This window comes from Pontibacter flavimaris (assembly GCF_001907195.1).
In the GTDB taxonomy this organism is placed as follows: domain Bacteria; phylum Bacteroidota; class Bacteroidia; order Cytophagales; family Hymenobacteraceae; genus Pontibacter; species Pontibacter flavimaris.
This window is the reverse complement of the sequence record NZ_LVWA01000008.1, coordinates 57,672-114,656: the sequence shown is the minus strand read 5'-3', so window position 1 is coordinate 114,656 and position 56,985 is coordinate 57,672. Positions and strand designations below refer to the sequence as shown.

57 protein-coding genes (1 of these 57 cut by a window edge) are annotated in these 56,985 nt (G+C 51.6%); 37 read left to right on the top strand and 20 right to left on the bottom strand.

All coding sequences use genetic code 11. The features are described 5' to 3' along the window. The first annotated feature begins 72 nt into the window (after window positions 1-72). A complete protein-coding gene (locus tag A3841_RS13880; RefSeq protein ID WP_073852945.1) occupies window positions 73-264 on the top strand; it encodes a cold-shock protein in 192 nt (63 codons plus the stop codon). A gap of 85 nt (window positions 265-349) precedes the next feature. On the opposite strand, the gene A3841_RS13875 is transcribed toward A3841_RS13880, so the two are convergent. Both A3841_RS13875 and A3841_RS13870 read right to left on the bottom strand, forming a co-directional pair. Continuing rightward, entirely contained in the window at window positions 350-1,114 is a 765-nt protein-coding gene (locus A3841_RS13875; protein WP_073852944.1) for a creatininase family protein, read from the bottom strand. Between the two features lie 39 nt (window positions 1,115-1,153). Then, window positions 1,154-1,546 (bottom strand): hypothetical protein, encoded by a 393-nt coding sequence (locus tag A3841_RS13870; RefSeq protein ID WP_073852943.1) that lies wholly within the window; start codon window positions 1,544-1,546, stop codon window positions 1,154-1,156. Between the two features lie 227 nt (window positions 1,547-1,773). Here A3841_RS13870 and A3841_RS13865 point away from each other — a divergent pair, with 227 nt between their 5' ends. The 4 genes from A3841_RS13865 (at window position 1,774) to A3841_RS13845 (ending at window position 4,398) form a co-directional block, all read left to right on the top strand. Further along, complete coding sequence (locus A3841_RS13865; RefSeq protein ID WP_073852942.1) at window positions 1,774-2,796, top strand: COX15/CtaA family protein; 1,023 nt, start codon at window positions 1,774-1,776, stop codon at window positions 2,794-2,796. Between the two features lie 212 nt (window positions 2,797-3,008). Next, window positions 3,009-3,284, top strand: coding sequence for a hypothetical protein (locus tag A3841_RS13860; RefSeq protein WP_073852941.1), 276 nt, complete (start codon window positions 3,009-3,011; stop codon window positions 3,282-3,284). Between the two features lie 120 nt (window positions 3,285-3,404). Further along, the gene (locus A3841_RS13850) at window positions 3,405-3,968 is read left to right on the top strand and encodes a DinB family protein (RefSeq protein WP_235861417.1); all 564 of its coding nucleotides are present in this window, start codon (window positions 3,405-3,407) and stop codon (window positions 3,966-3,968) included. A gap of 178 nt (window positions 3,969-4,146) precedes the next feature. Next, window positions 4,147-4,398 (top strand): hypothetical protein, encoded by a 252-nt coding sequence (locus A3841_RS13845; protein ID WP_235861416.1) that lies wholly within the window; start codon window positions 4,147-4,149, stop codon window positions 4,396-4,398. Window positions 4,399-5,442: 1,044 nt separating this feature from the next. Here the strand turns inward: A3841_RS13845 and mscL are convergent. Beyond that, window positions 5,443-5,871, bottom strand: coding sequence for a large conductance mechanosensitive channel protein MscL (mscL, locus tag A3841_RS13840; RefSeq protein WP_317042491.1), 429 nt, complete (start codon window positions 5,869-5,871; stop codon window positions 5,443-5,445). Between the two features lie 117 nt (window positions 5,872-5,988). Here mscL and A3841_RS20345 point away from each other — a divergent pair, with 117 nt between their 5' ends. Next, entirely contained in the window at window positions 5,989-6,138 is a 150-nt protein-coding gene (locus A3841_RS20345) for a hypothetical protein (RefSeq protein ID WP_170866205.1), read from the top strand. A 288-nt stretch (window positions 6,139-6,426) separates the two neighbouring features. On the opposite strand, the gene A3841_RS13835 is transcribed toward A3841_RS20345, so the two are convergent. The 3 genes from A3841_RS13835 to A3841_RS13820 form a co-directional block, all read right to left on the bottom strand. Beyond that, complete coding sequence (locus A3841_RS13835) at window positions 6,427-6,858, bottom strand: hypothetical protein (protein WP_073852936.1); 432 nt, start codon at window positions 6,856-6,858, stop codon at window positions 6,427-6,429. 273 nt (window positions 6,859-7,131) lie between these two features. Further along, the gene (locus A3841_RS13825) at window positions 7,132-7,443 is read right to left on the bottom strand and encodes a putative quinol monooxygenase (RefSeq protein WP_073852934.1); all 312 of its coding nucleotides are present in this window, start codon (window positions 7,441-7,443) and stop codon (window positions 7,132-7,134) included. A gap of 24 nt (window positions 7,444-7,467) precedes the next feature. Beyond that, on the bottom strand, window positions 7,468-11,463 hold the full coding sequence (locus A3841_RS13820; RefSeq protein ID WP_073852933.1) for a DUF7149 domain-containing protein: 3,996 nt from the start codon (window positions 11,461-11,463) through the stop codon (window positions 7,468-7,470). A 282-nt stretch (window positions 11,464-11,745) separates the two neighbouring features. On the opposite strand from A3841_RS13820, the gene A3841_RS13815 reads away from it, so the two are divergent. Continuing rightward, window positions 11,746-12,102, top strand: coding sequence for an endonuclease domain-containing protein (locus A3841_RS13815; protein ID WP_073852932.1), 357 nt, complete (start codon window positions 11,746-11,748; stop codon window positions 12,100-12,102). A 129-nt stretch (window positions 12,103-12,231) separates the two neighbouring features. Here the strand turns inward: A3841_RS13815 and A3841_RS13810 are convergent, their stop codons facing one another. Continuing rightward, window positions 12,232-12,459 (bottom strand): hypothetical protein, encoded by a 228-nt coding sequence (locus A3841_RS13810; protein WP_073852931.1) that lies wholly within the window; start codon window positions 12,457-12,459, stop codon window positions 12,232-12,234. A gap of 740 nt (window positions 12,460-13,199) precedes the next feature. Here A3841_RS13810 and A3841_RS13800 point away from each other — a divergent pair. Then, a complete protein-coding gene (locus A3841_RS13800) occupies window positions 13,200-13,700 on the top strand; it encodes a metallophosphoesterase family protein (RefSeq protein WP_073852929.1) in 501 nt (166 codons plus the stop codon). Window positions 13,701-13,811: 111 nt separating this feature from the next. Here A3841_RS13800 and A3841_RS13795 read toward each other — a convergent pair whose 3' ends face one another. Continuing rightward, on the bottom strand, window positions 13,812-13,994 hold the full coding sequence (locus A3841_RS13795) for a hypothetical protein (protein ID WP_073852928.1): 183 nt from the start codon (window positions 13,992-13,994) through the stop codon (window positions 13,812-13,814). 78 nt (window positions 13,995-14,072) lie between these two features. Between A3841_RS13795 and A3841_RS13790 the strand changes: the two genes are divergently transcribed. From A3841_RS13790 to A3841_RS13780, 3 genes are all read left to right on the top strand, one after another. After that, entirely contained in the window at window positions 14,073-15,119 is a 1,047-nt protein-coding gene (locus A3841_RS13790; protein ID WP_073852927.1) for a threonine aldolase family protein, read from the top strand. Between the two features lie 117 nt (window positions 15,120-15,236). Next, a complete protein-coding gene (locus A3841_RS13785; protein WP_073852926.1) occupies window positions 15,237-15,860 on the top strand; it encodes a DNA-3-methyladenine glycosylase family protein in 624 nt (207 codons plus the stop codon). 82 nt (window positions 15,861-15,942) lie between these two features. Beyond that, entirely contained in the window at window positions 15,943-16,629 is a 687-nt protein-coding gene (locus tag A3841_RS13780; protein ID WP_073852925.1) for a hypothetical protein, read from the top strand. Window positions 16,630-16,987: 358 nt separating this feature from the next. On the opposite strand, the gene A3841_RS13775 is transcribed toward A3841_RS13780, so the two are convergent. Next, a complete protein-coding gene (locus A3841_RS13775; RefSeq protein ID WP_083610373.1) occupies window positions 16,988-18,076 on the bottom strand; it encodes a DNA topoisomerase IB in 1,089 nt (362 codons plus the stop codon). Between the two features lie 901 nt (window positions 18,077-18,977). Here A3841_RS13775 and A3841_RS13765 point away from each other — a divergent pair. From A3841_RS13765 to A3841_RS13740, 6 genes are all read left to right on the top strand, one after another. After that, entirely contained in the window at window positions 18,978-19,382 is a 405-nt protein-coding gene (locus A3841_RS13765) for a hypothetical protein (protein ID WP_073852922.1), read from the top strand. Between the two features lie 80 nt (window positions 19,383-19,462). Next, window positions 19,463-22,312, top strand: coding sequence for a M16 family metallopeptidase (locus tag A3841_RS13760; protein WP_073852921.1), 2,850 nt, complete (start codon window positions 19,463-19,465; stop codon window positions 22,310-22,312). Between the two features lie 219 nt (window positions 22,313-22,531). After that, window positions 22,532-23,365 (top strand): M48 family metalloprotease, encoded by an 834-nt coding sequence (locus A3841_RS13755; RefSeq protein WP_073852920.1) that lies wholly within the window; start codon window positions 22,532-22,534, stop codon window positions 23,363-23,365. Between the two features lie 60 nt (window positions 23,366-23,425). Continuing rightward, complete coding sequence (locus A3841_RS13750) at window positions 23,426-24,571, top strand: App1 family protein (RefSeq protein WP_073852919.1); 1,146 nt, start codon at window positions 23,426-23,428, stop codon at window positions 24,569-24,571. A 174-nt stretch (window positions 24,572-24,745) separates the two neighbouring features. Beyond that, complete coding sequence (locus tag A3841_RS13745) at window positions 24,746-26,395, top strand: alpha-amylase family protein (protein ID WP_073852918.1); 1,650 nt, start codon at window positions 24,746-24,748, stop codon at window positions 26,393-26,395. Between the two features lie 65 nt (window positions 26,396-26,460). Continuing rightward, window positions 26,461-26,976, top strand: a complete 516-nt coding sequence (locus A3841_RS13740) for a GreA/GreB family elongation factor (RefSeq protein ID WP_073852917.1) — start codon at window positions 26,461-26,463, stop codon at window positions 26,974-26,976. Between the two features lie 898 nt (window positions 26,977-27,874). Here A3841_RS13740 and A3841_RS13730 read toward each other — a convergent pair. Together A3841_RS13730 and mtgA are read right to left on the bottom strand one after the other, a co-directional pair. After that, window positions 27,875-28,330, bottom strand: a complete 456-nt coding sequence (locus A3841_RS13730) for a YybH family protein (RefSeq protein ID WP_073852915.1) — start codon at window positions 28,328-28,330, stop codon at window positions 27,875-27,877. After that, window positions 28,320-29,054: a monofunctional biosynthetic peptidoglycan transglycosylase gene (gene mtgA / locus A3841_RS13725; protein ID WP_073852914.1), complete on the bottom strand. Its 735-nt coding sequence runs from the start codon at window positions 29,052-29,054 to the stop codon at window positions 28,320-28,322. Before mtgA ends, A3841_RS13730 begins: the two co-directional genes overlap by 11 nt. A 159-nt stretch (window positions 29,055-29,213) precedes the next feature. Between mtgA and A3841_RS13720 the strand changes: the two genes are divergently transcribed. Beyond that, on the top strand, window positions 29,214-29,855 hold the full coding sequence (locus tag A3841_RS13720; RefSeq protein WP_073852913.1) for an LON peptidase substrate-binding domain-containing protein: 642 nt from the start codon (window positions 29,214-29,216) through the stop codon (window positions 29,853-29,855). 21 nt (window positions 29,856-29,876) lie between these two features. Continuing rightward, the gene (locus tag A3841_RS13715; RefSeq protein WP_073852912.1) at window positions 29,877-31,058 is read left to right on the top strand and encodes a metallophosphoesterase; all 1,182 of its coding nucleotides are present in this window, start codon (window positions 29,877-29,879) and stop codon (window positions 31,056-31,058) included. Between the two features lie 7 nt (window positions 31,059-31,065). Here the strand turns inward: A3841_RS13715 and A3841_RS13710 are convergent, their stop codons facing one another. Both A3841_RS13710 and A3841_RS13705 read right to left on the bottom strand, forming a co-directional pair. Then, window positions 31,066-31,962: a diacylglycerol/lipid kinase family protein gene (locus tag A3841_RS13710; protein ID WP_073852911.1), complete on the bottom strand. Its 897-nt coding sequence runs from the start codon at window positions 31,960-31,962 to the stop codon at window positions 31,066-31,068. Window positions 31,963-32,056: 94 nt separating this feature from the next. Further along, window positions 32,057-32,869 (bottom strand): M48 family metalloprotease, encoded by an 813-nt coding sequence (locus A3841_RS13705; RefSeq protein WP_073852910.1) that lies wholly within the window; start codon window positions 32,867-32,869, stop codon window positions 32,057-32,059. A gap of 261 nt (window positions 32,870-33,130) precedes the next feature. On the opposite strand from A3841_RS13705, the gene A3841_RS13700 reads away from it, so the two are divergent. Beyond that, complete coding sequence (locus A3841_RS13700) at window positions 33,131-33,328, top strand: hypothetical protein (RefSeq protein ID WP_073852991.1); 198 nt, start codon at window positions 33,131-33,133, stop codon at window positions 33,326-33,328. Window positions 33,329-33,414: 86 nt separating this feature from the next. Here the strand turns inward: A3841_RS13700 and A3841_RS13695 are convergent, their stop codons facing one another. After that, window positions 33,415-34,227: a murein L,D-transpeptidase catalytic domain family protein gene (locus A3841_RS13695; protein WP_073852909.1), complete on the bottom strand. Its 813-nt coding sequence runs from the start codon at window positions 34,225-34,227 to the stop codon at window positions 33,415-33,417. Between the two features lie 266 nt (window positions 34,228-34,493). Here A3841_RS13695 and A3841_RS13690 point away from each other — a divergent pair, with 266 nt between their 5' ends. Then, a complete protein-coding gene (locus tag A3841_RS13690) occupies window positions 34,494-34,910 on the top strand; it encodes a hypothetical protein (RefSeq protein ID WP_073852908.1) in 417 nt (138 codons plus the stop codon). 42 nt (window positions 34,911-34,952) lie between these two features. Here A3841_RS13690 and A3841_RS13685 read toward each other — a convergent pair whose 3' ends face one another. After that, window positions 34,953-35,348 carry a hypothetical protein gene (locus A3841_RS13685; protein WP_073852907.1) on the bottom strand — a complete coding sequence of 132 codons (396 nt, stop codon included), beginning with the start codon at window positions 35,346-35,348 and terminating at the stop codon, window positions 34,953-34,955. A gap of 311 nt (window positions 35,349-35,659) precedes the next feature. Between A3841_RS13685 and A3841_RS13680 the strand changes: the two genes are divergently transcribed. Further along, window positions 35,660-35,893 carry a hypothetical protein gene (locus tag A3841_RS13680; protein WP_073852906.1) on the top strand — a complete coding sequence of 78 codons (234 nt, stop codon included), beginning with the start codon at window positions 35,660-35,662 and terminating at the stop codon, window positions 35,891-35,893. 101 nt (window positions 35,894-35,994) lie between these two features. On the opposite strand, the gene A3841_RS13675 is transcribed toward A3841_RS13680, so the two are convergent. Next, entirely contained in the window at window positions 35,995-36,453 is a 459-nt protein-coding gene (locus tag A3841_RS13675) for a DUF4199 domain-containing protein (RefSeq protein ID WP_073852905.1), read from the bottom strand. Between the two features lie 49 nt (window positions 36,454-36,502). Then, window positions 36,503-36,973, bottom strand: a complete 471-nt coding sequence (locus A3841_RS13670) for a DUF4199 domain-containing protein (protein ID WP_073852990.1) — start codon at window positions 36,971-36,973, stop codon at window positions 36,503-36,505. A 339-nt stretch (window positions 36,974-37,312) separates the two neighbouring features. On the opposite strand from A3841_RS13670, the gene A3841_RS13665 reads away from it, so the two are divergent. Together A3841_RS13665 and A3841_RS13660 are read left to right on the top strand one after the other, a co-directional pair. Beyond that, window positions 37,313-38,938, top strand: a complete 1,626-nt coding sequence (locus A3841_RS13665) for an ABC-F family ATP-binding cassette domain-containing protein (RefSeq protein WP_073852904.1) — start codon at window positions 37,313-37,315, stop codon at window positions 38,936-38,938. Window positions 38,939-38,970: 32 nt separating this feature from the next. Next, window positions 38,971-39,678 carry a hypothetical protein gene (locus A3841_RS13660; protein WP_170866204.1) on the top strand — a complete coding sequence of 236 codons (708 nt, stop codon included), beginning with the start codon at window positions 38,971-38,973 and terminating at the stop codon, window positions 39,676-39,678. Between the two features lie 70 nt (window positions 39,679-39,748). Here A3841_RS13660 and A3841_RS20070 read toward each other — a convergent pair whose 3' ends face one another. After that, window positions 39,749-39,898 (bottom strand): lmo0937 family membrane protein, encoded by a 150-nt coding sequence (locus tag A3841_RS20070; RefSeq protein ID WP_108212982.1) that lies wholly within the window; start codon window positions 39,896-39,898, stop codon window positions 39,749-39,751. Between the two features lie 64 nt (window positions 39,899-39,962). Then, a complete protein-coding gene (locus A3841_RS20065; protein ID WP_139237079.1) occupies window positions 39,963-40,115 on the bottom strand; it encodes a lmo0937 family membrane protein in 153 nt (50 codons plus the stop codon). 395 nt (window positions 40,116-40,510) lie between these two features. Here A3841_RS20065 and A3841_RS13655 point away from each other — a divergent pair, with 395 nt between their 5' ends. The 8 genes from A3841_RS13655 to A3841_RS13620 all read left to right on the top strand — a co-directional run bounded on the left by A3841_RS13655 (window position 40,511) and on the right by A3841_RS13620 (window position 51,417). After that, window positions 40,511-41,401 (top strand): 3-hydroxybutyryl-CoA dehydrogenase, encoded by an 891-nt coding sequence (locus A3841_RS13655; RefSeq protein WP_073852903.1) that lies wholly within the window; start codon window positions 40,511-40,513, stop codon window positions 41,399-41,401. Between the two features lie 362 nt (window positions 41,402-41,763). Then, window positions 41,764-42,552 (top strand): polysaccharide biosynthesis/export family protein, encoded by a 789-nt coding sequence (locus tag A3841_RS13650; protein ID WP_073852902.1) that lies wholly within the window; start codon window positions 41,764-41,766, stop codon window positions 42,550-42,552. Between the two features lie 221 nt (window positions 42,553-42,773). Next, a complete protein-coding gene (locus tag A3841_RS13645) occupies window positions 42,774-44,888 on the top strand; it encodes a GumC family protein (RefSeq protein WP_235861415.1) in 2,115 nt (704 codons plus the stop codon). Window positions 44,889-45,063: 175 nt separating this feature from the next. Then, window positions 45,064-45,573 carry a UpxY family transcription antiterminator gene (locus tag A3841_RS13640; RefSeq protein ID WP_073852900.1) on the top strand — a complete coding sequence of 170 codons (510 nt, stop codon included), beginning with the start codon at window positions 45,064-45,066 and terminating at the stop codon, window positions 45,571-45,573. Between the two features lie 45 nt (window positions 45,574-45,618). Then, window positions 45,619-46,698, top strand: coding sequence for an NAD-dependent epimerase (locus A3841_RS13635; RefSeq protein WP_073852899.1), 1,080 nt, complete (start codon window positions 45,619-45,621; stop codon window positions 46,696-46,698). A gap of 81 nt (window positions 46,699-46,779) precedes the next feature. Continuing rightward, the gene (locus A3841_RS13630; protein WP_073852898.1) at window positions 46,780-48,345 is read left to right on the top strand and encodes a lipopolysaccharide biosynthesis protein; all 1,566 of its coding nucleotides are present in this window, start codon (window positions 46,780-46,782) and stop codon (window positions 48,343-48,345) included. Window positions 48,346-48,654: 309 nt separating this feature from the next. Continuing rightward, window positions 48,655-49,917 carry a hypothetical protein gene (locus A3841_RS13625; protein ID WP_073852897.1) on the top strand — a complete coding sequence of 421 codons (1,263 nt, stop codon included), beginning with the start codon at window positions 48,655-48,657 and terminating at the stop codon, window positions 49,915-49,917. A 51-nt stretch (window positions 49,918-49,968) separates the two neighbouring features. Beyond that, on the top strand, window positions 49,969-51,417 hold the full coding sequence (locus A3841_RS13620; RefSeq protein ID WP_073852896.1) for a nucleoside/nucleotide kinase family protein: 1,449 nt from the start codon (window positions 49,969-49,971) through the stop codon (window positions 51,415-51,417). Window positions 51,418-52,128: 711 nt separating this feature from the next. Here the strand turns inward: A3841_RS13620 and A3841_RS20340 are convergent. Then, window positions 52,129-52,281: a hypothetical protein gene (locus tag A3841_RS20340; protein ID WP_170866203.1), complete on the bottom strand. Its 153-nt coding sequence runs from the start codon at window positions 52,279-52,281 to the stop codon at window positions 52,129-52,131. Window positions 52,282-52,405: 124 nt separating this feature from the next. Between A3841_RS20340 and A3841_RS13615 the strand changes: the two genes are divergently transcribed. From A3841_RS13615 to A3841_RS13595, 5 genes are all read left to right on the top strand, one after another. Then, window positions 52,406-53,362, top strand: a complete 957-nt coding sequence (locus A3841_RS13615) for a glycosyltransferase family 2 protein (RefSeq protein WP_073852895.1) — start codon at window positions 52,406-52,408, stop codon at window positions 53,360-53,362. Window positions 53,363-53,438: 76 nt separating this feature from the next. Then, window positions 53,439-54,551, top strand: a complete 1,113-nt coding sequence (locus tag A3841_RS13610; protein ID WP_073852894.1) for a glycosyltransferase family 4 protein — start codon at window positions 53,439-53,441, stop codon at window positions 54,549-54,551. 86 nt (window positions 54,552-54,637) lie between these two features. After that, window positions 54,638-55,813: a glycosyltransferase family 4 protein gene (locus tag A3841_RS13605; protein ID WP_073852893.1), complete on the top strand. Its 1,176-nt coding sequence runs from the start codon at window positions 54,638-54,640 to the stop codon at window positions 55,811-55,813. A 2-nt stretch (window positions 55,814-55,815) separates the two neighbouring features. Further along, window positions 55,816-56,772 carry a glycosyltransferase gene (locus A3841_RS13600; RefSeq protein WP_073852892.1) on the top strand — a complete coding sequence of 319 codons (957 nt, stop codon included), beginning with the start codon at window positions 55,816-55,818 and terminating at the stop codon, window positions 56,770-56,772. A gap of 161 nt (window positions 56,773-56,933) precedes the next feature. Continuing rightward, window positions 56,934-56,985, top strand: partial view of a WecB/TagA/CpsF family glycosyltransferase gene (locus tag A3841_RS13595; protein ID WP_073852891.1) — the 5' end (the start) only. Its footprint extends 701 nt past the window's final position; only the first 52 of its 753 coding nucleotides appear in the window; its start codon is at window positions 56,934-56,936; the stop codon falls past the right edge of the window.

The window sequence follows — 56,985 nt, the reverse complement described above, 5'->3', positions numbered from 1 at the left end:
TTAGCTTTATGTAAATTTTTTTGAACACTTTTACGGTTGTAAACGTCTTAGTTTTACAATCACAAAAAAATTATGAACAGAGGAAAAGTAAAATTCTTTAATGGAGAAAAGGGATTCGGCTTCATTAAGGACGAGAACACAGATCAAGAGTACTTCGTGCACGTTACTGGGTTGATCGACGAAATCAGGGAAAATGACGACGTAACATTCGAGTTGAAAGAGGGAAGAAAAGGACTGAACGCGGTTAACGTTAAGCGCGCTTAGTTTTAGCGATACAATGTCATTGAAGCTAAAAAAGCCTTACACCGCGGTGTAAGGCTTTTTTGCTTTTTAGCAGCCTGCTAAAAGGCTAGTCGCCGTAGCGGTCGTTCACATCCACCTGCGCAAGCTCGGCGAGCAGGCCGGCGATGTTTTGGGCGGCGGCCTCTAAGAAGGCCTTTCCCTTTTCTGCCGTGGCAGCCTTCGGATTCCCGATGCCGGTATCCTCCGTCACCATAGACCATTGCCGCTCGGCCCAGGCCCAGCCCTCGCGTATGCCCTTCACCCTCGATTTGCGCTCCTTGCCCTCTCCTGCCTCCTCCAGGGGCAGCACCAGGTCGGGGCGCAGGTGCAGCAGCAGGCTGGTCTCCATCTCATCGGCGTGGTCGCCGGGCACCTCGAAGAACTGCTTGCGGTCGGCCGCCTGTATCCAGAAACAGCTCACCAGGAACATGTCCGGGTAGCGCAGGCCCAGTTCGCGCAGCATCGGTTTAAAGTCGTTGCCGCCGTGGCTGTTCAGCACCAGCAGCTTCTTAATGCCCTGCCGGCTCAGCACGGCCACAATGTCATCCAGGATGGCCAGTTGCGTGCTGGGGTTCAGGTTGATGTCCAGCTTTATGTCGGCCTGGCCGGTGTTTACGCCAAACGGGATGGTGGGCAGCACCATCACCTTTGTTCCGTTCTCCCAGGCAATTTTGGCGGAGGCGGCGGCAATGGCATCGGCTTCCAGCACGTCGGTGGCATAGGGCAGGTGGTAGTTGTGGGCCTCGGTGGCGCCCCAGGGCAGCACCGCCAGCTCCACTTCCTGCTCTTTCAGGGCTTTCCAGTTTGTCTCGGCAAGTATGTAAGGTCTCATGCGTGTTAGCTTTTAGTGAGTAAATTTATCGTATATCCTTCAGGCTGTGAGCCAGGCCATGGCCACACCAGCATCATCGAAACTCTGGTACTGGATGGAGTCCTTTACGAGGGAGGCGGCGTGGCTGGCGATGGTCTCCCGGTTCAGCTCCGCGGTGGTCAGGCGGGCGAACTTCTCCAGGCGTGTGGTCTGCAGCAGCAGCGCCAGGCCGTTGATCAGCTGTCCGTACGTCTCATCGTCCAGGGTGATGGTGGACTGCCGCGAGTCTGCCAGTATCTTTTTTATATCGTAATGCTTTACGGAGGCAATGACCTCCTCCATGATGAACCTCATCTCGGGTAAAGAGTAGTCGTGCATGTTGGGCCACTCTATAAACAGCACATCCGTGGTTGGGTTATAATCGAGTTGTATAAATTTGTTTGGTATGATCATACGTGCAGTTTATAAAACCTTAGAATCCCTAATCTAACAAAAACCGCGATAGTTTAATATACCCCTCTCCCAATTTTAGAAACCCATCCCCCACGGCAGATTGCCGCGCCGCTATTTCAGGCTCGGGGCCGGTGAATCCTGCCTTTTTTCAATCCCAGCGGCAATTTATACTTCCAATGACGAATGTCAGTATTTAGCAATATTTTTTCGCAGATATTTGCCGGGTTATGCAGACATCATCCTATAACAAGGCTATTATATACTGGCTCCTGAGCGGGGCGTTTCTGATTTTGGCCATGGTCGTTATTGGCGGCATTACGCGGCTTACCGGCTCGGGGCTCTCTATTGTGGAGTGGAACCTGATATCGGGCACGCTGCCGCCGCTGAATGAGCAGGAATGGCTTACCGCTTTTGAGCAGTACAAGCAGTTTCCGGAGTACCAGAAGCTGAACACCGGCATGACGCTGTCGGGCTTCCAACAGATTTTCTGGTGGGAGTACCTGCACCGGCTGCTCGGGCGCGTGATGGGGGTGGTGTTTATACTTCCGTTCCTGTATTTCCTGTTTACCCGGCAACTGACGGGTTGGCTGTTCCGGCGGCTGCTGTTTATCCTGGCGCTGGGTATGGCGCAGGGGCTGATGGGCTGGCTGATGGTGAAAAGCGGCCTGGTGGACAACCCGCACGTGAGCCACTTCCGGCTGGCGGCGCACCTGAGCCTGGCCCTGGCCCTGATTGGCGCTATCCTCTGGACGGTGGCCGACCTGACCTCCGGCAAGCGGCTGCACCGGCATCACCAGGCCGGGGACTTTAAAAAACTCGCTGTAGCTGTGCTGGCAGTTATACTGGTGCAGATCATACTTGGGGCCTTTGTGGCCGGGCTGAAGGCCGGTTTCTCCTATAACACCTACCCGCTGATGGAGGGCGAGTTCTTTCCGTCGCACCTGCAGGGCCTGGGCTGGCTGGAGGCCATAGAGAACGGCGCCGTGATGCAGTTTACACACCGCTGGGTGGCCGTGCTGGTGCTGCTGGCCGTGGGGCTGCTGTGGCATCGCTCCCGCAACGCTGAACTGCCCCAGACCGCCCGCACCCTTACCCGCCTGCTGCTGTTTACCTGCCTGCTGCAGGTGGCGCTGGGCATTGCCACCTTGCTGCTGGCCGTGCCGGTAAGCCTGGGGGTGCTGCACCAGGTGGTGGCGGTGGCGCTGTTTGCGCTGGCCGTGCTGCTGGTGCACCGGCTGCGGTTTGCTTAGTGTGCAGGCGTGTTCCGCCTATTCCCCCGCCCAAACACTACCCCTTAGCCACATATCCTGCTGAATATCAACTCTTTTTATTTTAAAAGGTAACCTGGGTCATTTTTCCGGCGATCCTAGAGCTGTAATTTCACCGTTCTACTGTATGTTTAAATTTGCCTTGTCAGGCAAGGCAGAGATGTAAAATCGCATCTGAGTAAGGGAGGTGAAGTATGGGACAGAAAAGGGCGGTGCTGGAGGTTATGGGCCTGAACCTTAGCAGAAAGTCTGCGCATAGGTATTTCTTTAACGTGTATGAGTACATGCTCTACAACGATTACGATAACTTTATGCGCACGCTCGATTACCGTATGAACCTGGAAGAGGCGCAGCGGCAAGAGGAGGGCTACCATGTGTTTAAGTTTATGCTGAGGCTTATGCGCAAGAGCAGGCCTCAGAAACTGCTGGCGCTTTGCCCCCCGGAGCACGATCCGCTGCAGCCCCTTTAGCTGCCCTGGTTACCTGGCTGCAACCCGCACGCCCGGCCAGTGCGGTTTCGTATAAGGTATGCCGTAGCAATAGAGAGTCCCTTCTCTTCGGAGGGCAAGTCTACGCTAATCGCTACCAGGATGCCCAAAAAGCGGCACTGCCTGCGCCACCTCGGGCAACTAACCCTTCCCGCAGCCAGTATCTTATACTTTAACCTCACCAACATCATGACACAGGACGAACAACTGCGGGAGCAGCTGGTAAAGCTGCTGCGTGGCGGGCAGGCCTTCCGGACGCAGGAGGAACTGCTGGAGGGACTCACGCTGCAGGAGGCCGGGCAAAAAACGCAAGGCCTGCCCTATACCATCTGGCAGCTGCTCGAGCACCTGCGCTTTGCCCAGCGCGATATCCTCGATTTTAGCCGCAACGCAGCCTACCAGGAGCCCGCGTGGCCCGACGACTACTGGCCAGAACAGGAGGCACCGGAAAGCCAGCAGGCGCTGGAGCAGACGCTAAAAGCCATAGCGCTGGACCTGGAGGAGATGGTGCAACTGGTGCAGAATCCTGCCAACGACCTTTTCGAGCCCTTCGCCCACGGCCAGGGGCAAACACTGCTGCGGGAGGCCATGCTGGTGGCCGAGCACAACGCCTACCACCTCGGCCAAATCGTGCTGCTGCGCAGGTTGTCCGGGCATCTGGTGTAGGAATGGCCGGCTGGGCGCGCCTGCCGAAACCCTTTTTGTACATTTCCAGATCCGTCAGGTTTATACTTTTATCACAGAACACACCTTTTCTCTGTAAGAACCCGTAAAAGGATATATAGAATACGGCGGGCATATGCCCGATATTGTATTAATCTATGTTAAACGAATGATTAAAACTATGAAAAGGATATTTTTGGCAGGTGTGGTTGTTGTGGCTTCGCTGAGCTTAACGGCCTGCGAAAGAAGCGAGCGAACCACCAGTCTGGAGGCCGATGAAGATAACAAAGTAGTGGTAGACCGCGACTCCGTGGCAACAGAGTATGAGGTAACCGAAACGGTAGTGGAATACGACACCACCACCAGAACCAAAACGATAGATGCCGAGGCCGATGATCGGGATATTGATAAAGACAGAGACAGAGATCACTAAGGCTTCAGCTTTATACTTTAAACAGAGATGCCTGCTCCGGTAAGGGGGCAGGCATCTTTGTTTAGGGGCTGTGCCGGATCCAACCACCCCTAGCCCCTCCTTGTCTAAGGCGGGGAATCCGTTATTACTTTAGCCAAAGTATAAATTTCATAGCTACAGTCTTCGTAGGGACAGGTCGCGACCTGTCCCTACGAAGTATAAAAACCCACCCCTACCCCTCCAGGGAGGGGAATTTATACTTGCTATAATTCACTTTATTGTCATCTCGAATGAAATGAGAGATCTATCGGGAATTTTGAAGAGATCTCTCCCGAGGGTCGGGATGACAAATAGCAGTGGCTATCGATTCTGATCCCAGTCCTTTCCTCCTTAGACGATCATCATCCCCCTACCCCCTTCAAAGGGGGACTCTGGTTCAAGCTCCGTCAGCAGTAGCTATCGAGTCTGATCCCAGTCCTTGGGTTGAGCGCCTATGCGAGTTTTTCCGGTGCCGAACGATAGTGAGGCATTGCGACGCAGGAGCAAAGGAAAAGCTCCCAGCGCGATGCCCGAGAGAGTTTACCCCGAAGGATTTCGGGGAGCCCTCTCGGGCTGGAGGGAGCCAAAGTATGAAATGCAACGGTAGGTTTTTGTGAACTACAGGATCAGCGGGAGCTAGTAAGTATAGCTTGGTTCAAGTGGAAGGAAGCAGCGGCTAAAAAAACATAAGCCAGCAAGTATGGAGTATGGCTCACGCGGATTACAAATCCACGGCTATTATACTTCCGGATTGCAAATCCGAAAGAGCGCACATATGATTAAAGTGTAAATCGGCAAGTATAAAAGTATAGCCAACAAGTATAAAGTATGGCTTTTCAAGCCAGTCGGGTCACAGACACGACGCCATAGTAGGACACAAGTCTGAAGACTTGCGCCAGGAAGAGGAAGTATAAACTCCAAGTATAGAAGTATAAATAGAAGTATAGCCTAAGTAAAAACAAAAGCCGCCGGCTCCTGTGAGGAAGCCGGCGGCTTTTTTATACTTCTGCCCGTTTATACTACCTTCTACTTCGCCGCGATATGGCGGAGGGCGTCGCGCATTTCGGTTAGCAACACTTCTTCTTTAGTTGGGGCCGGCGGCACATCCGGGGAGGCGGCTTTCTTGCGCTGCAGCTTGTTGATACCCTTCACGATCATAAAGATGATGAACGCCAGGATGAGGAAGTTGAGCAGCACCGTGATAAAGTTACCCCAGGCAAACACGGCGCCCAGCTTACGGGCTTCCTCCAGGGCAAGGCCGGTGGGCACCTCCGCGGACAGCGGCACATAGAGGTTCGAGAAATCCATGTCGCCGATGGCCCTGCCTACCAGCGGCATGAACAGGTCGTTTACCACGGAGTTTACCAGCCCGCTGAAGGCAGCGCCGATGATAATACCAATGGCCAGGTCCATCACGTTGCCGCGCATGGCGAACTCCTTAAATTCTTTCATCATTCCCATAAGAGGTGATTTTTAGTTTTTGACTGATACGTTGCTGTTAACACCTCCACCGGAAGCGATATAGTATAGACTTATACTATATAGTCAAATTTATACTTTTTTTGCTCATGTTTGCAAGATCCGCCGGAAATTTATACTTGTAGCATTGCCGGTGGCGGAAGTCTGCGTTTGGGGCAGGTATTCGCTTCCTGGCTGATGGTCCTGCGCGGGCAGATCGCGGCCTGTGGCGGCAGCTCCGGATTTATACTTTGCTGGCTGTAAAGCTGCGGCTATAAGCAGAAAGTCGGCTTACAAATCCTCCTGGTAGGGGCTTCGGGATTACAAATCCCGAAGAGCAGATGGCTTTTATACTTGTGTCCTGAGCGCAACCCCTCCAGGGAGGTAGGGTCGTTAAGCTCAAACTTTGCCTGCAAACTTATGGCAGTAAAGCTGAACAGAGTGTAGATAAGATTCTTCCCTTGAGGACAGTTTTTTTAGAACTTTCCGCCCCTGCTCCAGTGAGAAGAATCCCTCAGAAGTGTAGGTGTTTGTCCGTCCCGCCGGGGCAGTTTACATGGGGAGCAACCAGTGCAGCGCTTCCTCTTTTAGCGGGAAGTCGCGCATGTCGCAGGGCAGTTTCAGGCCGATGGCCGGGGGATTGGTGGCGGGCTCCTCCAGGGGCTGGAACAGCTCGGGGGAGAGCACGGTAGCAACGCGAAGGAGAACGCTGTGCCGCAGCAGGTTCTCGGAATGGTTGATGACCCACAACTGGTCTACCAGGCTGGGCGCAGTCATGCGGCTGTAGTCGGCGAGCACGTAGGCTACCTCGTAATCCACCACAAAATGGCAAACCGTAAGGGTATAGAGTTTCAGCACCTCGCTGGGCACTACGCCGCGCCACTCGTTAAACAGCAGCTTATCGGCATCGTAGTAGCGCATGGTAAGGTGTTGCTCGTGCAGAGCGGTATAGTGTTGGCGGGCCTGGAGTATGCTGGTTGGCATAGCGTTTCTCTTTTAGCATTCTACGCAGCCGGGAATAGGTATGATCTACTTTTTAGTATGATTTTTATATATTTTATACTTATTTTACACTAAAGGATGTTTCCGTCATGTGAACTGCCTTTTTTGAAGTATGAAAACGCACGTAAAATTTCGGAAAACGGGCAGGCAGCACACCGGAACCTTCTGAAAACCAGCCAACACCGCAACAATAGCCGCACCGGAAAACACGCAGGCATGGGTGCGGCGCTGCCGGCCAGCCCCTGCCGTGGCCTGTTATCCTATCCCCGCTCCGCCTAAAACAGCCAGCTCCTGCCCTTTTTGCGGCTGACCGGCAAGTATGGGCATGGCCCGGGCGATGAGCTCGCCCACGCCGGGCACCTGCAGCGAGTTGTCGTGGTCGGATTTGCTGTCCCGAACTTCGGTTACCCACACCGTTTCTGCGTCGTCGGGCGACTGGCTGACGAGGTAGAGGTGGCAGCCTTTGGCCGTGGAAACAAGCCTGGAAGCCTCCAGAAGTATAGCGGCGAGTTGTTGCCCCTCGCCGGGCCTGGCAGTCAGGCTGCCGTGGAGTCCGTATTTATGCATCGTTTTCGGGGTGGTTTCGCGTGATCAGGTATTTTGCAGCACCGCGCTGTTATAGGCCTCCTCGCTCAAGGCAAAGCCGGGCTCCACCAGCAGCACTTCCGCGTAGGTGAGGTGGTAGAGGCGGTACACCAGCACATCCACCTCCGCCTCCAGCGCCGAGGTATCGGCGGCGGAATCGGCTTGTTTTATACTTAGGATCTGCTCGACCAGCTGCGTTATACTTGCTTTCGTTTCTTCGTCAGGCGTGGCGATGGGGATATTCTCTATATATTTTGTTAGTAGTTGATAACCATTCTGGATTTGAGTACAGTAAGTTGATATCAAAAGCCAACCAATTTTAGAGTTTAATATTGCTGATAAAACAGCATCATCTTTAGAGATAAAGTATATAGCGTCATTGAAAAAGGCTGGCTCAGGCACATAAGAAAAAACAGGTTTAACCTGGAACCTTTGATATATGATTTTAGGCTTATCAAAAGCTTTATAATAACCACAAGCTCTTACTTCCCACCAATAATCACCTTTATCTGTTCTTGCTTTCGCTTTAGCTGCAAATGGAAGTAAATAATTAGAAACTGAAGAACAATCTTGTCTTAATTTTTCAAAAGCTTCATTTTCTGATAAGTCTCCATACTTATTCTTAGTCCAACCTTTCGGAAAGAAAATAAGAAAACCATTGTCTTTAACATAGCCATACCGCTTCACATCGCGGCCAGCCAGAAACGGTTTGATGATTTCTGCACTTCGCGGGTCTTCCAGTATAAGCCGTTCTTTAGTGGCTTCATCAATCACAAAAGCTTCATTTAAACCAGTGAGAACGCCACGATAAATTTTGCCTTCCACATACTCGCCCAGCGGCGTACCTGTATTTTTCAGCTTCTGTAGCAGTTGCTGCGCGATGCTGTTAGAGAGCGTCCAGCCGGAATCGGGCAGCAGTTCGGCCTGTACCTCATACTTGTGCTCCTGCACGTAAGCCTCCAGTCCCTGCTCAAATTTCAGGGTGTTTATACTTGCGGCTTCAAATGTATAACCAGCCTCGGGTTTATACTTTGCCACGGCAAGTATAAGCGGGTAGGTGGTGGCTTCCTCAAACACAGGCAGATCGCCGAAGTCCAGCAACTGCTCCAGTTTATACTTTTGCAGCCAGTTTCGAAGCGCCTGTCCGTAGCCGGCGCGCATCCACTTGTTCGGAAGTATGTAGCTGAACTGCCCGCCTTCGCGCAGCAATTCTATACCGCGCTCCACAAAGTATACATACAGGTCGGCGGTGCCGGCGTAGGTTTCAAATTGCTTCTGCAAGTATACTTTAAAGCTGCCCAGTTCTTCCTGGCGTATGTATGGCGGGTTACCGAGCACCACGTCGAAGCCTTTATAGGTTCCGTCCTCGTCCAGCACCTCCGGAAACTCGAAACGCCACTCAAAAGCGCCTTCGTATACTTTATTTTCCTCGATGGCCTGGCGCTCTTCCTCCAGTTTTTGCAGCGTTTTCTGCTTTTGCTGCAGCTGCTTCTTGTCTACTTTTTTGGCTCCGAACAGGTCGGGGTCCTGCATCACCGAGATCTGCCCGCGCAGGTCGGCCATTTTTTTACGCAGCGGGTCGTTGTTGGCCAGCGTGGTTTTAAAGCCCTGCTTTATCTCCTCCAGAAAAGCCTCCAGCTGCTTTTTATCGCTCTTGGAGTTGGTGTGTTTATACTTGCCCACGGCCTCGCGGTAGGCCTGCAAACTATGGCCCTTCTTGCCAAAAGCCTCTTTCAGGTCGGCCGAGAGCGGGTAGCGGCTCAGCAGCGAGTTACCCTGTTTTATGTTGATGTCGATGTTGGGCAGCGTCTGCAGCCGCGTATACTTGCCCGTTTGTACGTTTTTGGGAGGAGCGGATGACAGCGTTTCCTCGGTCTCAAAACCCTCGCGCAGGCCGCTGGCATTGGCGTAGCAAACGGGGCTGCTTGGCTCATCGGTTATACTTTCGGGGGCAGTGTAGTAGGCGTTTTTGAGCAGCTCGATCCAGAGGCGCAGGCGGCAGATCTTCACCGAGTTCGGGTTAATGTCCACGCCAAACAAACAGTTCTCAATAATCGTCTGCTTCTCGTGGAAGAGGGCCTCCTGCAGCTCCTGCACCTGCGGGTTTATACTTCGGTGGCCGTCGGGGTGCTCGGTTACGGTATAGCTGAAGGGCTCGCCATGAAGGTCGGTCACGATCAGCTCGTCGTTCTGCACTTCTATACTTCCGTAGTGCAGCGGTTTGCCCTGGCAGTTGGTTAAGATCCGGAGGTCATGCTTTATCACGATCAGCTCGTTCAGGGCGCTCACCAGGTAATGCCCCGAGCCCACGGCCGGGTCGCAGATGCGCAGGCTGTTGAGCAGCTGGTTATACTCCTTTATACTTTGCAAAGTATAGTGCTGGTTTACGCGGACCTGCAGGTCTCCGAACCCTGGTCCGGACAAACTGGTATCGATGTTCCAGCCATACTTTTCCGAGAAGCGCTGCACCACCGCCCGCCGGATGGCCTCGCGGCTCATGTACATGGTAATAAAGCCCGGCGTGTAGAAAGAGCCGTCGCGGTAGCCGTTTATTTTCTCAAAGATCAGCCCCAGCACCGAGGCCGTTATCAGCGTTTTGTTTTCCTCCTGTATCTCCTCCTTGCCCTCGGCCCCGAAGTCGTAGCTGCCCAAAAAGCGCAGCAGGTACTCCAGTGTGTGCAGTTCCGGGTGTTTCTGTAAAAAGTCCTTGCCCTGCGTGCGGCGGAAAACCGTTTGGGGGTAGAGCGGCAGCAGGCTGCGGTCTTTCAGGTTAGAGATGCGCAGCGTGCGTTTCTCCAGCGCCGTGGTTTCGAAGAGCGAGGAGTTGAGGTACGGGATGTGGTTATACTTGCTCCTGACGCTGGCACTGCGGTTTTCGGGCCGCTCGGCCAGCACATCGAAGAACAGCTCGTTCAGGTCGTCGAACTCTTTGAGATTGGCCGTTCCCATAAAGCCATACTTCTTATCGCCGTGGTGGTAGCTGATGAGCTGCGCCTCCAGCAGTTTGAGGAACAGGATGCGGTTCATCCAGGTGATGCACAGCTCCAGGGCCACGTTAAAGAGCTGCTCCTCGCGGGTGCTGCCGTAGCTGTAGGGCTTGTCGAGGCCCGAGATCAGGTCTTCGGAGCGCAGTTTCTGGTAGGCCGCCTCCAGCAGCGAGCCGGGGTTGGGGTTGGCTTTCCGTTGGATGAGTTTGCGGCCTCCCTCCTTCACTTCCTCCAGCCCGATGATGTGCAGCAGCTCCAGGTAAAAGTCGCGGTCCAGGGAGTTGGCGTCGTTGGCGAAAGGCTCTTTGAGCAGGTGCGCCGGCGAGAGCAGCTTGTAGAGCGCCACCAGCTTCACATCGTCTTTGGGGTCCTGGTTGCGCAGCGGCTTTTCGTAGTCCTTCAGGTTAAAGTAGGTATAGCTTATACTTTCGGAGAGCTTCTCTAAGTATGGCGCGGCTATCTCTTTGTAGAAAAAGTCGGTGCTGCCGCTGGCCTTGCGCCCGGCGCTCCAGTCGGTAAAGTCCTTCTTGAGCTGCGTATTCCGGAAAAACAGGCGGTCGAACTCCAGGGCATCGAACACAAACCACTCGTGCACGCTCGTCACGACCAGGTGGCGCATGTCGTGGTTGTTATGCTCCAGGCGCTCGCGCAGGTAGTAGAGCAGCAGCTCGTGGGTGGCTTTGTAGTTGAGGTTGTCGGTAGTGGGCATGTCGGCTTTGTTGGTGGGCCGCTTCACCTCCAGCAGCACCCCGGCATTGCTCTTGGTATTGTTCCCGGTATGGATCACCAGGTCGGTTTTGCCTTTGGTGTTCACGCCGTACTTATCATAAAAAGTCAACCGCAGAAAATCGCGCAGGTGATTTTTGGCATGCTCCTCCGTTTCGTGCAGGTTTATACTATCCAGCAGCGCCGTCAGCGCCTGTTTGAAGCGTTCTATTTCGGTGCGGGATGTTTTCAGTCTCAGGTACGCCTTGTTAAGCGCCTGTTTCGGGCGGAGGGTGTTGTGCTGCAGCATGCGGACGGGGTGCGTTTGTTTCTACAGCAAGATAGGGAAAGTTGAGAAGTTTGGAAGTTAGAAAGTTAGAAGGTTAGAAAGTTGGGGAGTTAGAAAGTTGGGGAGTTGGGGGGTTTAGGAGTTAGAGGGTTGGGGGGTTAGGAGTTTGGGGCATTTATATCCGCCATTTGCAGCGTGGAGTCCAACCACCCCTAACCCCTCCTTGTCTAAGGCGGGGAATTTTTAGGTTGCTGGTGTTGTCTTGGATAGCAAAAGACTTGGTTTATCAATCTATCCGCCATAATGAAGCTGCATAATAGATCGTACCTGAAGGAGAACCGCAGGGCACTGAGAAACTGCTCTACTCCGGCTGAGGGGGAACTGTGGAAATACCTGAAGTCAGGCCAACTAGAGGGACGGAAGTTTAGACGACAGCATAGTATAAGCAATTACATTTTGGATTTTTACTGCCCTTCCGAAAAACTGGCGATAGAACTAGATGGCCAGGTGCATCTGCACGCCGCTGCCGGAGAAGCAGATCATAAGCGAGATGAAATGTTAGCTACTATGGGTATAAAGGTGCTTCGCTTCGAGAACAAAGACATTTTCCAGCACCTGGAAGCAGTATTACAGGAAATCAGCGGAAGCTTTAGCAAGTAAAATTCCCCGCCTTGGACAAGGAGGGGTTAGGGGTGGTTGGACCCGGTAAAGCCCAAAAAAGAAGCGACTCCAGCTAATTGCCAGAGTCGATTCTCTGCTGAAAGCGGGTGGCACCGGACATGGCCGGACTTACATCGCATCTAATTCTTCGCGGAGCCTGTCTTTGGCTGCACGTTTCAGCTCACCTTCAACGTTCAGGGTGTCTATTCTTGATTTGGTGGAGTCGAAGTCGAACCCGGTGTGGTTCTTAAATTCCTCTTTCGCAATGTCTTTGGCCACGTCGGTCAGTCTTCCCTGGGCTTGTTCGCAGGACGTAAAAAAGGCAAAGGCGATCAGTGCTAGAAATAGCTTCTTCATGTTCTTGTTAAAATTCTGAGATAAGTCAAATGAACCCTGTTTCGTGAAGGATGTTTTGCAAAAAAATGAAAAACCTTCCTCGCAACAGGGCGGCTTTTATCCAAAGATAACATTTTTTGCCGCTTTTGATGTAGAAACACTGCTTTTTAGCTGTAAACCCCTCCCCTAAGAACAGGAGAGGGAGTTCCGGCAATCTCTGGCGCAAGCGTCCGCTTGTGCCTTTCAAAGCCGGTGAAGTATAAACCCACCCCCACCCCTCCGAGGAGGGGAATGTTCAGCACACGATTAACATCCCCCTGCCCCCTTCGAAGGGAGACTTGGCTGAGGCTCCGTCAGCAGCAGCTATCGAACCTGTTTCCAGCCTGCTCTTCTGCTGTTCCGGATTTGCAATCCGAAACAGCAGCGGTAAGTTTATACTTGTAGGGACAGGTCGCGACCTGTCCGCGCGATAGCCTTTGCTATGAAAATTATACTTCAGCCATAGTAACTACAGACTCCCCTCCTTGGCTAAGGAGGGGTAGGGGTGGTTGGACCCGGTACTGTAAATCCTTCCCGTAATAGCAAAGAGGCAAGCATCATCGTGGAAGTCGCTCCTATGCCAAAGTATAAATCCAGATCTCCAGATTAACCCGGCAGCCGCAACCCTTCACCACCTATCCTGATAAAATCAGTAACTTGCAGCACCAAAGCGAGGTAAAACCCTCTAACTCCTAAACCCTCTAACTCTCTAACTTCCCAACATGCTCAAAATCGGCCTTCTCTCCGACACCCATTCCTACCTCGACGACCAGATCCTGCGCCACCTCTCCGACCGCGACGAGATATGGCATGCCGGCGACTTTGGCAGCATGGAGGTTTCGGACAGGCTGCAAGAGCTGGCGCCGCTGCGGGGCGTATACGGCAACATCGATGACGCGGCGATCCGGCTGGTGCACCCCAAAGTAAACCGGTTTGTGGCCGAGGGGCTGGACGTGATGATGACCCACATTGGCGGCTACCCCGGCAAGTACCACCCCGACGTGCGCGAAAGTATAAAACTCAACCCGCCCCAACTCTACATCACCGGCCACTCGCACATCCTGAAGGTGATGACCGACAAGAGCCTCCACAACCTGCTGCACATAAACCCGGGCGCGGCGGGCAGGCACGGCTTCCACAGTGTCCGGACGATGGTGAAATTCAGTATAAGCGCGGGCAGGGTGCTGGACCTGCAGGTGGTGGAGCTGGGCAAGCGGGCATAAAAAAAGTGTGCCTGCTTGCGCAAACACACTTGAAATCTTGTTTAGTAAGCCGCCGCCATTCGCCTAAACAGCAGCGGCAGCAGATGGACTTACTTTCGCGGAAAATAAGGGTTACTCAGCGGTGGCTTCTACAGCAGGCTTGTTTTTTGGAGCCTCACCAAACTGAGCGCGCAGCTCGTCCATGTCAACATTCTTGATAACCGGCGTCAGCAGAAGCTGCTTAATCTTAGCTACTCTGTTGTTTGCTCTAGCCTTATTTTTGCGATCTTTTCTTTTTAATCTAGTAACTCCCATCGTTGCAATGATTTTAATTTGAAGGGCAAAAGTAAGTTATTATTTTTACAAAGTAAAATTTTTTCCGAAAGCATATTCATGACACAGAAGATAGATCTCCGCTCCGATACCGTAACCAAGCCAACGCCGGAAATGCTGCAGGCCATGTTTGCCGCCCCCGTGGGTGATGATGTGTACGGCGAGGACCCCACAGTGAACGCCCTGGAGCAGAAAACAGCTGCCATGTTCGGCATGGAGGCGGGCCTCTTCTGCCCTTCCGGCACCATGACAAACCAAATCGCCATAAAAGTGCACACGGCCCCGCTCACCGAGGTTATCTGCGACGTGACGGCGCACATCCACCAGTACGAGGGCGGTGGTATTGCCTTTAACTCGGCCGCTTCCACGGCGCTGGTGCACGGCGAGCGCGGCAAAATGACGCCCCGGCAGGTAGAGGCCAGTATCCGCCCGCTGGACAACATACACTTCCCCGAAACCCGCCTGGTGGCCCTGGAAAACAGCTGCAACAAGGGCGGCGGCTCGTTTTATACGCTGGAAGAGATCGCGGCTATTTCGGAAGTATGCAAGCGACACCGCCTGGCCCTGCACCTGGATGGCGCCCGCGTATTCAACGCCCTGGCTGCCTCCGGCGATGCCGCCCAGGACTACGGCTTATACTTCGACAGCATCTCGGTTTGCCTCTCCAAGGGCTTGGGTGCCCCGGTTGGCTCTGTGCTGCTCGGCTCCAAAGAATTCATAAAAAGGGCCAGAAGGGTGCGCAAAGTGCTGGGCGGCGGCATGCGCCAGGCTGGTTACCTGGCGGCGGCTGGCATCTACGCCCTCGACAACCACGTGGCGCGGCTCCAGGAGGACCACCGCAGGGCGAAGGAACTGGAGCAGGCGCTGCTGCAGGCCAGCTATGTGGAAAGCGTGCTGCCGGTAGAAACCAACATCGTGATCTTTAAACTGAACGAAAGTATGGCCGATGCCGCCTTTGTGCAGGCGCTGGCCGCCCAAAACATACTTGCCTCCAGCTTCGGCCCGCAAATGATCCGCTTCGTGACCCACCTCGACCTAACGGAGGAAATGCACCAACACCTGCTGCAGGTACTGCAGGCGCTGAACCAGGAGCAGGTGGAGGCGTAGTAATCTGCTACCATGATCTATAACTGTCCCCTCAAGGGGACAGTTTCTTCAAGCAGATTGCTACTTGCAGCCACCCATTTCATCTGTTGTTTAACCCTCAATACCTTAACCGAAATTATGAACGCCTCCTACCCTACGCCCGAAGTAATGGCAGCCTTCGCCACAGATCCTGTCATCTGCGGCATTATCCAAAACGGGCAGCCGCTGGCATCGTCCCGCTCCGAGGATCTATACTTTAAACTGCTCGGCTCGATTGTGTCGCAGCAGCTGAGCACCAAGGTGGCGGCGGTCATCTTCAGGCGGTTCCGGGAGCTGTTTCCGGAGGAGTACCCCCACCCGGAACTGGTGCTGGAGGCGCCGGATGAGCTGCTGCGCAGCGCAGGCCTCTCGTTTCAGAAGATAGGGTATGTGCGCAATGTAGCCACCTTTGCCGCGGCCGGCAACCTGCAGCACGCCACTATTGCTGCCCTGGAGGACGAGGAGTTAATTAAACACCTGACGCAGATAAAAGGCGTTGGCCGCTGGACCGTGGAAATGCTGCTGATGTTTGCCCTGGAGCGCCCTGATGTTTTTCCGGTAGATGACCTGGGGATTCAGAACGCCATGAAGCGCCACTATGGGTTGGATGCCTCCGGCAAGGCCCTGCGCCTGCAAATGCAGCAGATCGCCGAGAACTGGCGCCCCTACCGCACCATCGCCAGCAAATACCTCTGGCAGTCGCTGGACAATATGCCGAAGTAAAAGGCAGGTTAAAAGCTGAAAGGCTCCCCGTTGTATGTAGATATTTTTTATACCTTGTAGCAACTATATACCTGCTGATCCTATGCTGCTTCGCGCACGACAACTGACTACACTTGCTGGAAGCTTCCTGCTGCTCGCCCTTTTCACCAGCTGCGAGAACGAAGACAGCACCACGAAATTTACCGGTAAGGTGATCGACCCGGATACCAATCAGGCTTTTGCAGACACCAGGGTAGACCTGTTTTTAAGCGATGGACTGCCTGATACGTATACTTTTTTCACCCCTGTAGCTTCCTCCTCCACCACCAACAGCCAGGGAGAATACGAGTTTATCCATACGCCGCAAGCCAGGCAAACGGTATACTGGGTGGCTTCGGAGAAAAAAGGCTATGTGGAGGTTAAGGATGGTTTAGGCAAAGAGATAAAGCGCAACCAGACGAACAATATGGATGTGTTCCTGGCCAAAGGCTCCTATCTGGAAGTAAGCGTGACCAACGCCGCTCCCTCCCCCGACAAAAGCCTGAAGGTTTCCCTCACCTATCCACTGAATGAAGCGGCCTCTCCTGTAAAAGGGATAATGTATGGCGGGGATAGTATGATTTTTAACGCCGCCACCACAACTGACAAGTTCGTTCGTGGTTTTTATTACAAGCGCACCTCCAACGTGAAGGTGGAGTGGGAAGTGACAGCAGCCGGCGCCATAGAAACTAAAAGTACAACTGTTCCGCTGGTGGAGTATGACACCGCCCGCTTCGAGATCAGCTACTGATTTATACTTTAAGAGCCAGCATGTAAAGGTAATATAGTCAAGTACTTATACTTAAGACTGCAGACAAGTATAAAACTCAAATTGCGATTTACTACTCCTTGTAAAGGTATGAACCCACCCCTAAACCTTAAGGAGGTAGGGCCGTTAAGTTCTAGCTACACCGCTGTTAAAAAACTCTGTCATTCTGTTAAGAATCTTGGTAGCCGGTAGGTGAAGCCGTTGCTACTGGCCAATAAGATCCTTTCAGGATGACAAAAAATGAGAGCTTAACGGCCCCCTCCATGAAGGGAATTCCAACAACTTTAATATGATTCCCCTCCTTGGAGGGGTTAGGGGTGGGTAAGTATTAAAGTATAGATCAGGCTGCCGCTTTCTTCTCGTTTTCCTTTGCCACGCGTTCCAGCATCTTCAGCACCAGTTCCTCTGTGCCCGACAGGTACTTTGATTTCGGTTTGCTGGCATCGTGGCGCTTCAGGTAGTTCATCAGCCTGTCTTCCCGGAACAGATTGACCACCTCCGGATGGATGTAGTACTTGCTGCACACACTCGGGGTATTGCCCAGCCCTTTAGCCACATCCTTCACGGCCGCTTTAATGGCCTTTTCCTTATCCAGGTCAGGCTCCTCATCCAGCACATTCTCCAGGCACTCCACCATGCGCACGGTGCCGCCCCAGGTACGGAAATCCTTAGCTGAGAAGTTATGGGCAGTCGCCTCGCGCAGGTACTCGTTCACGTCCCCCGACTCCAGCGTCTGCCGCTCCCCGCTCTCATCAAAATACTGGAACAGGTCATAGCCGGGTATGTCCTTGCATTTCTTTACAAGGCGGGCCAGGCGGCGATCCTTCAGGTCTATCTCCTGGGCCACGCCTTTTTTGCCCACAAACGAGAACTTTATACTACTGCCGTTGATCTTCACATGCTTGTCGCGCAGCGTGGTGAGCCCATACGACTCGTTGGACTTGGCATAGCTGCGGTTGCCGATCCGGATCAGGGCGTTATCCATCAGGGTGAGGACAAGCGCGGTTACTTTTCGGCGGTCCAGGTGGCGGGAGGCGATATCCTGCTGCAGTTGCCCGCGCAGTTTGGGCAGCGCGTGCCCGAACTCGATCATGCGCCCAAACTTGGTCAGGCTGCGGGCCTGCTGCCACTGCGGGTGGTAAATATACTGCTTGCGCCCCTTCGCATCGCGGCCGGTAGCCTGCAGGTGCCCTTTCGCAGATTTGCAGATCCATACATCGGTCCAGGCAGGCGGAATCACCAGCGCCTGCAGCCTGGCCAGCACCTTTTCATCGCTTACCTTCTCCCCCTTTTCATCCAGAAAATAAAAGCCCTTCCCTGCTTTCTTGCGGGTATAGCCCGGCTTCTCGTCAGAAGTATAGCGTAAGCCAGCCCAGGCCGCCGATTTCCCCGCGTCAGCATATAATTCGTGTATTTCTTGCTTCGTCATAGTCAGAGGCTTCTTCATCTTCCGGCCTCAGAGGGTAATACTTTAGTTTAGGGCAAAAGTTGTTGCGGTGTATCCTTCTGCACAGCCTTTCTTTAGGAACAGGAGATGGAGTTTTGCAGTGGTGGGTCCAACTGCCCAGCTTTCACCCCACCCCAACCCTCCCCTAAAAACAGGGGAGGGAGTTCGGTAACTGCTCTTACTAAAGTATAAATTTCGGAGCTGCTGTTCTTCGCGCGGACAGGTCGCGACCTGTCCCTACAGGTATAAACCCACCCCTAGCCCCTCCAAGGAGGGGAATTTAGTACTTGCTATACTTTACTGTCATCTCGAGCAGGGCGAGAGATCTATCCGAAATTCTAAAGAGATCTCTCCCGAAGGTCGAGATGACAAGATAGCCGAAGCTATTGAAATGATACCCAGTCCTTTCCTCCGCAGACGATCATCCCCCTGCCCCCTTCCAAGGGGGACTTTGGTTCAAGCTCCGTTAGCAGCAGCTATCGAATCTGATTCCAGCCTTTGGGTTGAGCGCCTATGCGAGTTTTTCCGGTGACGAGCTGCAAGCGAGGCAGCCCGAGGTACGAGGGCAGGAAAAGCTCCCAGCGCGATGCCCGAAGGCGAGGCCTCCCGGCCTGGAGGGAGCCAAAGTATAAATGCAACGGTAGGCATGTAAGTCTGGAGGATCAGCGGAAGCTAGTAAGTATAGCTTGTGTCAAGTGGAAGGAAGCAGCGGCTAAGAGAGGCACAAGCGGACGCTTGCGCCAGGAAGAGGAAGAAGTATAAAAGTATAGCCAAAGTATAAAGCATAAACTTTTGAAGCCAGCCGCCCGGCAACAACACCTTCCCTTTCCAACTCTCATCTTTCTGCTTTATCTTTACCACCCATACACACCCAAACCGCGCCATGCATAAAAACATATCCTACCTCTACGCCTTCTTCGGATTCTTTTTACTGGGTTGCGGCGTGGTGGCCGTCGATTTAGCCGGCGAGCAGGCCAACACGGCACTCTTTACCGGTGCCGCTGGGGGCTTGATCGGACTGACAGCCGGGCACTTCCTGAACCGGGGCAAGCGCTGGGGCTTTATGCTGGGCACGGCCGAGGCGGGGCTGCTCACGCTGCTGCTGGGCTGGCGGGCGGCCACGTATTTCACGCGCCTGCTGGGCATGGTGCAGCAGCCGCAGGGGCCGGACAGCGCCGAAACGGCCGGTATGGCCTTCCTGCTCACCACAGCCATGCTGGTTATCTCCCTGCTCACCCTCACGGTTTCCGTGATGTTCGCCAGACAGGTGTTGAGCGCGACAAAATAGCGGTTCGTCTATATTATTTTAATATTCTCCTTGCTTTTTGCTATATTGTTTGAGAAAACATTCACCAAACAATAGCGCACATGATGAACAAAACCGTGCTGAGCATCCTGCTTACCGCAAGTGTGGTAAGCGTAGCCGAGGCCCAGACTAAACTCGTGGAAAAGGTAACCAGGCAAGGCGACGAACTGGTGATCCCTTATACCAAGTATAAACTCCCCAACGGCCTCACCCTGATCGTGCACGAGGACAACTCTGACCCGGTGGTACACGTGGACGTAACCTACCACGTCGGCTCCGGCCGCGAGGAGGTGGGCAAGTCGGGCTTCGCGCACTTTTTTGAGCACATGATGTTCCAGGGCTCCGACAACGTGGCCGACGAGGAGCACTTCAAGATCGTTTCTGAATCCGGTGGCACGTTGAACGGCACTACCAACCGCGACCGCACCAACTACTTCGAAACCGTACCTAGCAACCAGTTGGAGACGGCCCTGTGGCTGGAGGCCGACCGCATGGGCTTCCTGCTCGACGCCGTAACGCAGCCAAAGTTTGAGGTGCAGCGCGAGACGGTGAAGAACGAGCGCGGCCAGAACTACGACAACCGCCCTTACGGCCTGGTGTACGAGATGACCTCCAAGAACCTCTACCCCTACGGCCACCCCTACTCCTGGACCACCATCGGCTACATCGAGGACCTGAACCGGGTGAATGTGAACGACCTGAAGAACTTCTTCCTGCGCTGGTACGGCCCTAACAACGCCACGCTTACCGTAGGCGGCGACGTGAAGCCGGAGGAAGTAGTGAAGCTGGTGGAGAAATACTTCGGCTCCATCCCTGCCGGCCCGGCCGTGCAGGACATGAAGCCACAGCCTGCCAAGCTGGACAAGGACCGCTACGTGAGCTACGAGGATAACATCCGCTTCCCGATGCTGCGCATGACCTTCCCGTCGCCGGAGTCGGGGCACAAAGACGAGCCGGCGCTGGACGTGCTGGCCGAGGTCCTGGGCCAGGGCAAGAACTCGATCTTCTACAAGAACTTTGTGAAAGAGCAGAAAGCCATGCAGGCCTCCGTGTTTAACTCTACTTCGGAGCTGGCCGGCGAGTTCGGCATTACCGTGATGGCGTACCCGAACACGCCGCTGGCGCAGACCGAGGAGCTGGCCCGTAAATCCATCGCCGAGTTCGAGACGCGCGGCATTAACGAGGAGGACCTGCAGCGCTTCAAGGCGCAGGCCGAGTCGAGCCTGATCAACCGCATGGCCAGCGTGAGCGGCAAAGTATCGCAGCTGGCCTATTACGAGACCTTCCGCAACAACCCGAACTACCTACAGGAGGAGATCAAGCGCATCCAGTCGGTAACGAAGGAGGATGTGCAGCGTGTGTACAACCAATACATTAAAGGTAAGCCCGCCGTTATACTTAGCGTGGTGCCAAAAGGCAAGGCTGAGCTGCTGGCAAAAGCGGATAACTACACCGTCGACCAGAGTGGCTATACCGCCGGAGCAGACGAGTACAGCGGCCTGAAGTATACCAAAGCTGTAGACACCTTTGATCGCACCAAGCGCCCGGGTGCCGGCGAGAACCCAGTGGTGGCGGTGCCAAACTACTACACCGGCAAGTTCAGGAACGGCCTGAAGATGATCGGCACCAACACCAACGAGATCCCGACCGTTACCCTGCAGCTAAGTATAAAAGGCGGGCATCGCCTGGCAGCCAATAACCCGGCTAAGGCTGGCATTGCCTCCCTGACCGCCGACATGCTGAACGAGGATACCCAGAACTATACTTCGGAGCAGTTCAGCAACGAGCTCGACAAGCTGGGCAGTTCCATCCGCGTTGGCTCCGGCCAGGACGATACCTACGTTATCGTGCAGTCGCTGAAGAAGAACCTGGATAAAACACTTGCCCTGCTGGAGGAGCGCCTCTTCAGGCCTAAGTTTAACCCGGATGATTTCGAGCGCCTCAAGAAACAGCAACTGGAAGGCATCGCCAACCAGGCCACACAGCCTACGGCCATCGCCAGCAGCGTGTATAACAAACTGCTTTATGGCAACAACCACATCATGTCCATCCCTACCTCCGGTACTTCCGAAACGGTGGAGAACATCACCCTGGACGACGTGAAGCAGTTCTACAACAGCTACTACTCCCCTTCTGTAACGGAGCTGGTTGTGGTGGGCGACATCTCGGAGAAAGAGCTGATGGGCAAACTCGACTTCCTGAAGAAATGGAAGAAGAAAAACGTGCAGCTGCCTGCTGAAACCAAGGCTCCGGCCATTGAGAAGACGCGCATTTACCTGGTGGATAAGCCGGATGCGGCACAGTCGGAGATCAGGATCGGCTACATGGCCATGCCATTCGACGCCACCGGCGAGTACTATAAGCTGGGCCTGATGAACTACAACCTGGGTGGCGCCTTCAACAGCCGCATCAACCTGAACCTGCGCGAGGACAAAGGCTATACCTACGGGGCCCGCTCCTACTTCAGCGGCAGCAAGTATGCAGGTCCGTTCACGGCCTCTGCCGGCGTGCGCGCCGATGCCACCGCCGAGTCGGTTACCGAGTTCATGAAAGAGCTGTCTGACTTCCAAAAGAATGGCATTAAGGAGGACGAGCTGCAGTTCATGAAGAGCTCTATCGGCCAGGCTGACGCCCGACAGTACGAGACGCCTTACCAGAAAGCCAATTTCCTGGGCCGCATCCTGCGGTTTGACCTGAACAAGGACTTCGTGAAGAAGCAAACCGACATCCTGAACAGCATCACGAAGCAGGAAATAGACGCGCTGGCGGCCAGGCACCTGCCGGTAGCCAACATGCACATTGTGGTGGTAGGCGATAAGAAGACGGTGCTTCCGAAACTGGAGGCCCTGAACTACGAGATCGTGGAACTGGACACAGACGGCAACCCGATTGCCAGCTCATCCGTAAAATAAACCACATACTACACGAAGAGAGCCCTTGGTTTTACCGAGGGCTTTTTTTATTCCCGTTCTGCACTGATTTGACGGTGTTTACCCTGTAACAAGAAAGGCCCCTGCCCACGTAAAGCAGGTTGCAATGCCCATTTCTACAGCTTTTGGCCATATATTTGCCGTGGGCTGTATAATAATGCAGAGGTACTGCGTTGCACCCTTAAATGCTTTACTCATAACATGAAAAAACTACTCTACACGCCTGTGTGGCTTTTGGCCATAGCGGGCATGCTCTCCTTCAGCAGCTGCGACAGCAACGACGGCGTGATCTTCTCGATACAGGACGATGTGAACCTGGGCCAGCAGGTTGCCCATGAGGTAGACTCCACGTACCGCGCGCAAGGCAAGCTGCTGGAGCGCAACAGCTCCAACGCCAACACCCAGAAAGCCTACCAGCACCTGGACCGCATCGTAAACCGCGTGCTTACCTCCGGCGAGGTGAAGTATCAGGAGGAATTCCCCTGGACGGTTAAAATTATTAAGGACGATGAGACGCTCAACGCCTTCGCCTCTCCCGGTGGCCAGATTTACGTGTTCACCGGTTTGATCAAGTACCTGGACGACGAGGACCACTTTGCCGGGGTGCTGGCCCACGAGATTGCCCACGCCGACAAACGCCACAGCGTAAAGCAGCTGCAGCGCGACTATGGTATTGCCCTGTTGCTGTCGGTGGCGCTGGGCAACAACCCCGGCACACTGAAGCAGATCGCGGCGCAGCTCTCGGGTACGCTGGCCGGCCTTAAATTCAGCCGCGATGCCGAAACAGAGGCAGACGAGGCCTCTGTGGCCTACCTAAGTGGCACCCGCCACTACGCCTGCGACGGGGCGGCTGGCTTTTTCGTGAAGATGGAGCAGGAGGAGCAACAAGGGGCGACACCCGAGTTTCTGAGCACACACCCCAGCCCGGGCAACCGTATCGAGCACATACAGCAACTGGCGCAGGAGCGCGGCTGCAGCACCGCCTCCGCCCCAGACTCCGATTTTCAGGGTTTGAAAACCTCACTCGGGATTTAACGAATAACAAAGTGCCTGCCCCAACCCGGCGGGCACTTTGTACTTATGCACTACAGAACTATGAAGAAAATAAAGAACTCTGTCACCAAGGCTATTCTGCGGGGAGAGGAGAAACTGGACCTGCTCACCTTCCAGTTAAAGAACAAGCTTAAACTGAACCGCCCGCTGCAGATCGTAACCTACCGCAGCTACGGCACCCCCGAGCGCCTCTATGTAAAAGGGCGTGTGCTGGTAGACAAAGGCATACAGCACTCCGAGGAGAACGATACCACCTGGGAGAACCTGCTGAACATGTACCGCCGCTTTGAGAGCGACGAGATCCCGAACGCCCGCGTACAGCTCTGCCTGCAAAACCAGCTGCACGAAATCACCACCGATGTGGAAGGCTACTTTGTGCTGAACCTCAAGCCTGAAAAGCCCCTGCACCTGGCTGATATCTGGCACCCGATAGAGCTGGAACTGAAAGAAGCCCCGGTGCACAACTTTGAGCCGGGCCTAAAGGAGACCGCTTACGTGCTGGTGCCGCCACCCGACGCGGAGTACGGCATTATCTCCGACATAGACGACACCATTGTGCGCACCGGCGCCACCAGCCTGCTGCAGACGGGCCGCAACGTGCTGCTGAACAACGCCCACACCCGCATCCCCTTCCATGGGGTGTCGCAGTTCTACAAGTCGCTGCAACTTGGCCGCAACGGCAAGCGCAACAACCCCTTCTTCTACGTGAGCAGCAGTCCCTGGAACAACTACGACCTGCTGTACCACTTCCTGGAGCTGAACGAGATTCCGGAAGGCCCGCTCCTGCTCCGCGACTTTGGCATAGACGAGAGCAAGCTGGGCCACTCCGACCACATGAGCCACAAGTATAAGGAGATCGAGAACATCCTGATCACCTACCCGCACCTCGACTTTATACTTATAGGAGACAGTGGCCAGCAGGACGCACCGATTTATCATGAAGTGGTGAAGAACCACCCGGGCCGCATCATGGCCATCTACATACGGGATGTGAATGTAGCCAAGCGCACCCAGGCCGTAACCAGGATAGCTGACGAGCTGAAGGCCAGCGGTGAGGTGGAAATGGTGCTGGTGAAGGACACGGCCGCTGCCGCTGCCCACGCCGCGGAGCATGGGTTTATACTTGTGGAAGAGGTAAAAGAAGTTGAGAAAGAGGTGGAGCTGGATAAGGAGAACGACACGGAATAAGTCATATTGATCTGTTGAAGCCACGGCAGGCGCGGGAGGTTTTCCTGTGCCTGCCGTGGCTTTTCTGCCTCTTGCACAACGTATAAACTCGAGGCCGGGCCAACTATACGCATGCCTGCATCCGTACAAGGCATAAATCATACATAGCCTATACTTTGTAAAAACACCCCTGCCATGACAGAAGAACTCTGGTACAAGAATGCGGTTATCTACAGCCTGGACCTGGAAACTTTTATGGATTACAACGGCGATGGCGTCGGTGACTTTCAGGGGCTGGCCCGCCGGCTGGATTACCTGCATGCCATGGGCATCGACACGGTCTGGCTGGCTCCTTTCCAGCCCACGCCCAATAAGGACAACGGCTATGACGTCATGGATTTTTATGGGGTAGACCAGCGCCACGGCTCCAGCGGTAACTTTGTCGAGTTCATGCACCAGGCCAAAAAGCGCGGCATCAAGGTCATCATCGATCTGGTGGTGAACCATACCTCCGACCAGCACCCTTGGTTCCAGGACGCGCGCAGCAGCAAGGACGCCAAGCACCGCGACTGGTACGTGTGGTCGGAGAAAAAACCCTCGGACTGGGATGAGGGCATGGTCTTCCCGGGAGTGCAGCACGCCACCTGGACCTACGATAAGAAAGCAAAGGCCTACTACTACCACCGTTTCTACAACTTTCAGCCCGACCTTAACATCGACAACCCTGAGGTGCGCGAGGAGATCATGCGGATCATAGGCTTCTGGCTGGAGCTGGGGGTAGCGGGTTTCCGGGTAGATGCCGTGCCTTTCCTGATAGAGACACCCGCTCCGGGGGCCGCCAAGCCCGAGCTGAAATTCGACTACCTGCGCCAGATGAGTCGCTTCATGCAGTGGCGGCAGGGCGATGCCATTTTCCTGGGCGAAGCGAACGTGCTGCCCGAAGAGACCAAGAAGTATTTTGGAGAGGAGGGTGAGGGCATCCACATGATGTTTAACTTCTACGTGAACCAGCACCTGTTCTACGCGCTGGCCTCCGGCGAGATAGAACCGCTGAAAGAGGCGCTGGAGTCTACCCGGATGACGCACCCGACCTCGCAGTGGGCCCATTTTCTGCGCAACCACGACGAGTTGGACCTGGGCCGCCTGACGGAGGAGCAGCGGCAGAAGGTTTTCGCCCGCTTCGGACCGGAAAAGCACATGCAGCTCTATGACCGCGGCATCCGGCGGAGGCTCTCCCCCATGCTGGGCAACCGCCAGCAAACCGAACTGGCCTACAGCCTCATGTTCTCGCTGCCGGGTGCGCCCGTTATCCGCTATGGCGACGAGATTGGCATGGGCGAGGACTTGAGCCTGAACGAACGCGACGCGGTGCGCACCCCGATGCAGTGGTCTGCTGAGAAGCAGGCGGGCTTCTCGGAGGCCGACAAGCTCATACACCCGGTCATAGACAAAGGCCCCTATGCCTACAAGCACGTAAATGTGGAGACCCAGCGCCGCGAACCCGACTCGCTCCTGAACTGGATGACCACCATGATACGCCTGCGCCAGGAGTGCACCGAGATTGGCTGGGGCGACTGGCAACTCCTGGAGAGCGGGAACCCGTGCGTGCTGTGCATGCACTATAGCTGGCAGGGCAGTTCGCTGCTCATCTTCCATAATTTTGATGAAAGGGCCCACGAGGTAGTGCTGAATCTGAAGGAGAAAGAGGAGCACAGGCTGATTGACCTGATGAAAAATGAGGAAAGTACGGCAGATGAAAAAGGCAGGCACTACATAACCCTGGAAGCTTACGGCTACCGCTGGTTCCGGGCCGGCGACCTGAGCCACCTCCTGCAAAAAGGCTGAAGCAAAGTATAAACTCAGCAGAAAAAGCAGTTACAAAGTATAAACCCCTACCTAAGCCAGACACGATGAGCAGAGCATTTGTAAAGGAAGACGATGCGGGAGAGCCTCCTATCATACCGCCACGCGCAGCGCTTCCGCCCGGCACGACCAACTACGTAACGCCAACTGGCCTGGAGCAACTGCGCGCGGAGCTAACCCAGCTCGAAGCAGAAAGGTCCAGGGCGGAGGCCAACCGCGAGGACGAGGCTAACCGCACCCGCCAGCTTACCATCCTGAATGCACGCCTTAGCGCCCTGAACGAGCGGCTGGCAAGCGCCCGCGTAATCGACCCAGCCAATCAGCAGCCCAATGAGGTGCGCTTTGGGGCAACCGTAACGCTGAAAACCGTGAAAGGCCCCAAGCCGGGCATGAAGCGCACGTTCACGATTGTGGGTGTGGATGAGGCAGATGTGGCTGCGGGCAAGGTGGCTTTTGTGGCACCCATCGCGAGGGCTGTGGTAGGGGCCAAAGCAGGCGAGATGGTAAGTTTGAAGTTAGGTAAAACGGAGGAGCTGGTGGAGGTAACAGGGATTTCATACTAAGGGATGTAGTGTTCTGTCACTTTTGCATGAGTCTCGCTTGCTTTCTTTTATACTTTTAGCCGCTTTATTCCCTTCTTCTTCCGGTAGTACCGGACATCCTTATCCGCAACCAAAGCTACTACGGATTTCCAAGTCTGCGTAAACCGTACGTCTATACTTACTGATTTATACTTGTCTGAGTCAGGATTAGCAGGATGTAGCGATGAGCAGGATTTTATACTTGGGTTATACTTTTATACTTTATCCCTTTCATGGTGCAAGTCTTCAGACTTGTATCCAACAATGGCGTCGGGTTTGTAACCCGACTGGATTGAAAAGTCATACTTTATACTTGGGCTATACTTCATAGCTTCTCTGGCGCAAGCGTCCGCTTGTGCCTCTTTTATACTTTGGCTATACTTTCTTAGCCGCTGCTTCCCTCCAATTGACACAAGCTATACTTTCTAGCTTCTGCTGATCCTCTAGTTCCCACAAACCTACCGTTTCATTTCTGACTTTGGTGCTCTCAAGCCCGAGAGGGCTCGCCTTCGGGCATCGCGCTGGGAGCTTTTCCTTTGCTCCTGCGTCGCAATGCCCTCCGGGCACCGGAAAAACTCGCATAGGCGCTCAACCCAAAGGCTGGGTATCAACTCGATAGCTACTGCTTTTGTCATCTCGACCTTCGGGAGAGATCTCTTTAGAATTCCAGATCGATCTCTCGCCCTGCTCGAGATGACAGTAAAGTATAGCAACAAGTATGGTTCCCCTCTCGGGAGGGTTGGGGAGGGGTGAAACCAAGGCACACGCAGGTGCTCTGCTCCTCAGGAGGTTGTGCGCAAAGTATGAATCACGAAAGGACGGACGCTTGCGCCGCCATGCGCTAGAGCTACTCCAGGAAGTATGATTCCCTCTGAAAACCCTAGCTGGAATGATCCGCAATGATCTTCCAGCCTTCCGGAAACTTCCTGAAGATAACGGAGAAATGGCCCTCCAGGTCGCCTTTGTCAGCGTCGCGCTGCAGGTGCCACTTGCCTACCACCAGCATGGTTTCAGGGGATAAGGGACGCAGCTCCTTCAGGTCGAAGTTAAGCTTGCCCATGGCCGACACGCCCGGGTAGCCGCGCTTGTAGTTGTCGAGGGTTTGCTGCCAGCCGTAGGTCAGGCCGCGGGAGCCGACAAACAGAAGCGAATCTGATTTCCAGTAGCCCTGCATGTAACACACCAGTTCGCCGCGGCTCCAGCACTGTGCCTGCTCCTCCAGCACCTGACGCACCGCAGCAGCGGCATCAACTGTGGCAGCCCGCGGTTTGCTGCCTGTACAGGCACTCATGCTGAACAGCCCGAGGATCAACAGGAAGTATAATTTATTTTTCATCGCTTACCGGTAATATTTCCCTGATATAGATAGCACCACCCAACCGGCCCATTGCCCGGGCTATGCGCACGCGGCGGCTGAGGATGTAAGCAGATGGCCTGTTGGCAGCGTACCTGATCGGGTTCGGCAGCACGGCCGCCAGCAACGACGCCTGCCACCTGCCCACCTCGCTGGCCGGCTTCTTAAAGTACGCCTGCGAGGCCGCCTCCACCCCAAACACACCGTCGCCGAACTCCGCTATGTTCAGGTACACCTCCAGAATCCGCTGCTTGCCCCACAGCACCTCAATCAGCACGGTAAAGTAGGCTTCCACGGCCTTGCGCAGGTAGCTGCGGCCGTGCCACAGGAAAACGTTTTTGGCCACCTGCTGGCTAATCGTGCTTCCGCCCCGGATGTTGCCGCCCTTCTGGTTGCGCTCAAAGGCATCGGATATGGCATCAAAGTCAAAGCCGCTGTGCTGCAAAAACTTTTGGTCCTCCGAGGCCACCACCGCCAGCGGCAATTGGTCCGACATCTCCTCCAGCGTCACGAATTTATACTTTATTCCCGGGTTTTCTTTGTTGGCAGCCCCGGCCTCGGCCCGGCGCTTGAGCATGTGCAGCGTAGCCGGAGGCGCCACCCAGCGGTACACCAGCACCCACGCCACGCTTAGCAGGAAAAGGCTAAGTAGCAGCTTCACGAAAAGCAGCCTCAGCTGCCTTAGCCCCAATCGTTTTTTAGCCATTCCGGTGTCCTCTCATTCGGGCGCAAAGGTAAGCAGTTTGAGGTATTTTCCTAACGCCACCACTTCTGCCCGCCAACGCTTGCCCCACCGGAAGCGTAGGTTAAAACAGAAGCAAACAGAACGTATAAACCCTTATATTGAAGCAAAAACCAACGACCTATGCCCGCTACAAAATACCTGCCGCTGTTTCCGCTGAGCATTGTGGTGTTCCCGGAGGAGAAGCTGAACCTGCACATTTTTGAGCCGCGCTACAAGCAGCTGGTGCTGGACTGTGTGGAGACCGGCAAGAACTTCGGCATACCCACCCACATTCAGAATGGCGTGGGGCTTTTCGGCACAGAAGTGGAGATCCTGAACATCGAGAAGAAGTATGATAACGGCGAGATGGACATCCGCACCAAGGGCCTGAAAATTTTCAAGATCCAGCAGTTCGATAAAATGGCGCCCGGAAGGTTGTATGCCGGTGGGGAGGTGGAAATGGTGGAGAACGACTATGAAGAGGATATCATCACCAAAATCAAGATAAAGGAGCTTCTGGAGCAGCTCTACGAGACACTGGGCCTGGGCAACCTATACCTGGAGCTGCCGGAGGACTTTAAAAGCTACGATATTGCGCACCAACTGGGCCTGAACACAGAGCAGGAGTATGCGCTGCTGCAACTGCTGAGCGAGAAAGAACGCCAGGAAGTGATTTTACTACACCTGCAGCAGCTCCTGCCCATGCTGCTCGAAACCGAGAAACTAAAGGAACGGGTGAAGCTGAACGGCCACTTCAAAAACCTGACGCCCCCGAACTTTTAGGTCCCGCGCTGTTTATACGTTATGCTGGTATACTTTCTCATCGTCGTTCCGGTACTGCTGTCTGCCTTTTTCTTCTTCAGTTACTGGCAGGAACGCAAGTACAGGCGCAAGCCCTTCTACAGGCTATCGGATGTGGGCTGGCAGCGGCATGCACCGCCCCCGGAGGCGGAGCTGGTGCACTCGGCGGCCCTGTTGGGCGATGTGGGCGCCATCGCCACCGATGGCACCGATCCTGTGATGAAGCTGGTGCAGGCGTGGCAGCAGGAGGCAGGAGCGAAAGGCACCATGATCTTTTTGGGGGATAACCTCTACCCTATCGGCTTGCCCGAGGCAGGCAACCGCCACCGCGACTTGGCAGAGGCCCGGCTTAACACCCTCATCCAAAGTATAAAAAGCTACCCCGGGCGGGGTATTTTTCTGGGAGGCAACCATGATTGGCTGAAGGGCCGCGAGGGCGGATATGAGCAACTGCTGCGGCAGGAAGCTTACGTGCTGGAGCACCTGCAACAGCCTAACAGCTATCTGCCCCCGCAGGGCTGCCCCGGCCCCTCCTGCCTGCAGCTGGCCGAGGGGCTGCTGCTGGTGGTGATAAACACGCAATGGTTTGTGCAGCGCGGCACTAAGCCACTTGGCAGTAAGTATGGCTGCCCCTACGCGGATATTGAGGAGTTCTTTGTCAGCCTGAACAAGCTGCTGAAGCGCAACAGCCACCAGCGCATCCTGATAGCCGGGCACCATCCGCTCTACAGCAATGCCATGCACGGCGGCAAATTCACCATCAAGCAGCACATTTTTCCGCTCACTGCCCTGCACAAGCGCTTCCTGATCCCGCTGCCCCTCTTCGGCTCAATTTACCCCTTCTACCGCAAAATGTTCGGGGCCTATGAAGACATGTCGCACCGCAAGTATAAGAAGATGCGCAAGCGCCTGCTCCGTATTTTCCACCGCTACAACAACCTGATCTACGTGGGCGGCCACGACCATAACCTGCAGCATTTTGAAATACAGGGCAACCACTACATCGTGAGCGGCTCGGGCAGCAAACTGGCGTTTGTTAAGAAAGGCGGCCGGGCCACCTTTGCCTTGGAGGAACTGGGCTTCTTCGTGCTCAACTACTACAGCAACGGGCAGGTATGGCTGGAGTGCCGCACCGTTTCCGCCACTCCCGGGCAGGGCCAGCTTGCTTTCCGGAAGCTACTGTAGCCCATCCTCATTCTCCGGCGGGAAGTATGACTTTCAGGCTCTTGGTGTGCATCACCACCTCTATCTTCTCCGCTGTCTCCACAGGTTCGCCGTCTATGTGCATCACCTCCAGGTCGGGGTTGTAGATGGTGGCGCGCCTGCACTTGAGGATGCGGGTATACACGCTGGTGTCGATGCTGTCGGTGTAGAGTTTATAAAGTATGCCAACGCTTGCCGCCCTTGGGAAAGGCTCTATCAGGCAGATCTCAAATTTGCCGTCATTCAGAATCCCATCCGGGTTGATGCTGGCATTGGAGCCCCAGGCGTTGGCGTTGGCTACCGTCACCATAAAGGCCTTGCCCTCGAAAGTATCGGCATCGGTCTCTATTCGGTAAGTTTTGGGCTCGTAGCTCAGGTACTCCTGCAGGGCAATCCAGGTATAGGAACCGGGTCCGCGCGTGTCGCCCTCACAAAAGCGCTTCACTACCAAAGCGTTAAAACCAAGGTCACTGAGATGGATGGAAGGCATGCCATTGAGCGTGATGGTATCGATGTTGCGCACCACATGCGTGTGGATGAGCTGCAGTGCCTCCTCTGTGTCCTGCGGGATGTCGAGGTCTTTGGAGAGTCCGTTGCCGGACCCCAGCGGGATGATGCCCAGTGGCGTGCTGCTACCGATCAGCAAACCGCCCACCAGACTAACCGTGCCATCCCCGCCGACGGCGTACACAGCGTCGTAGGCACCTGCTCCGATCATTTCCTTCAGCTGCGCTTCATCGTCCTGGCCGGTGGTGGTGTATAGTTCACACGTTATCCCATGCTCCCGGCAGATCAGGGCGATATCTTCTTTCAGATCCTCTTTCTCGATATCGCCGGCAATCGGGTTCAGCACGAACAGTATATTACTGTGCTTTTGTACATCCATCTTTTTCCTGTTTCCTTTAGTACCTCATACGCAACTTTACACAGCTTGCAGCCCGGTTAGAGGCGCTGGAAAGTATAAAAAGTATAAAATATACTTACTGGATAAGCCCCTCGGGCACCCCCTGCGGGTACTCCTGCTGGATGGCCTCCTCAATTCGAGCCATGCGGTTACCCGGGTTGGGGTGCGTCTGCATGAACTCAGGGCCACCACTTGCGCCTCCGCTGGCCTCCTCCAGAATCTCCATCACACGCTTCATGGCCCGTGGGTCATACCCGGCGGCACCGGTCAGCTGCACGGCCAGCGCGTCCGACTCCAGTTCATCCTCACGCCCATAGCTCATGTTCACCACCTGCCCGATCATGGCGGCCACAGCGGCCCCGGAGCGACTGGCAGGATTGTCAGGGTCATACATGGCAATGGCGGCTGCGCCGGTGAGGCCCTGCGTAAGCTTGGCCTTTGCCAGCTGCTGCGCCGAGTGGCGCGCCACCACGTGCCCGATCTCGTGACTCAGCACACCCGCCAACTGCCCCTCCGACTCCAGCCTGCGCAGCAAACCGGCGGTGATAAAGATCTGCCCTCCCGGCAAGGCAAAGGCGTTCACCGTCTGCTCATCGGCCAGCAGGTGGAAATCAAACTGGTAAGGTGTGTCGCGCGCCCGGGTGTTCTGCACCAGCTTCTGGCCAATAGCCTTCACCTCGCGGGCTGCCTCCTGGTCCGGGTGCAGGCCACCATACTGCTCCGCCATCTGCGGGGCCGCCTGCAGCCCCAGGGCTATCTCCTGCTCCACGGTCATGTCCACACGCTGTTCCTCCCCGGTAAACTCGTTAGTCTCAGAGCTGCACCAGTATGTTACCAGCGACACAGCCGCAATCAGCAGGGCTACGATAAACTTAAGTATTCCTCTCATTCTTTCATTGAATATTAGCTAAACCTCGTGCCCCTTGGGCGATGGTACAGAGAAAACGTGCGAGCAGACGCGCTGGTTGTGGACTTTGCCTGCGCTGCACCCAAAAACTTGCGGGGCATACTTTCACGTACGATTCTGAGGCTCAGGAAGCGGTACCAGGGCAGATATATTAGGAGGATTGTATACTTTATGGGCTGCTTTTCGTACAGAAACTTGCTTGCGGCACGAAGCTGCAGACAAGTGAAACCAATTGTTAGAACCATGAATCAGAAGCGAACATTCGGCACCATTCTTACAGTACTCGGTATTGCAGGTATTATATGGGGCGCCTATGCCTTCCTGATGGGGGGTGATGGGGCTGCGATAGGCAAGTATACTTCCGCCGTTCCGTTTGTGGTAGGGCTGATTTTCTTCTTTGCAGGAATCAACCTGATTAAAACCACGAAAGACGAAGCTTAACCAGTAAAAGTATACGTACAAAAAAAGCCACCTGCTATTCCCATAGCAGGTGGCTTTTATACTTTATTTCCTTAGAAGTCTAGCGCTCAGATGCTCATCACATCCGTACCGGCCTGTGCGGCAAAGTAGTCCACCGCCTGCGTGTTGTCCAGGAACTGCGAGGTGTAAGCCTTATCGTTTCCGTGGATGTATAGCACTGACTTGTCTTTGATCGCTTCGATCACATCTTTAGAAACCTCCTGCGGCACCGCCGGGCATCCGAGGCTGCGGCCCAGCCGGCCATACTGCTTCACGAACTTCTCGGTGGCGTAGTCGGCGCCGTGCACCACGATGGCGCGCTCCATGGCATTGGAATTATAGCCCTCATCCATGCCCTGCAGGCGCAGCGACAGGCCGTGCTTGCCGTGGTAGGTGGCATCCGTTATATAGAAACCGAGGCTGCTCATGTAGGAACCATACTCGTTGGAGAACTGCGTGGCTTTGTCCTGACCGGTGTTGCGGCCGTGGGCCACCAGCGTGTTAAAAAGCACTTTCTTTGATTTGAGATCGATGATCCACAGGCGCTTCTGTGCGCTGGACTTCGTAAAGTCCACCACAGAAAGTATAGACTTATCGGGTGCCACCATCTGCAGGCGCTTGAAGTTCTGGAAACCTACCAGGGCTTTCTCAAACACCTCGTAAGAGAGGCCCTTCTCCTTTAACCTGCCTGCGTTGTAAAGCTCCTGTACATGAGTATCAAACGCCGCCTCTTTTGCAGCCGCAGCGCCCCCGGCATTGGCTTCAAGCACTTCGTTTGCCTCGGCCACAATGGTGGCCGGCGTAGCAACAGCGCGCTCAGGTGCAGGAGATGTAAAAGAAAGGAGTCCGAGGGTGATAGCAGTTAGAAACACTCTTACCATAAGTCTTGTTTAAGCTTCTGTTAAATGGGTTCGGTTAAAGTAACATGTAATGAAGTGCAAATTGTTCCGTGGCGGCACGAGCCCCTGTTGCATTCTCATACTTAACTTAAGCACCTTTTCCCGTATCTGCAACAGTTACAGCACCATAAAACACAGCTTATTAATCCTATCCAATTAAATATAGTATAACTTAAATAAATCTATTTTCCCGGTTTGCCTTGTCTGGGAAAAGATCTTGCTGCAACTTTAAGCCAACAAGCAAGACTATGGCAAAACGATTTATAGCGACACAATTTTTGGGACTCCTGCTGCTGGGCGCCTGCATCACGCCGGACTCTCTGAAGGATTTTGACAGCGACACCTGGAAGGCCGACCGTTTTGGCTGCGACAACAAGCGCGCCGGGCTGGTAGATGAGTTTGAGTTGATCAGGAAAGAGATGTATGGCAAAAAGGAATATGTGGTGCGCAACGTTTTGGGCAGACCCGACAGCGAGGAACTGATGGAACGCAGCCAGCGCATTTACTTTTACTACATTGAGCCCGGGGAGCAGTGCCAAAGTGAGGAACGCCGCACCCAGCTATCGGAGGCAAACCGGGTGCAGGTGCGCCTCAACTCACTTGGCAAGGTTTCGGAGATAACCTATTACAGGCCGGTGAGCGAAGAAACAGCGAAGCCCGAGTAAAAACCCGGGCTTCGCCATATTTTTAGAGGTTGCTAAATTTCCTTATTCCTCGTTCTCGGTTAACAGTTGCAGGTTCAGGCGACCTTCCAGGCGCTGGTACTCGCGCAGTTGCCTGGGGGTAAGCACGCTTTTAAGGTTACGGTCGTTTTCGAGTTGTATGCTTCTGAATTCTTTGGAGCGTGAGAAGGAGTCGTTTGTGAAGCTGGACTCTGCTTGCTGCAATTGCTGGTAACGGCTGTTGTTTAGCTGCGCCACCTGGTCAAACTGCTCTTCGGTCAGGCTCAGTTCCTGCTTCATTTCCATACTTGCCATAGCTGCCCCATCCAACTCCATCGACAGCACCACCAGGTCCAGCCCTTCGTCTGTGGGATGTAAACCCTGGGCGTAGCTGGCTGATCCTATCAGCATCATCACAAGTACAAGTAAAGATTTTTTCATTTCGAATTAGTAAAACGTGTTAGTAGTTAAGTGTTCCTTTAGCTGTCTTTAACGTACAATTCTTGCGCAAGTTAGGAAAAATATTTAAATATTATATTTTTTAATTATTTTTTATAATTTTCTCACAACCTCATGCAAACTATTATTTATTTAAGCTAGAGACTGATGTCTTTCGCCAAATAACCTTCTAATGGCGTAACCATCCCCCCTTATATCGGTATACTTTATATATGAATTCCTGAATAGGATTTTTTTAAAGTATAACCTCGAAACTCAAACATGAAAGAAGGTTTCGATTTAACTAAAGCAACATGAGGACAAGGTTTTACAATCCCAGTAAACTGGAGGTGAGTTTCGCCAGAGCCGTGAAAGACCTGACGCAACAGCTGGAAACAAAATTGGACGAAGGCGAGCGGGTAATAAATACAGAATCGATTCATGACGCCGATAACCCGATGGTTATCTTTAAGTTGGAGGATAAGGAAGGCGACCTGCACGAGGTTGTGGTCCAGATCATACAGCGGCCGGACAGCGTGGTCAAGTAAGAATTCGACAGCATCTTAAAAGCAAAGGCCAGTTATACTTTTATAACTGGCCCTTTTGCGTGCATGCCGGTAACATCTCATAAAGTAGAGAACCGATGCTACTAAGGCGCCCCGGGCACCTTGTGTTGCCGCTGCTTAAACCACTGCATGGCAATGAAGGCAAACATAAAGCCCGAGATCACTCCCTCCAGCAGCAGCACCGAGAAGATCACCACACCCGGCGTAGACTCCACCCGCTCCCCGAAGTACCGCTCCGCCGACAGCATCTCTATCATCGAGTGGCCTGCTGTCTTCACATACACCACCATGAAGGCAGCGAAAACCACCGTGCCCACCACCGCCGTTATCAAGCCGGTGCCCAAGCCCTTAAAGTATGGGATGTTACCCTCCATCGCTTTTTTGTACGCCCTTATTGCCAGCACCACCCCCGCCGCCATGATCAGGCCGTTGAGGAAGCGCAGCTCGATGATGTGAACGAGCCCCAGCAGCCGCATCAGGAAGAAGTATACGATAAGCGCCGCAGCCGTAAGCAGCCCGTACTTCAGGCCAATCTTTTCCATAGCAGGTTCAGTTTAAGAGGAAACTTGTATAAGCAGGGAGGCGTGTACGCTACGCCCGGTTCGGCATGGTATGCTCCTCGCTCTTGAACCACTGCATGGCAATAAATCCAACAATAAACCCAGGCCACGTACCGTGGGCGATGGTGATCCAGAACATGGACAGCACCGACAGCCCCTCCGGGAACAGGGCGCTTGACTGCATCATCTCCAGGTACGACCTATCGAGCACTGTGACGTAGAACACCAGAAACAGCGCCAGAATCAGCGATGACACAAAGGCAGTGATAAGACCGACACCCAACCCGTCGAAGTACCGGATCACCCCGCCCCGCAGGCGCTTGAACCTGGAGATGGCCACTACAATGCCTATGATCAGGAAGATGCCGCTCAGGTAAGAGAGCTCTACGATGTCGGTGAGGCCCAGCATCCGCATCAACAGGAAAAAAATGATGTGCGCTGCGCCTACTATTAAGCCATACTTAATAGCGATATTCTGAAAAGAAACTTTAGCAGAAGCCATTTTATATACGTTATATGTGTTTTGCATCAAATCCTTTAAAATGAACAGATTAACCATAATTTTGGTTAAACAATAAGCAGCCTGGGGCACCATGATTACACCTGCAGGCAGCATGCTCAAGAATATTATTGAAATTATATACTATAGATTGCATGGCTACGTTGTGGTTTGCGTCTGATTTTTTAGTGAACCGCCGCAAAAGCAACTGGTTCTTAAATAGATGCAGCCCGGTCCGGGTTTATACTTTATACTCCTCTCCAACGTAAGAGGCACCAAAAACCAGCTTTTATTTCGTAGCTTTGCAGCCAAATCTAACATCATACTTATACTTAAGCTTTTATGATTAGTACGAACAATGTCAGCCTGTCTTACGGCAAGCGCACATTATTTGAAGATGTAACCATCAAGTTTATACCCGGTAACTGCTATGGCCTGATCGGGGCTAATGGTGCCGGCAAGTCAACTTTCCTGAAAATATTGTCCGGTGACATCGACCCGAACACCGGCACCGTGGATATTCCGGCCAATGCCCGCCTGGCGGTGCTGAAGCAGAACCACTTTGAGTACGATGAGTACCCTGCCCTGCAGACCGTGATCATGGGCCACAAGCGCCTCTGGAGCATTATGGAGGAAAAGGACGCCGTTTACGCCAAGCCTGATTTTAACGAGGAGGACGGCCTGCGTGCCGCCGAGCTGGAGGGTGAGTTTGCCGACCTGGAAGGTTGGAACGCAGAGTACGAGGCGGCCGAACTCCTGAGTGGCCTGGGCATCACTGAAAACCTGCACCACGCCCAGATGAAGGACTTGAGCGGTAGCGAGAAGGTGCGCGTGCTCCTGGCACAGGCCCTGTTCGGTAACCCCGATATCCTGCTGCTCGACGAACCTACCAACCACCTGGACGCCGAATCAATCATGTGGCTGGAGAACTTCCTGGATAACTTCCAGAACACGGTGATCGTTGTATCGCACGACCGCCACTTCCTGGACGCCGTGTGCACGCACGTGGCCGACATCGACTTTGGCAAGATCAAGATGTACGCCGGTAACTATGGTTTCTGGTACCAGTCGAGCCAGCTGGCCCTGAAGCAGCGCTCCGATGCCAACAAGAAGACCGAGGACAAGCGCAAGGAACTGGAGGAGTTTATTCGCCGCTTCAGCGCCAACGCCTCCAAGTCGAAGCAGGCCACCTCGCGTGCCAAGCTGCTGGAGAAGCTTACTGTGGACGACATTCAGCCTTCGTCGCGCAAGTACCCCTACATCGCCTTTAAGCCGGAGCGTGAGGCGGGTAACCAGATCCTGAACGTGGAGAACCTGAGCAAGTCGGTCGACGGTCAGCCGATCTTCACCGACATCACCTTTATGGTGGATAAGGGCGATAAGATTGCCGTGATCGGACGCAACGACATTGCCGCCTCTACTTTCTTTAAAATTCTTTTTGAGGAGGAGAAGGCAGACAGCGGTGAGTTTAAATGGGGCACCACCATCACCTCCTCTTTCTTCCCGAAGGATAACCAGGAGTTCTTTAACACGGACCTGAACCTGGTGGACTGGCTGCGCCAGTACTCGGTGGAGAAGGACGAAAGCTTTATCCGTGGCTTCCTGGGCCGCATGCTGTTCTCGGGCGAGGAGTCGCTGAAGAAGGCCAACGTGCTGTCGGGAGGCGAGAAGGTGCGCTGCATGTTTTCCCGCATGATGTTGCAGTCCGGCAACGTGCTGGTGTTCGATGAGCCAACCAACCACCTGGACCTGGAGTCGATTCAGGCGCTGAACAACTCGCTGCGCGACTTTGACGGCACCATCCTCTTCTCGTCGCATGACTTGCAGTTTGTGGACACCATTGCCAACCGTATTATAGAGCTTACGCCAAACGGCATTATTGATAAGCGCATGACCTATGAGGAGTACCTGTCGGATGAGACGATAAAGGAGCTGCGCAAGAAAATGTATGCCACGGCCGTAGTATAAAGTATAAGTATAAATGCCATACCTGTAAACCCATGCTGACGCCTTTGCGCCTCCTCACGCCTCTATTATTGCCGCTTCTGCTTGTGCTGCTTGCCAGCCCAAACGCCGCGGCCCAGGTACCTGACACCACCTACCGCAAGCCGGAGTTGCCCACAGGCCCACCGGCCCCGGTAGTGCAGCCAAGGCCGCAGCCGCAACCACGGGTGCGGGAGCAACAGCAGCCGGAGGTGGTGCGGCAACAGGAGCAAGACGAGCCACAGGAGGAGCAGCTTCGGTTTATTGACAGGCTGTACTTTGGAGGAAGCTTCGGGCTGCAGTTCGGCACTTATACCAACATTGCCCTGCTGCCAACGTTAAGCTATGCCCTTACGCCGAAGCTGTTCGCAGGAGTGGGCGGCGTTTATCACTACCAGAGCGGCGATGGGTTTAACCTGCATCACTACGGTGGGCGCGCGCTGTTGCAGGTGGAGATGTTCAGCATTGGCGACGGCGCCGTGCTGGCGCATGCCGAGGCAGAGGCCCTAAGTATAAGCGTTCCGTACTTTGACGCGACCGGCAGGCGGTATACCGACCGCACAGCGCTGACCATACCTATGGTGGGGCTGGGCTACCGGCAGCGCATCTCGCATAAAGGCTCTTTCGACATCCTCGTGCTTTACAACGGAAACGATGACCCGATCAACCCCTACAGCAACCCGGTGATACGCGTGGGCTTTAACGTTCCTTTTACCAGCCGCTAAGTATAAAGTATACCTATAAAAAAGGGGCTGCCGGTATTCGGCAGCCCCTTTTATTTTTAGTAATGCTCTATCAGCCCCGTATCAGGCGGAGCAGCACTACAATAATGGCGATTACTAATAGAATGTGTATCAGACCACCAACCGCATCAGGGAATCCGAGGAAACCAATGAGCCAGATGATCACGAGTACGACAGCTATAACATACAATAAATTTCCCATAGTTTTGTCTATTTATAGTGTTTGAGTTGATTTTTCTCTTTTTAACGTAAATCAATGCCGAGGGTTAAGCGCTCCTGATGAGGCGCAACAGCACCGCAATCACAGCTATAACCAGCAGCACATGTATAATTCCGCCAACGGCATCCGGGAATCCCAGAAACCCAATCAGCCAGAAGATCACCAGCACTACGGCGATGATATAAAGTAAATTTCCCATAGTTTTCGTTTTGTCTTTAGCAACGCCGGGCAGGTAAGGGTATCACTAACATCAGCCACCGCCCATGCGTTTTGTGTTTTTAATTTTTAGCTTTTACGGAGCTTTAGACCAAAAGATGTATATTATGCAATAATTTTCTATTGCAATAGGTAATTGTTTCTATATACCAGCGTGCAATACAATGCCTAACCCCTCTTACCTCAACTATTTACACCTATCCGGCATAGCTCGCCTGCATTATCCGCAGCATCGCCAGGCTTCTAACAGTACAGCTATGGCCGCCTGCTTTAAATTATTTAAAGTATAATTATTTAAAGATCACCTCTCCTCTAACCAAAGTATAAGTATAAACCTATTAGCTTTGTAAGGATTAAAAACTGACATACGATATACCTATGAAGAAAGTAGCAGTAATAGGCTCTGGCACCATGGGCAACGGCATCGCCCACGTTTTTGCGCAGAACGGCTTCCCCGTTTCGCTAGTGGACATTTCGGACGAGGCGCTGCAGCGGGCACTGGGCACCATCGCCAAGAATCTGGACCGCATCATAGCCAAAGGCAACCTGACCGAGGAGCAGAAGCAGCAGACGTTAACTAACATTACCACTTATACCGATACGCGGGAGGGCGTGAAAGACGCGGATCTGGTGGTGGAGGCTGCCACGGAGAACGTGGACCTGAAGCTGAAGATCTTCCGGGACCTGGACAGTTTCGCCAAACCAGAGGCCATACTTGCCTCCAACACCTCCTCAATCTCTATCACTAAGATTGCTTCCGTTACTAACCGGCCTGACAAGGTGATAGGCATGCACTTCATGAACCCGGTGCCGGTGATGAAACTGGTGGAGGTGATCCGCGGTTACTCCACCTCCGACGAGGTGACGCAGCAGATCATGGAGCTATCGAAGCAGCTGGGCAAGGTACCTGCCGAGGCAAACGACTACCCGGGCTTTGTGGCTAACCGCATCCTGATGCCCATGATCAACGAGGCGATCTACAGTCTTTATGAAGGCGTGGCCGGCGTGGAGGAGATCGACGCCATTATGAAACTGGGCATGGCGCACCCGATGGGGCCACTGCAACTGGCCGACTTTATCGGTCTAGACGTTTGCCTTTCCATCCTGAAGGTGCTGCATGATGGCTTTGGCAATCCCAAGTACGCCCCATGCCCGCTGCTGGTAAACATGGTGCAGGCCGGTCACAGAGGCGTTAAATCCGGCCAGGGCTTCTACTCCTGGACACACGGCACTAAGGAGTTGGTAGTGGCTGACAGGTTCAGGAAATAGCCCTTGCACAAGTATACTATAAACTAAGCCAAACCCATCTCCCCTCCTGCTTCTATAGGAGCTAACCTAAATTTGAGCCCCTGCTGATAAAATCAGCAGGGGCTCTTTCTTTTCCTCACAGATTGCACTCTCTAAACGGATAAGGCTGTCTTTCTGTATTTTGCGGATTTCGTATATAGTAATATTACATATTCTTTATAGTAATATCAAAAATACATATCCTATTTGAACAACTTAGGCAAAACGCATGCGTATTGTAATTATTCGCTTATAATTATAACTATAGTTTACCAGCATCTAATTTTATATAAGTATCGGTCATGCTATATACCGGCATGTGTACACCCTAACTTAACTTGAGAATGGAATTGCAACGTTTATCTAGAATTTTCTTTTTCCTGATAATTTTCTCGCTTTTATCAGCCTGTGCTAACACAAAGGAAGCCGTCTACTTCGGCGGCTCCGGTAAGGCTGAGTACAACAGCAACTTCGAGAATCTGGAGCCCATTATCCAGAAGAATGATCTCCTGAACATCTCTGTCAGCAGCCTAAACCCGCAGGCCACCGAAATATTCAATGTATACAGCGCCGAAAACCTACGGAGTGCAAGCGCTTCCAATACCATAGCGCCTGTGTCTGGCTACCTTGTTGATTTGGACGGGTACATACAGTTCCCCTTATTGGGCAAAATCAAAGCCGCTGGCGTGTCCAAGAAGGCGCTGAAGGAAAAGATTGAACAGGAGTTGTTCAGCAGAAAGTTGCTCCTGGACCCTATCGTGGACATTCGCTACCTCAATTACAAGGTTTCGGTACTGGGGGAGGTGGCACGCCCTTCTGTTATTACTGTTCCAAACGAGAAACTGACCCTGCTCGAGGCCCTCGGCCTAGCAGGTGACCTCACCATTTATGCCAACCGTGATAACCTGCTCTTAATACGGGAGGAGGAAGGCCAAAAGAAACTGGTAAGGTTGGATCTAACAACAGATGAAATATTTACTTCCCCCTACTACTACCTGCAGTCAAACGACATCATTTATGTAGAGCCTAACAAAACCAAAATTGCCTCTGCAAGTGCTGCAAGACAGTGGCTGCCTCTTGTCATAAGTTCCCTCACGCTAGTTGTAGTCAGCATAGATCGTTTAGTAAGATAATCACGACGAGTATGGATAAAAACAAAACAAACTCAGAAGAAAACCTGGCAGTAGCACTGCTCTATAAATTCTTACCGTTCTGGCCGCTATTCCTATTTCTGTTGGCTATCGGAATGGCTGGCGCCTGGGCATACCTTAAATATTATACGATACCATCCTATGCCGTATCGGCTGCATTACTCATAAAGGATGAGGAAAAAGGGGTTAATGCCTCCAAGATAATGGAGTCTATAGATGCCTTTAGCACCAACAAAACAGTGGAAAATGAGCTTAATGTCTTACGATCCAGTGCCTTGATGACGCAGGTCGTGCATAAACTCAGGCTCTATGCGCCAGTTTATGAGCAGGATAAATTCAAATCTATACCCGCTTATACGACCTCACCCATTGCTATCATACTAAAGTCACCGGATACAGCTACAGAATATCCGGCAGTATACTTTACGTTTAACGAGCAAACCAACAAAGTAACGATTGATGGAAAAGGATACCCGCTCAACACCTGGGTTAAGACTCCATATGGAGAGATTCTATTTGAGAAGAACCTGCGGCAAAAAGGAACAGCTCAGAACCCATTGTTTTTCTCTATCAACAATCCCAAAGTCGTTGCCAAGCAGCTAGTCGGCAGTGTCTATGTAGAGTCGCCCGGCAAAGCATCGAGTGTTGTAAACCTCTACCTTGAAGACAAAGTACCGGAAAGAGGCGAAGACATTCTCAACGCATTGATAGACGCTTATTTACAGGCCGGACTAGTCGATAGAAATGCTCTGGTAACGCAGACGCTGGCATTTGTGGAGGACCGCATCCAGCTTATGGAAAAAGAGTTAAATGCATTGGAGGCACAGATAGTAAAGTATAAGTCTTCCAACGGCGCTGTAAATTTAAATGAGCAAGGTAAGTTATACTTACAAAGTGTAGACTTCAACGACCGCAGGCTAAATGAGATCAACCTCCAGATAGCCGTTTTGGATAATGTTGAAAAATACGTGATGGGCAAAGAGCATAATGCAGGCATTGTGCCCTCTACCTTAGGGGTTAGCGATGAGGTGCTATCCCAACTGCTGCAGAAGCTTTACAATGCAGAGATACAATACCAGCAACTAAAGGAAACAACCGCGGAAAACAACCCCTTGCTCATGTCCTTGCGCGAGGAGATCGAAAGCATGCGGCCAAGTGTGCTGGAAAATATACAGAACCAGCGCAGCAACTTAGTTGCCAGCCGCGACAAGGTAGCCTCTACCAACACGCAATACAGCTCGGTGCTACAGAGCATACCGCAGAAAGAGCGGGAGTTACTGGAGATCAGCAGGCAGCAGGCCATCAAAAACAATGCCTACAGCTTCCTGCTGCAGAAACGGGAGGAAACAGTACTCTCTTATGCCCCTTCCGCTGAAGATGTAAAAGTTGTAGATCACGCTGAGGCTTCCCGGGAACCTGTAAGTCCAAACCCCCTGTACGTTTACCTGACATCCGTCGTGTTAGCGCTGGGAGCAGGTATTGCTTTGGTAACCGGCAAAGAATTGCTTAACAGCAAGGTGCTCTTCCGCTCTGAGATAGAGAGCTATACCAATTCCCCTATTGTAGCAGAACTTTCCATCTCGAAGCGTAAAGGAAAAGACACGCTTTTAAACTCAGAAAATGTAGCACAGGTGGAGCAGTTCCGGCAAATGCGGGTGACCATGGGGCTGTATGGCAGAACCTTTACCAGAAAGAAGATCATGGTAACTTCCAGCATCCCGAGGGAGGGCAAAAGCTTTGTCAGCAGTAACCTGGCCATCAGCCTTGCTTCTTCTTCTAAAAAGGTAGCACTCGTAGACTTTGATCTGCGCAACCCAAACACGTCTGTGCTCTTTGAGAAAGCCAATGAGCCAGGCTTGATCGAGTATTTAACAGGTAAGATCCAAGCTCCTGAAATTGTAAAGGAGTCCTCATTTGAGCACTTAAGCATCATACCTGCCGGTATCAATATCGGGGATCATACGGAATTGCTGCTTAATAGCAGAATGGAGGAACTATTTAAGTTTCTGGAGGACTCTTTTGATTATGTGATCATCGACACGCCCCCGCTAGACCTTGTATCCGATGCCTACCTTCTATCAGAATACTGTGATATAACGCTGCTCGTTATCCGGCATGCCTATACTCCTAAGAGCCTGGTACAGCGCTTTACCCAAGACAACAAGCTCAGGCAATTAAACAATGTTGCCATTGTGTTCAACGGGGTGAAGCCGCGAGGTTTTGTTAACGGGCAGTATGGCTATGGGTATGGGTATGGCTATGAAAGTAAGTATGGCAACAAAACGTATAAATCCAGAAGTATAGCAGTAAACTCGTAGTGCTTCCGAGTAATCTATTACCCAAAGCCACATTTATATTACACAATTCTTAGGCAGCTTCTGAGCCTTTCAGCCAGGTGCCTTTTCCGCAACTCCATTAGTACCCGGCCACCCCTGTGACTGAGGAAGGCGAAGCCTTATATTAACTGATTCTCACATCCCTTTGAACCTTAAGATGATGACGCAAAACTGGTATGCCATTTACACAAAGCCTCGCTGGGAGAAGAAGGTTGCGCAGACCTTAACACAGCATAGTATTCAAGCTTACTGTCCTATTAACAGGGTTGTGCGGCAGTGGAGCGATCGGAAAAAAATCATCCACGCGCCCCTGTTCACCTCCTATGTTTTTGTCCGGATCACAGAAAAGGAGATCGCAGAGGTAAAAAAGGGGGATGGGGTGATCAACCTGGTGCATTGGCTTGGCAAACCGGCCATCATCCGGGACGAGGAAATAGAGATTATCCGACAGTTTCTTGCTGAGCACCAAAATGTGCAACTAGAGAAAGTACAGTTCAGGATAAATGATAAAGTAAAAATGACTTCAGGCTTTCTGATGGATAAAGAGGGAGTAGTAGTGGCTGTCAAGAACAGCACCGTTAAAGTCGCCCTTCCTTCTCTTAACTACATTATGTTTGCCGAAATAGATAAGTCCGGTGTTGCCAAAGTGACTGGCATCGAAGCTTGAACATATTGTAAAGTATAATTCCCCTCACTTAAAGCTGATGTTGGTATGAAGGTACTTGTTACGGGAACGGCAGGTTTTATAGGATTTCATTTAGCGGAGTCCCTTCTCCGCCGGGGAGATGAAGTAGTTGGCGTCGATAACATAAACGACTACTACGATCCCCGCCTTAAATATGCCAGACTCTCGGAAAGCGGTATACAGGAAGAACTTATTGCCTGGAATAAAGAGCTCACAAGCTTTAAATACGTTAACTACCGTTTTATCAGGATGAACCTGGAGGAGAAAGCCTCCCTGCTGGCGCTCTGTGAACGGGAATGCTTTGATGTAATTGTGCACCTTGCCGCCCAGGCAGGGGTTCGGTATTCTATCACAAACCCGGATGCTTATGCCCAATCCAACCTGATCAGCTTTCTGAACGTGCTAGAAGCCGGGCGCCATTTTAAAGTGAAACACTTGGTGTATGCCAGTTCCTCCAGCGTGTATGGTCTCAACGGTACGATGCCTTTCTCGGTAAAGCATTGCGTGGATCATCCTGTATCCTTGTATGCTGCGAGCAAAAAAGCCAACGAGTTGATGGCCCATACATACAGTCACCTGTACGGAATCCCCACTTCCGGCCTGCGCTTTTTCACCGTTTATGGGCCCTGGGGCCGCCCGGACATGGCTTACTTCCTCTTTACCGAAGCCATCTGTGAGGGCAAGCCCATTCAGGTATTCAATAACGGCAAAATGAAACGCGACTTCACCTACATTGATGATATTGTGGAGGGCATAGTAAATGTTATGGACAAGCCTGCTGAGCCAGACCAAAACTGGAACCCACAGCAACCAGACCCCTCCCACTCTACGGCCCCCTACGCTATTTATAACATAGGAAACAACCAACCGGTAGAGCTCATGCAGTTTATCTGCGAAATAGAGACCTGCCTGGGGAAAAAGTCCATTATGGAGATGCAGGAGATGCAAGCCGGCGATGTGACAGCCACCTGGGCCAATATTGACGAACTGGTGCAAAACTTTAACTACAAGCCGATCACAACCCTTACGACGGGGCTAAAGAAGTTTACCGACTGGTACAAAACCTACAGCTCGGTACAGGCTACACCAGTTACAGCTGCCAGGTAACTATGATGAGTTTGCCCGTATATTGGCCCTTCATCCGAGCCATCCTTGAATAAAATTTACCACAAGCTTTCCCCTCATACTTTGGAAAAAGACGTTTTACCGTCCCCTACTCTTAAAAAGAGAGAGAACCTTAAGCAGCGGGCATACTTAAATTCGCTGACTAGTATACTTGATTTTGCTGTTACGCAAGTAACAGGTTTTATTGTAAGTCCTTTTATTGTGAGTAGCCTGGGCAGTTCCATGTATGGCGTCTGGCAGATGCTCGGGCAAATGACAGGCTATGCCAAAATTGCCGATACCAGAGCCACCCAGGTACTCAAATGGACCGTGGCAAAAAAGAAAGATGTGGCAGACGAAGAAGAACTGCGTAGCGATGTGACAAGCGCGTTTTTCATCACACTGTTCATTATTCCGCTTGTTCTTATTGCCGGGGGTATTGTGTCCTGGTATGCCCCGCTGATCACCAAGGCGGAGCCGCAATACTACAACCTGATCCGAATAACCTGCTCCCTGCTCATGCTCTCGCTGGTTATCACCAAGCTCTTCGATCTGTATGAGTCTGTTTTGAGGGGCATGAACCTTTCCTTTAAACGGATGGGGCTGCGGGCGGGCATTGTGGCCTTTGGCGGAGGCTTAAAAGTGTTGGTGCTCACCCTGGGATACGGGCTGATCGGCTTGTCGGCCGTGCAGGTGGTGATCACACTCGTTATCGGGATCTCCTACTACCTGGTGGTACGGAAACATATCAGTTGGTTTGGGTTTGGTCGTACCAGTCTTTCCAAAATCAGAAGCTTTAGTAAAGTAAGCGGGTGGTACCTGGCGGATAACGGTGCCAATCTTTTGCTTAGTAACAGCGACAAAATCTTGCTGGGTATAGTGGCCAGTCCAGTTGTGGTGACGTACTATACGCTGACGCAATTTCTTCCTTTTGCCTTTCAAGGACTAATAAACCGGGTAGTGATGGGCATTATACCGGGCGTAGGAAAGCTGCTGGGTTTGGAGGAATTTGCCAAGGTGCGAAAGGTGACGAGCACCATTAACAGCATGACCTTTCTGCTAACCACTGCCTCCGGTGTTGCCATTATTCTACTGAACCAATCTTTCCTGAAAATCTGGGTAGGCGATGGCTTGTTTGCCGGCACAACTGCCAATTTATTGATCATGGTGATGATTATGCAGGACACCTTCATCAAGCATGATGCTTATATCATCAGCGCCACCCTGGATTTAAAGCATAAGGTACTGTTAACCCTCTTTTCCGGGGTGATATTTATTCTGATAGGCTACTTTATGGCTGATAGGTTTGGGATAGCCGGTCTCTGTCTGAGTATGATCGCCGGAAAGCTTATACTTCATCTAGGCCAGCAAAAGATACTCTACCAAAAACTGGGCTATGGCTCCCGGGCAGGTACCAGAATTGTAAAAATACGCTCCTTAATCGTCTCGCTTCTCTTACTAGCAATCGCGGCCTATCTCTCCACGATCTTAAAACCATTGAGCCTGGTACAAATGGCTGGGCTTGCACCCCTCGCGTTTGTTGCGCCTCTTTGCATTTTCTACTGGATAGGAATGCAAAAAGAAGAAAGGAATGAGCTTTTGGAGTTAATGTCCTCCATTAAGTTTCTAAAGCTGAATAAGGAAGAATGAAGATCTTATTTGTTGCCCACGATTTCACACCATCTAGTACCAACTTGCAAAACGTTGCAGGAGCACAGCCATCAAATATATTTTCGAGCCAGCTACCGGCGCAAGGACAAGGTGTCAAAGCAGATTCATACTTCAGAGGAGAATCAAGGGCTTTCACCGCTAGATGAAGAAGGTGACCAAGACAAAGGGAGCCGTACTTGCAAGGAGAACTTTCAAGAAATCAATTCGGAAAGAATTGAGGTAAATCTTTAAGATCATGGTTGATATAATATATCACTTTAAGAGAGCTAAAAACTAATTCGCAAAGTTATGAGTCATTTTTTTCTGTTGCTTGAAATTTCAAGCTATATGTTTATGATTTATATACTTTTAAAGAAGGGAGAATTAGCTATAATCTATTTACCTGTAATATTCTTCTCACGTGATGTAATAAATCCAGTTTTGCCTGCGACTTTTTCCTACTTTTCCATGACATTCATGGTGTTTTACCTTGTTTTCCGTAACCCCAATTATTTAAAACAGAATATACCGGCAATTCTCCTGTTTGTATATTTTATTATTTTGCTGCCTAGATCAGCAGATCTTGAAGCCATTCGTCCTTACATTTTCTCTGTACTTTGGCTATTCACTCTTATCCCGCTTATCAGCACCATTTATCAAAAATTTCCTAGAGAAATTATATTTAACAATTTAAGGAACACAGTACTCCTCATCCTAATAATCTTCATCGCTAATGTTGTAATCTCAACTATCAATAGATTCTCACCGGCTGAAATGTATGGCATTACCACTGGTATACTTTATGGCAACGTATATGCCGCTGGCTTTAATATTTTAACCTTTTCCATCTTCATCATCGCCTTAGGCACCATACAACAGAGGAGTATTGTAAGTTTGGTTGTTTTGGTAATTGCTATTTCGTTCTTGATACTTAGCCTTAGAAGGTCGGTGATAGGTATGAGCTTTTTGGGCGTGGGCATTGCTTACTTAACGCTGCTGACACGCGAAAAAGCGAAAATGTTTGTCCTGACAGGCATTCTCATTTGTACCATTGGGTTCGTGTTATACTCAGCCACTGACCTGGCGGATAGCTTTAAGGAGCGCTACGAACTCCGCAAATTAGATGAACGGGAACTGGAAGAAGAATCACGCTATCTGGAGTACGAACTGCTCTATAAAGACATGTTCGTGTATTATGACTACAGCGCCCTGATTGGCTTCGAGCCATTTAACAGCTGGGGCAATTACGGCAGAGGGGCTCTTGAAGACAGAAGCCTTCACGGTGACCTGACAAGTATTACGCATTCCAGTGGCCTGATTGGCCTTTTTCTCTATCTCTTAATGGTATTCACGGCCTTTAGAAGTGCCTGGCGCGCTTCCGAAACACGCACAGATCTGTTTATCGTCTTGTTCTGCGCTATTTCATTTATAGCTTATACTTTGACAGGCCGCTACACGGAGGTAGGCTCCATGATGATGCTCTACCTTATACTTGCACTGCCGCTTGCCAGAAGGGAGCAGCAACCTGATGAAGAATTAGCTGAGCAAGAGGCAGCCCTGATCGCCTCTTGATCACTGGCAGGCAACAAAATAATTTAAATACCACCGTAAACCCTGAGAATTATGCTGGCTCCGCACCTCACCCATGGGTTAAAGCTCTGTACAGATCTACTGGAGGCGCTCCGGCTAGGAAAAATTAATTTTGCCCATTGGAAGGGCAACATGCATTTGCTTGATTCCCTCACAGGTAAAACAGACGTTGAGCTGCTGATCAAACCAGAAGATCGCGCCGCTTTTGAGGAGGTAATGGAAGCGCTGCATTTTAAGCAGGCGGAGAGCCCATCCTGGAGCAGATACCCGCACGTAGAGGACTGGCTTGGGTTTGATGAGGAGACAGGTTCGCTGCTGCACTTGCACACGCATTATAGCCTGGTTATCTCCACCGCGTACGGTCGGTACGCTCACCTGCCTTGGCTGGAGCAGTTTTTTAATCACTTAACCATCGATGAGGTAACAGGGTGGCCCATTCCCGAGCCAGAAATGGAACTGCTCATCCTGCTGATTCGGCTGCAGGTAAAGGGTAACAGCACCGAGTATCAACTGAGCCAGGTGCATGAAGAAAAGATGAGCGAACTTTTAGCGCTATTAAAAAGAACCGACGCGGGCAGGCTGGCAGATTGCTGCGAAGCATTAGGACTACAAGCGCCCGAGGATATGGAAGCCAGGATTGCGTCCCTCTTGCAACACGAGAACCTAAAGGCTGCCATCGCACTTTCCGGGTTCTTTTACCAGCAGCTACCGGCAAGTATAAAAGAGGCCACTTCCCGGCATTCATTCCAATCGCTTTATTATAAATATTACCTTAAAACGCTCAAGTATTACAAGCCCTTTATTGCCCCAGTCAGGCTAAAGAAGCGCATCGTTTCAGGAGGAAAGGTCATCGCATTTGTTGGCAGTGACGGGTCTGGCAAAAGCACGCTATGCCGGGACATCACCACTTGGCTTACCTACAAAATCGACACACATTACTTCTATCTAGGCAAGCAGCCCTTTATCAAAAGCTACAATACACGGCTGCTGTCTTTGACAGATCAGATGGCTGGTCAGAGTTTTACTTCCAGACTTCTCCGCAGAATGATGGGCGATTTTTACCACCTTATCATCATCCGACAAAAGGCCCAAATGCTCCGACTTGCCAGACATTTCAGTAACCAAGGCAGCATTATCATTTGCGATCGACTTCCTCAAAAGGAGGTTTTCGGTTTTAATGATGGCCCAAGACTCCAGCACTCTAAACAGCGCCAACTTGCTCAACTGGAAATTACATATTTCGAACAGGCGCTGCAGACCAGTGCAGACGTAATTTTCCGTCTGCACGTTTCGCCCCAGGTTGCTCACCAGCGGAAGCCGGAGCATAACCTGAAAGATATCGAGCGGAAGTGCGAAAGTATAAAAGCGATCCGCTACTCTGCTGCTACTGTTATTGATATCAATGCCGATGCCCCTTATAACGAGGTATTACTGGAAGTGAAACGAAGCCTGTGGCAAAGCTTCATTACGAATGAGCGATAATATTTAAATAAAAAATATAACAACGAAAACAAATAGTATAATTTAAAGTATAAACAAGTGTCCTGCGAGTAAGCAACCGCTTTGCTTAAACAACCATCTTATTTAGCAAGAAGCTTTAAAAATTAAATGCCTCCGAAAATAATAGAAATTATAGGTCCTCCGGGGATAGGTAAAACGTCAATATATGAGTCGTTATGTAATATATGGCAGCCTAGTAGTAACTGGACTTATCTAGACGTACTTCTAGAACCCGAGAAGCCTTCAATCATAGAGTTCAGAAACTTCTTAATATATTATGCCAGAAGATTTCTGCGTAAGAAGACTGCCAGGAGTTTACCAACGGAATATGGATTAAGATTCGCTACTAACCACCCTGAGTTAGCCTGCTTCTTATGGAAGCTGCTATCGGATGAAAGGATTTTTAACAACGGTGAAGTAAACAAACGTTTTAGATCTGCTTACTATCTTTTCTGTGACTTCTGCCGGTATCAGGCCGTTTTGGAAAGCGATTGCACCACACCTTGTGTTATAAACGAGGGATTATTACAAAAATCCTTCTTCATTAACGATGACGATGTGTATATATCAGAAGTTATTTCGACATACCTGACACTGCTGCCACTGCCCCGCGCTATCCTTATTATCGACACAGAAAACCGGAATACTATTTTCAACCGTCTCAAAAGCAGGAGAAAAGTTATTGCTTCTCATTTAGGAAAGGACGATGGCGAACTCCTGGTCGATATCGGCAAATGGCAGAACCTGCAGCACATTCTCGTAGAACAAGCCAGAGCCTGCAATGTTTTTGTAGCCAAAATAGATGGGGAAAAGCCCATCCATGAAAATATGCACTACATCAATCATCTCCTCAACAGCTTACAGCCCTCGCCGTAGAGGTGGGTTTGTAGCTGATAGCAAGGCCGTAAAGAGCCGGTAAACTCTGGAGCACCATGTTTTAAGTAATAACAATGTCAGCAAAAACACCCGATTGTTCAGCGTTATCATTCCCCTATTCAATAAAGAGGTCACGGTAGCAACCACAATAGAATCTGTTCTAAACCAATCATTCCAGGATTTTGAAGTTATCATCATCAATGATGGGTCCACAGATCAGAGCCTTGAAATTGCTTCCTCATTTAAAGATGACCGGATACAGCTCTACTCTCAGCAAAATCTGGGTGTATCTCAGGCCAGAAACTATGGCATTCGAAAAGCAAAGCGTAGTTACCTTGCCTTTCTTGATGCAGACGATATCTGGGATCCGGGCTATCTGTGGGAAATGCAGAAGCTGATTAAAAAGTATAAAGAATACGCCGTATTTACCTGTGCCTACCGGGTTATAACCCAGAACAGAAACTCTATCAAATGCGATGGACTGCCTGAAGGAATAATAAAAGACTTCTTTGAGGAAAGAACAAGAAATCACATTATGCGCACCTCAGCTGTTGTGGTTCATAGAGCAGTGATAGAGAAAGTGGGAGGCTTCCCGGTTGGCATGGTGGGTGGCGAAGATGACTTTACCTGGGCAAAAATTGCTATCAACTATCAGATCGTGTTTACGCCCAAAGTGATGATGACCTACGACAACCGAAACAGCACGTTTAACCAGCGCAGGGGCAAACCCGATTCCTGCTGTGAATCGTGGCTGGATTTGTATGAGACTGGCAATTACTACCGAAATGAGTTCATAGCGATGAAAGCTTTAAGTGCAGGAATCCGGCATGCTTATGGCTATCCGCAACAGCACAGCCGCCGGATTGAAAAGGCAACCAAGTATACTATCCTGTATAAAAAGAAATGGCGGCAATTGTATGTGCTAAACAGGTTGCCATACTTTATGATTCCGCCTCTCCGCCAAATGCTCCCGGTCTACAAGCAGACGAAATCAAAATTTGCCAGGGTGGGCAAAAACATAGCGCAAAAGACCATTCTGCAACTGATTTAGCAGCTGGCCAAAGTATAATCCCCGCCTCATGCCAGCTATAGGCTTCGAGTTATAAATAAGCTAACTGTACATTCATATGGCAAGATTCCTATTTTTTGATGATCAGTTAATCAACATTTTACAGCAACAGGAAAAACCATCAGGTGGCGCGGCGGTGCAAACCCTCAGTTGGATAAGAGGATTAACGAAGGTGGGCCAGGAGGTATTTATACTTACCAGGAATGATAAAGACGCCGTTCTAAAAGAGGATTGCAAAGAGTTTAATATAATTCCGCTGTATGACATTAAAAAAGGAGTACGATGGATAAGGTGGGGATACTACCGCTTACCTTACCTTTATAACAGCGTAAAGCAGGTAAAGCCTGACTATTTATACCAGAGCGTACCTGGGTGGGCCTCTTTTTTCATGGGCTCCTTCTGCCATTTGCTTAACATAAAGTACCTGCTCCGCATTTCCAATGATAACCTACTGGATAAACGCATCAACCGGCATCATTCGACACTCAAGCGCCGCTTTCTGGAAAAGGGTATCGGGATGGCGTACTGCATCTTGTGCCAAAATGAGTACCAGCTAGACCAGATCAGAAAAAAGTATCCGCACAAGCGGGCTATAAAGATTCCGAACCCTATTCTTCTAAACCCTCTCCCAAGCGCCGACACTACTCCGGAAAGAAATTATATTGCCTGGGTTGGCCTGTTTCAATATCAAAAGAATCTGCAATTACTCTTTGAAATAGCTTGTACGCTTACGGGTGAACAGTTTAAGATCGCAGGAAAAGAGCTTCCCAACATGGATGTCGAAACGGAGCTATACTTAAACAAGCTGCGGGAGCTACCCAATGTAGAATTTACGGGCTTCTTGAGTAGGAAAGAGATACCGATGTTTCTAACCAGCGCCAAGTACCTGCTGAATACATCCCACTATGAAGGCTTCAGCAATACTTTTTTGGAAGCCATGGCAGTAGGAACTCCAATTATCAGCAGCGACAAGGTAAACCCCGACGGGTTTATACTTAAGAATAAACTAGGTATCATATACCGTGACCCAGAAGATCTGGTTAAACAGCTAAATGCGGTTTCAGCAATTGATTACGGGCATATGTCTGCCAACTCTGTAACCTATGTCCTACAGCATCATGACCATGAAGTGCTGGCAAAGCAGCTGCTGCAATTGCTCAACTGTAACTAATCATCATACTTAAACTATCTCATTGGCTCAGGCTGGTACTCATTCATACATACTCTTCTTTTGTAAGTCATTTTTTTATGTGAACCATGAATTTTACTTTAACTAAAGATAAAGTCAGAATTGTATTTTTTATAGGTACCCTGCAAACAGGCGGAAAAGAAAGAAGGCTCTTGGAGCTTTTAAAATACCTAAAGAACCAGAACATGTATGACATACTTCTGGTAATGACAAAAGAAGATATATATTATCCTGAGTTCCACAGCCTGGGTATCCCCTACAAAATCATTGGCCAACCAAAGTATAGCATCTTCTCTAGCTTCTATAAAGTATGCCAGGCGTTTAAGCCACACCTAATTCATACTTGGGGCCGCATGCAAACCTTTTATGCAGTGCCTACAGCCATCTTGCAGAGGCTCCCCATTGTGAACAATCAGATTACCTCTGCCCCTCCCAACTTTAACCATTGGTCGCTGCCCGGGTTGGTAGACAGGCTAAATTTCTATTGCTCTCATGTGATCTTGTCAAATTCAGCCGCGGGTGTTTGCTCCTTCAGGCCTCCTTTATCCAAGAGCAAAGTGATTTACAACGGTGTTGATATGAGTCGTTTTGAAAATCTGCCAGAGGTTTACCATGTCAAACAGAAGTATGGCATCAGCACGCCCTACACGGTCGTTATGTGCGCTTCCTTTTCCCCAAATAAAGATTATGGGCTTTTTTACCGGATTGCTGAATATATAACTTGTAAGCGCAATGATATAACTTTTATTGGGGTTGGAAAAAGCCATGATGATCTGAACTTTAACAGGTACCAGGAATTAATCATGCAAAATCCGCTGATAAAGTTTCCGGGCGGGATAAATGATGTGGAGGCCTTGGTGAATGCCTGTGATATCGGGGTTTTGTTTTCGCCCAACGGAGAAGGCATCTCAAACGCCATCATTGAATACATGGCTTTATCTAAACCCGTTATCGCTAGTGCTGCCGGCGGTACCAGAGAGCTTGTTCATCATACCGAGAACGGGTTTCTGGTCGAGAACATGCCGGATATAGACATTGCCCACCTCATTCTGGACCTCATTGATCATCCGGAGAAACGAAACAGGATGGGCGCCCGAAGCAAAGAAATCATCCGTCAAAATTTCTCCATCGACAGAATGGGTAAATCCTTTGAGCAGGTCTACAGCGAAGTATTGGAGCATACCTGCTCTTTCGGGACGCAAACTGCTAAGACAGACTCTAAGATTGCAGTCAAACAAGTATAAGTATGAACGTACTTTTTATCAGTCGCTCTAAAACCGGCAGGCCCCACCCGTTTGTAGAGGAGCAGGCCATAGCGCTCGAACATGCTGCCGGCATTAAAATTGAGCACTTTCTTGTGCGCAGCAATGGCCTGAAAGGCTATACAAAAGCCGCTTACGGTTTATATCATCATCTTAAGCGCCATCCGGTTGACCTGATTCACGCCCATTATGGTTTATCGGGGCTGCTGGCTGTCCTTAGCAGGCTATTATTTCGCCATAACCTGAAGATCATTATCACCTACCACGGCAGTGATATCAATAAACCCTCAGAGCGCAGGTTCTCCTTATTGGCCTCCAGGCTGGCAGATCATAACATTTTGGTTTCCAGCAAGATGCTCTCCTATATTACTGCCAGGAGCACGGTGCTACCTTGTGGCACAAACACGGAGATAGACCTTGTTTACAGAGATCCCGCCAGAGCCCACTACGGGTGGGGTGCAAACGATTTTGTGATACTCTTTGCCTCACGGTTTGATCTTCCGGTAAAGGACCCTGAATTTGCCTTAGAAGTGGTCAAAGCCTTTTCTGAGGAGACTACCCGATCGGTTAAATTTCTGGAGTTGAAAGGCTATAGCAGGGAGCAGGTGACCAAGTTGATGCAGGCGGCAGACGCGCTGCTGATGTGCAGCAAAACAGAAGGAAGCCCGCAGGTTATAAAGGAAGCCATCGTTAATGCCCTGCCCGTGATCGCTAATGATGTCGGAGATGTGAAACTCATATGCGGGCAAGTGGACCATTGCTTCATCGTACCTAAAAGCATGGAAGCTTACGTGGAGCGCCTTCATATGCTAAGCAAGACTTTCCCCAGAATACAAAACCGGGAACCTGTCCTTACGCAGTATAGCAATAAATACATTTCCGAAAAGCTCCTGAGTATTTATGAGCGTGTGCTGCTAAAGCCGGTGCCCGTGCTATCATAAATTAAGCTATGATTAGGTACCCCAGCGTCCTCTGATTCCTTGTTATACTTTCCTATACTTTGAGCAGAACTTAGGCTGGCCAAGCTAAGGTCCTGTACTTCCAACTACTGCGCAGTTACAAGTGCTGCACTTCTTAAAGAACTTCCATAAAAATATAGACTATGAGTAAGCTGTTTGGGTACAATCTCTACCTGCAGGACAGGAATACCCTTA

Coding starts and splice junctions, on each gene's coding strand:
- A3841_RS20340 (WP_170866203.1), bottom strand. CDS start 52,281: ATGATTGATGTAGTGCATATTTTCATGGATGGGCTTTTCCCCATCTAT.
- A3841_RS13880 (WP_073852945.1), top strand. CDS start 73: ATGAACAGAGGAAAAGTAAAATTCTTTAATGGAGAAAAGGGATTCGGC.
- A3841_RS13650 (WP_073852902.1), top strand. CDS start 41,764: ATGGAATTGCAACGTTTATCTAGAATTTTCTTTTTCCTGATAATTTTC.
- A3841_RS13620 (WP_073852896.1), top strand. CDS start 49,969: ATGCTGGCTCCGCACCTCACCCATGGGTTAAAGCTCTGTACAGATCTA.
- A3841_RS13600 (WP_073852892.1), top strand. CDS start 55,816: ATGAACGTACTTTTTATCAGTCGCTCTAAAACCGGCAGGCCCCACCCG.
- A3841_RS13825 (WP_073852934.1), bottom strand. CDS start 7,443: ATGCATAAATACGGACTCCACGGCAGCCTGACTGCCAGGCCCGGCGAG.
- A3841_RS13760 (WP_073852921.1), top strand. CDS start 19,463: ATGATGAACAAAACCGTGCTGAGCATCCTGCTTACCGCAAGTGTGGTA.
- A3841_RS13775 (WP_083610373.1), bottom strand. CDS start 18,076: ATGACGAAGCAAGAAATACACGAATTATATGCTGACGCGGGGAAATCG.
- A3841_RS13720 (WP_073852913.1), top strand. CDS start 29,214: ATGCCCGCTACAAAATACCTGCCGCTGTTTCCGCTGAGCATTGTGGTG.
- A3841_RS13635 (WP_073852899.1), top strand. CDS start 45,619: ATGAAGGTACTTGTTACGGGAACGGCAGGTTTTATAGGATTTCATTTA.
- A3841_RS13660 (WP_170866204.1), top strand. CDS start 38,971: ATGCTGACGCCTTTGCGCCTCCTCACGCCTCTATTATTGCCGCTTCTG.
- A3841_RS13810 (WP_073852931.1), bottom strand. CDS start 12,459: ATGAAGAAGCTATTTCTAGCACTGATCGCCTTTGCCTTTTTTACGTCC.
- A3841_RS13640 (WP_073852900.1), top strand. CDS start 45,064: ATGATGACGCAAAACTGGTATGCCATTTACACAAAGCCTCGCTGGGAG.
- A3841_RS13860 (WP_073852941.1), top strand. CDS start 3,009: ATGGGACAGAAAAGGGCGGTGCTGGAGGTTATGGGCCTGAACCTTAGC.
- A3841_RS13780 (WP_073852925.1), top strand. CDS start 15,943: ATGCTGCTTCGCGCACGACAACTGACTACACTTGCTGGAAGCTTCCTG.
- A3841_RS13715 (WP_073852912.1), top strand. CDS start 29,877: ATGCTGGTATACTTTCTCATCGTCGTTCCGGTACTGCTGTCTGCCTTT.
- A3841_RS13610 (WP_073852894.1), top strand. CDS start 53,439: ATGGCAAGATTCCTATTTTTTGATGATCAGTTAATCAACATTTTACAG.
- A3841_RS13670 (WP_073852990.1), bottom strand. CDS start 36,973: ATGGCTTCTGCTAAAGTTTCTTTTCAGAATATCGCTATTAAGTATGGC.
- A3841_RS13675 (WP_073852905.1), bottom strand. CDS start 36,453: ATGGAAAAGATTGGCCTGAAGTACGGGCTGCTTACGGCTGCGGCGCTT.
- A3841_RS13665 (WP_073852904.1), top strand. CDS start 37,313: ATGATTAGTACGAACAATGTCAGCCTGTCTTACGGCAAGCGCACATTA.
- A3841_RS13695 (WP_073852909.1), bottom strand. CDS start 34,227: ATGGTAAGAGTGTTTCTAACTGCTATCACCCTCGGACTCCTTTCTTTT.
- A3841_RS13655 (WP_073852903.1), top strand. CDS start 40,511: ATGAAGAAAGTAGCAGTAATAGGCTCTGGCACCATGGGCAACGGCATC.
- A3841_RS13795 (WP_073852928.1), bottom strand. CDS start 13,994: ATGGGAGTTACTAGATTAAAAAGAAAAGATCGCAAAAATAAGGCTAGA.
- A3841_RS13605 (WP_073852893.1), top strand. CDS start 54,638: ATGAATTTTACTTTAACTAAAGATAAAGTCAGAATTGTATTTTTTATA.
- A3841_RS13730 (WP_073852915.1), bottom strand. CDS start 28,330: ATGAAAAATAAATTATACTTCCTGTTGATCCTCGGGCTGTTCAGCATG.
- A3841_RS13750 (WP_073852919.1), top strand. CDS start 23,426: ATGAAGAAAATAAAGAACTCTGTCACCAAGGCTATTCTGCGGGGAGAG.
- A3841_RS13870 (WP_073852943.1), bottom strand. CDS start 1,546: ATGATCATACCAAACAAATTTATACAACTCGATTATAACCCAACCACG.
- A3841_RS13690 (WP_073852908.1), top strand. CDS start 34,494: ATGGCAAAACGATTTATAGCGACACAATTTTTGGGACTCCTGCTGCTG.
- A3841_RS13800 (WP_073852929.1), top strand. CDS start 13,200: ATGCTCAAAATCGGCCTTCTCTCCGACACCCATTCCTACCTCGACGAC.
- mtgA (WP_073852914.1), bottom strand. CDS start 29,054: ATGGCTAAAAAACGATTGGGGCTAAGGCAGCTGAGGCTGCTTTTCGTG.
- A3841_RS13850 (WP_235861417.1), top strand. CDS start 3,405: ATGCCCAAAAAGCGGCACTGCCTGCGCCACCTCGGGCAACTAACCCTT.
- A3841_RS13785 (WP_073852926.1), top strand. CDS start 15,237: ATGAACGCCTCCTACCCTACGCCCGAAGTAATGGCAGCCTTCGCCACA.
- A3841_RS13815 (WP_073852932.1), top strand. CDS start 11,746: ATGAAGCTGCATAATAGATCGTACCTGAAGGAGAACCGCAGGGCACTG.
- A3841_RS13745 (WP_073852918.1), top strand. CDS start 24,746: ATGACAGAAGAACTCTGGTACAAGAATGCGGTTATCTACAGCCTGGAC.
- A3841_RS13710 (WP_073852911.1), bottom strand. CDS start 31,962: ATGGATGTACAAAAGCACAGTAATATACTGTTCGTGCTGAACCCGATT.
- A3841_RS20070 (WP_108212982.1), bottom strand. CDS start 39,898: ATGGGAAATTTATTGTATGTTATAGCTGTCGTACTCGTGATCATCTGG.
- A3841_RS13820 (WP_073852933.1), bottom strand. CDS start 11,463: ATGCTGCAGCACAACACCCTCCGCCCGAAACAGGCGCTTAACAAGGCG.
- A3841_RS13685 (WP_073852907.1), bottom strand. CDS start 35,348: ATGAAAAAATCTTTACTTGTACTTGTGATGATGCTGATAGGATCAGCC.
- A3841_RS13865 (WP_073852942.1), top strand. CDS start 1,774: ATGCAGACATCATCCTATAACAAGGCTATTATATACTGGCTCCTGAGC.
- A3841_RS13845 (WP_235861416.1), top strand. CDS start 4,147: ATGAAAAGGATATTTTTGGCAGGTGTGGTTGTTGTGGCTTCGCTGAGC.
- A3841_RS13765 (WP_073852922.1), top strand. CDS start 18,978: ATGCATAAAAACATATCCTACCTCTACGCCTTCTTCGGATTCTTTTTA.
- A3841_RS13700 (WP_073852991.1), top strand. CDS start 33,131: ATGAATCAGAAGCGAACATTCGGCACCATTCTTACAGTACTCGGTATT.
- A3841_RS13835 (WP_073852936.1), bottom strand. CDS start 6,858: ATGCCAACCAGCATACTCCAGGCCCGCCAACACTATACCGCTCTGCAC.
- A3841_RS13790 (WP_073852927.1), top strand. CDS start 14,073: ATGACACAGAAGATAGATCTCCGCTCCGATACCGTAACCAAGCCAACG.
- A3841_RS13625 (WP_073852897.1), top strand. CDS start 48,655: ATGAGTCATTTTTTTCTGTTGCTTGAAATTTCAAGCTATATGTTTATG.
- A3841_RS13875 (WP_073852944.1), bottom strand. CDS start 1,114: ATGAGACCTTACATACTTGCCGAGACAAACTGGAAAGCCCTGAAAGAG.
- A3841_RS13680 (WP_073852906.1), top strand. CDS start 35,660: ATGAGGACAAGGTTTTACAATCCCAGTAAACTGGAGGTGAGTTTCGCC.
- A3841_RS13705 (WP_073852910.1), bottom strand. CDS start 32,869: ATGAGAGGAATACTTAAGTTTATCGTAGCCCTGCTGATTGCGGCTGTG.
- mscL (WP_317042491.1), bottom strand. CDS start 5,871: ATGATGAAAGAATTTAAGGAGTTCGCCATGCGCGGCAACGTGATGGAC.
- A3841_RS13755 (WP_073852920.1), top strand. CDS start 22,532: ATGAAAAAACTACTCTACACGCCTGTGTGGCTTTTGGCCATAGCGGGC.
- A3841_RS13645 (WP_235861415.1), top strand. CDS start 42,774: ATGGAGTCTATAGATGCCTTTAGCACCAACAAAACAGTGGAAAATGAG.
- A3841_RS20065 (WP_139237079.1), bottom strand. CDS start 40,115: ATGGGAAATTTACTTTATATCATCGCCGTAGTGCTGGTGATCTTCTGG.
- A3841_RS13740 (WP_073852917.1), top strand. CDS start 26,461: ATGAGCAGAGCATTTGTAAAGGAAGACGATGCGGGAGAGCCTCCTATC.